Annotated in this window: 52 protein-coding genes and 3 pseudogenes (1 of these 55 running past the window's edge); 40 read left to right on the top strand and 15 right to left on the bottom strand. The window is 60.4% G+C overall.

All coding sequences use genetic code 11. The annotated features are described in order from the left end of the window. The 5 genes from ACR0IK_RS16840 to ACR0IK_RS16820 all read left to right on the top strand — a co-directional run. On the top strand, window positions 1-169 hold the end of the coding sequence (locus ACR0IK_RS16840) for a LysR family transcriptional regulator (protein WP_480642369.1). 713 nt of this gene lie to the left of the window's left edge; only the last 169 of its 882 coding nucleotides appear in the window; the start codon falls outside the window, past its left edge; the stop codon is at window positions 167-169. A gap of 85 nt (window positions 170-254) precedes the next feature. After that, complete coding sequence (locus ACR0IK_RS16835) at window positions 255-1,958, top strand: NAD(P)H-dependent oxidoreductase subunit E (RefSeq protein ID WP_480642367.1); 1,704 nt, start codon at window positions 255-257, stop codon at window positions 1,956-1,958. Between the two features lie 13 nt (window positions 1,959-1,971). Next, on the top strand, window positions 1,972-4,755 hold the full coding sequence (gene fdhF, locus ACR0IK_RS16830) for a formate dehydrogenase subunit alpha (protein ID WP_480642366.1): 2,784 nt from the start codon (window positions 1,972-1,974) through the stop codon (window positions 4,753-4,755). A gap of 112 nt (window positions 4,756-4,867) precedes the next feature. Beyond that, window positions 4,868-5,656, top strand: coding sequence for a cyclase family protein (locus ACR0IK_RS16825; RefSeq protein ID WP_480642365.1), 789 nt, complete (start codon window positions 4,868-4,870; stop codon window positions 5,654-5,656). After that, window positions 5,649-6,173, top strand: a complete 525-nt coding sequence (locus ACR0IK_RS16820) for a thioesterase family protein (RefSeq protein ID WP_480642363.1) — start codon at window positions 5,649-5,651, stop codon at window positions 6,171-6,173. The genes ACR0IK_RS16825 and ACR0IK_RS16820 overlap by 8 nt, the downstream gene beginning before the upstream one ends. Here the strand turns inward: ACR0IK_RS16820 and ACR0IK_RS16815 are convergent. The 4 genes and pseudogenes from ACR0IK_RS16815 to ACR0IK_RS16800 form a co-directional block, all read right to left on the bottom strand. Further along, window positions 6,167-10,213: a translocation/assembly module TamB domain-containing protein gene (locus ACR0IK_RS16815; RefSeq protein ID WP_480642442.1), complete on the bottom strand. Its 4,047-nt coding sequence runs from the start codon at window positions 10,211-10,213 to the stop codon at window positions 6,167-6,169. The genes ACR0IK_RS16820 and ACR0IK_RS16815 overlap by 7 nt on opposite strands. Window positions 10,214-10,245: 32 nt before the next feature. Then, window positions 10,246-12,051 carry an autotransporter assembly complex protein TamA gene (locus ACR0IK_RS16810; protein ID WP_480642361.1) on the bottom strand — a complete coding sequence of 602 codons (1,806 nt, stop codon included), beginning with the start codon at window positions 12,049-12,051 and terminating at the stop codon, window positions 10,246-10,248. 145 nt (window positions 12,052-12,196) lie between these two features. Then, window positions 12,197-13,004 (bottom strand): annotated as a pseudogene (locus ACR0IK_RS16805) (urate hydroxylase PuuD); the annotation flags it as partial. Further along, the gene (locus ACR0IK_RS16800; protein ID WP_480642359.1) at window positions 12,952-13,449 is read right to left on the bottom strand and encodes a hydroxyisourate hydrolase; all 498 of its coding nucleotides are present in this window, start codon (window positions 13,447-13,449) and stop codon (window positions 12,952-12,954) included. The gene ACR0IK_RS16800 and the pseudogene ACR0IK_RS16805, both read right to left, overlap by 53 nt. A 246-nt stretch (window positions 13,450-13,695) precedes the next feature. On the opposite strand from ACR0IK_RS16800, the gene ACR0IK_RS16795 reads away from it, so the two are divergent. The 3 genes and pseudogenes from ACR0IK_RS16795 (at window position 13,696) to ACR0IK_RS16785 (ending at window position 14,947) form a co-directional block, all read left to right on the top strand. Beyond that, window positions 13,696-13,836, top strand: coding sequence for a hypothetical protein (locus ACR0IK_RS16795; protein ID WP_480642358.1), 141 nt, complete (start codon window positions 13,696-13,698; stop codon window positions 13,834-13,836). A gap of 150 nt (window positions 13,837-13,986) precedes the next feature. Then, window positions 13,987-14,672, top strand: a pseudogene (gene uraD / locus ACR0IK_RS16790) (2-oxo-4-hydroxy-4-carboxy-5-ureidoimidazoline decarboxylase); the annotation flags it as partial. Continuing rightward, a complete protein-coding gene (locus tag ACR0IK_RS16785) occupies window positions 14,651-14,947 on the top strand; it encodes an ureidoglycolate lyase (RefSeq protein ID WP_480642357.1) in 297 nt (98 codons plus the stop codon). The pseudogene uraD and the gene ACR0IK_RS16785, both read left to right, overlap by 22 nt. On the opposite strand, the gene ACR0IK_RS16780 is transcribed toward ACR0IK_RS16785, so the two are convergent. The 3 genes and pseudogenes from ACR0IK_RS16780 to allE form a co-directional block, all read right to left on the bottom strand. After that, window positions 14,860-15,846 carry a type I glyceraldehyde-3-phosphate dehydrogenase gene (locus ACR0IK_RS16780; RefSeq protein WP_480642355.1) on the bottom strand — a complete coding sequence of 329 codons (987 nt, stop codon included), beginning with the start codon at window positions 15,844-15,846 and terminating at the stop codon, window positions 14,860-14,862. The genes ACR0IK_RS16785 and ACR0IK_RS16780 overlap by 88 nt on opposite strands. Window positions 15,847-15,899: 53 nt before the next feature. Then, complete coding sequence (locus ACR0IK_RS16775) at window positions 15,900-16,223, bottom strand: hypothetical protein (RefSeq protein WP_480593669.1); 324 nt, start codon at window positions 16,221-16,223, stop codon at window positions 15,900-15,902. A gap of 125 nt (window positions 16,224-16,348) precedes the next feature. Beyond that, window positions 16,349-16,992: pseudogene (allE, locus tag ACR0IK_RS16770) on the bottom strand ((S)-ureidoglycine aminohydrolase); the annotation flags it as partial. A gap of 104 nt (window positions 16,993-17,096) precedes the next feature. On the opposite strand from allE, the gene ACR0IK_RS16765 reads away from it, so the two are divergent. Further along, window positions 17,097-17,453 carry a hypothetical protein gene (locus ACR0IK_RS16765; RefSeq protein ID WP_480593668.1) on the top strand — a complete coding sequence of 119 codons (357 nt, stop codon included), beginning with the start codon at window positions 17,097-17,099 and terminating at the stop codon, window positions 17,451-17,453. Window positions 17,454-17,460: 7 nt separating this feature from the next. On the opposite strand, the gene ACR0IK_RS16760 is transcribed toward ACR0IK_RS16765, so the two are convergent. Further along, window positions 17,461-18,396 carry a 2-hydroxyacid dehydrogenase gene (locus ACR0IK_RS16760; protein ID WP_480593667.1) on the bottom strand — a complete coding sequence of 312 codons (936 nt, stop codon included), beginning with the start codon at window positions 18,394-18,396 and terminating at the stop codon, window positions 17,461-17,463. A gap of 138 nt (window positions 18,397-18,534) precedes the next feature. Between ACR0IK_RS16760 and ACR0IK_RS16755 the strand changes: the two genes are divergently transcribed. From ACR0IK_RS16755 to ACR0IK_RS16745, 3 genes are read left to right on the top strand one after another with little or no spacing between them, the layout of a single operon-like run. Further along, entirely contained in the window at window positions 18,535-19,341 is an 807-nt protein-coding gene (locus tag ACR0IK_RS16755; RefSeq protein ID WP_480593666.1) for a thioesterase family protein, read from the top strand. Window positions 19,342-19,369: 28 nt separating this feature from the next. Next, the gene (locus ACR0IK_RS16750; protein ID WP_480642353.1) at window positions 19,370-20,062 is read left to right on the top strand and encodes a DUF1007 family protein; all 693 of its coding nucleotides are present in this window, start codon (window positions 19,370-19,372) and stop codon (window positions 20,060-20,062) included. Continuing rightward, window positions 20,047-20,982, top strand: coding sequence for a nickel/cobalt transporter (locus ACR0IK_RS16745; protein WP_480642352.1), 936 nt, complete (start codon window positions 20,047-20,049; stop codon window positions 20,980-20,982). The genes ACR0IK_RS16750 and ACR0IK_RS16745 overlap by 16 nt, the downstream gene beginning before the upstream one ends. Here the strand turns inward: ACR0IK_RS16745 and truA are convergent. Next, complete coding sequence (gene truA / locus ACR0IK_RS16740; RefSeq protein WP_480642350.1) at window positions 20,979-21,746, bottom strand: tRNA pseudouridine(38-40) synthase TruA; 768 nt, start codon at window positions 21,744-21,746, stop codon at window positions 20,979-20,981. The two genes, ACR0IK_RS16745 and truA, sit on opposite strands and share 4 nt — an antisense overlap. A gap of 106 nt (window positions 21,747-21,852) precedes the next feature. Between truA and ACR0IK_RS16735 the strand changes: the two genes are divergently transcribed. From ACR0IK_RS16735 to ACR0IK_RS16690, 10 genes are all read left to right on the top strand, one after another. Beyond that, entirely contained in the window at window positions 21,853-23,265 is a 1,413-nt protein-coding gene (locus ACR0IK_RS16735; protein ID WP_480642441.1) for a YcjX family GTP-binding protein, read from the top strand. Beyond that, window positions 23,262-23,717, top strand: a complete 456-nt coding sequence (locus tag ACR0IK_RS16730) for an N-acetyltransferase family protein (RefSeq protein ID WP_480642349.1) — start codon at window positions 23,262-23,264, stop codon at window positions 23,715-23,717. The genes ACR0IK_RS16735 and ACR0IK_RS16730 overlap by 4 nt, the downstream gene beginning before the upstream one ends. Beyond that, window positions 23,710-24,699 (top strand): YcjF family protein, encoded by a 990-nt coding sequence (locus ACR0IK_RS16725; RefSeq protein WP_480642347.1) that lies wholly within the window; start codon window positions 23,710-23,712, stop codon window positions 24,697-24,699. Before ACR0IK_RS16730 ends, ACR0IK_RS16725 begins: the two co-directional genes overlap by 8 nt. Window positions 24,700-24,753: 54 nt before the next feature. Beyond that, window positions 24,754-25,464 (top strand): VIT1/CCC1 transporter family protein, encoded by a 711-nt coding sequence (locus ACR0IK_RS16720; RefSeq protein ID WP_480642345.1) that lies wholly within the window; start codon window positions 24,754-24,756, stop codon window positions 25,462-25,464. Between the two features lie 93 nt (window positions 25,465-25,557). Beyond that, entirely contained in the window at window positions 25,558-26,865 is a 1,308-nt protein-coding gene (locus ACR0IK_RS16715; RefSeq protein WP_480642343.1) for an SDR family oxidoreductase, read from the top strand. After that, window positions 26,865-27,344 (top strand): DUF2269 family protein, encoded by a 480-nt coding sequence (locus ACR0IK_RS16710; RefSeq protein ID WP_480593652.1) that lies wholly within the window; start codon window positions 26,865-26,867, stop codon window positions 27,342-27,344. Before ACR0IK_RS16715 ends, ACR0IK_RS16710 begins: the two co-directional genes overlap by 1 nt. A 92-nt stretch (window positions 27,345-27,436) precedes the next feature. Continuing rightward, window positions 27,437-30,130, top strand: coding sequence for a DUF2339 domain-containing protein (locus tag ACR0IK_RS16705; RefSeq protein WP_480642342.1), 2,694 nt, complete (start codon window positions 27,437-27,439; stop codon window positions 30,128-30,130). 164 nt (window positions 30,131-30,294) lie between these two features. Next, window positions 30,295-33,207 (top strand): isoleucine--tRNA ligase, encoded by a 2,913-nt coding sequence (gene ileS, locus ACR0IK_RS16700; RefSeq protein WP_480642340.1) that lies wholly within the window; start codon window positions 30,295-30,297, stop codon window positions 33,205-33,207. Window positions 33,208-33,278: 71 nt separating this feature from the next. Then, window positions 33,279-33,734 carry a methylated-DNA--[protein]-cysteine S-methyltransferase gene (locus ACR0IK_RS16695; RefSeq protein ID WP_480642338.1) on the top strand — a complete coding sequence of 152 codons (456 nt, stop codon included), beginning with the start codon at window positions 33,279-33,281 and terminating at the stop codon, window positions 33,732-33,734. 76 nt (window positions 33,735-33,810) lie between these two features. Further along, window positions 33,811-34,278, top strand: a complete 468-nt coding sequence (locus tag ACR0IK_RS16690) for a hypothetical protein (protein ID WP_480642336.1) — start codon at window positions 33,811-33,813, stop codon at window positions 34,276-34,278. Here ACR0IK_RS16690 and ACR0IK_RS16685 read toward each other — a convergent pair. The 4 genes from ACR0IK_RS16685 to fsa form a co-directional block, all read right to left on the bottom strand. Then, the gene (locus ACR0IK_RS16685) at window positions 34,263-34,976 is read right to left on the bottom strand and encodes a CDP-alcohol phosphatidyltransferase family protein (protein ID WP_480593642.1); all 714 of its coding nucleotides are present in this window, start codon (window positions 34,974-34,976) and stop codon (window positions 34,263-34,265) included. The genes ACR0IK_RS16690 and ACR0IK_RS16685 overlap by 16 nt on opposite strands. 83 nt (window positions 34,977-35,059) lie before the next feature. Next, a complete protein-coding gene (locus tag ACR0IK_RS16680) occupies window positions 35,060-35,980 on the bottom strand; it encodes a tyrosine recombinase XerC (protein WP_480593639.1) in 921 nt (306 codons plus the stop codon). Then, the gene (locus tag ACR0IK_RS16675) at window positions 35,977-36,684 is read right to left on the bottom strand and encodes a DUF484 family protein (protein WP_480593636.1); all 708 of its coding nucleotides are present in this window, start codon (window positions 36,682-36,684) and stop codon (window positions 35,977-35,979) included. The genes ACR0IK_RS16680 and ACR0IK_RS16675 overlap by 4 nt, the downstream gene beginning before the upstream one ends. 197 nt (window positions 36,685-36,881) lie before the next feature. Then, a complete protein-coding gene (gene fsa, locus ACR0IK_RS16670) occupies window positions 36,882-37,535 on the bottom strand; it encodes a fructose-6-phosphate aldolase (RefSeq protein WP_480642334.1) in 654 nt (217 codons plus the stop codon). Between the two features lie 88 nt (window positions 37,536-37,623). On the opposite strand from fsa, the gene ACR0IK_RS16665 reads away from it, so the two are divergent. From ACR0IK_RS16665 to ACR0IK_RS16650, 4 genes are all read left to right on the top strand, one after another. Next, a complete protein-coding gene (locus ACR0IK_RS16665; RefSeq protein WP_480642333.1) occupies window positions 37,624-39,819 on the top strand; it encodes a primosomal protein N' in 2,196 nt (731 codons plus the stop codon). Window positions 39,820-39,898: 79 nt separating this feature from the next. Continuing rightward, window positions 39,899-41,131, top strand: a complete 1,233-nt coding sequence (locus ACR0IK_RS16660; protein ID WP_480642332.1) for an MFS transporter — start codon at window positions 39,899-39,901, stop codon at window positions 41,129-41,131. Window positions 41,132-41,197: 66 nt separating this feature from the next. Then, window positions 41,198-42,076, top strand: coding sequence for a 50S ribosomal protein L11 methyltransferase (locus tag ACR0IK_RS16655; protein ID WP_480642331.1), 879 nt, complete (start codon window positions 41,198-41,200; stop codon window positions 42,074-42,076). A gap of 97 nt (window positions 42,077-42,173) precedes the next feature. After that, window positions 42,174-42,518, top strand: a complete 345-nt coding sequence (locus ACR0IK_RS16650) for a hypothetical protein (protein WP_480593626.1) — start codon at window positions 42,174-42,176, stop codon at window positions 42,516-42,518. Between the two features lie 98 nt (window positions 42,519-42,616). Here the strand turns inward: ACR0IK_RS16650 and ACR0IK_RS16645 are convergent, their stop codons facing one another. Continuing rightward, window positions 42,617-42,829 (bottom strand): DUF1127 domain-containing protein, encoded by a 213-nt coding sequence (locus tag ACR0IK_RS16645; protein ID WP_480593624.1) that lies wholly within the window; start codon window positions 42,827-42,829, stop codon window positions 42,617-42,619. A 335-nt stretch (window positions 42,830-43,164) separates the two neighbouring features. Here ACR0IK_RS16645 and ruvC point away from each other — a divergent pair, with 335 nt between their 5' ends. The 4 genes from ruvC to ACR0IK_RS16625 all read left to right on the top strand — a co-directional run bounded on the left by ruvC (window position 43,165) and on the right by ACR0IK_RS16625 (window position 46,047). Beyond that, window positions 43,165-43,662 carry a crossover junction endodeoxyribonuclease RuvC gene (gene ruvC / locus ACR0IK_RS16640; protein WP_480593622.1) on the top strand — a complete coding sequence of 166 codons (498 nt, stop codon included), beginning with the start codon at window positions 43,165-43,167 and terminating at the stop codon, window positions 43,660-43,662. Further along, complete coding sequence (gene ruvA / locus ACR0IK_RS16635) at window positions 43,659-44,336, top strand: Holliday junction branch migration protein RuvA (RefSeq protein ID WP_480642329.1); 678 nt, start codon at window positions 43,659-43,661, stop codon at window positions 44,334-44,336. The genes ruvC and ruvA overlap by 4 nt, the downstream gene beginning before the upstream one ends. A gap of 4 nt (window positions 44,337-44,340) precedes the next feature. Then, the gene (ruvB, locus tag ACR0IK_RS16630) at window positions 44,341-45,360 is read left to right on the top strand and encodes a Holliday junction branch migration DNA helicase RuvB (protein ID WP_480642328.1); all 1,020 of its coding nucleotides are present in this window, start codon (window positions 44,341-44,343) and stop codon (window positions 45,358-45,360) included. Between the two features lie 63 nt (window positions 45,361-45,423). Then, entirely contained in the window at window positions 45,424-46,047 is a 624-nt protein-coding gene (locus ACR0IK_RS16625) for a hypothetical protein (RefSeq protein ID WP_480642327.1), read from the top strand. 3 nt (window positions 46,048-46,050) lie between these two features. On the opposite strand, the gene ACR0IK_RS16620 is transcribed toward ACR0IK_RS16625, so the two are convergent. Continuing rightward, on the bottom strand, window positions 46,051-47,757 hold the full coding sequence (locus ACR0IK_RS16620; protein WP_480642326.1) for a SulP family inorganic anion transporter: 1,707 nt from the start codon (window positions 47,755-47,757) through the stop codon (window positions 46,051-46,053). Window positions 47,758-47,955: 198 nt separating this feature from the next. Here ACR0IK_RS16620 and ybgC point away from each other — a divergent pair, with 198 nt between their 5' ends. The 10 genes from ybgC to ACR0IK_RS16570 all read left to right on the top strand — a co-directional run bounded on the left by ybgC (window position 47,956) and on the right by ACR0IK_RS16570 (window position 57,419). Further along, on the top strand, window positions 47,956-48,363 hold the full coding sequence (gene ybgC / locus ACR0IK_RS16615; RefSeq protein WP_480593612.1) for a tol-pal system-associated acyl-CoA thioesterase: 408 nt from the start codon (window positions 47,956-47,958) through the stop codon (window positions 48,361-48,363). Between the two features lie 112 nt (window positions 48,364-48,475). Then, a complete protein-coding gene (gene tolQ / locus ACR0IK_RS16610; RefSeq protein ID WP_480642325.1) occupies window positions 48,476-49,171 on the top strand; it encodes a protein TolQ in 696 nt (231 codons plus the stop codon). A 1-nt stretch (window position 49,172) separates the two neighbouring features. Then, a complete protein-coding gene (gene tolR, locus ACR0IK_RS16605; protein WP_480642323.1) occupies window positions 49,173-49,649 on the top strand; it encodes a protein TolR in 477 nt (158 codons plus the stop codon). Between the two features lie 9 nt (window positions 49,650-49,658). Next, entirely contained in the window at window positions 49,659-50,756 is a 1,098-nt protein-coding gene (locus ACR0IK_RS16600; RefSeq protein ID WP_480642322.1) for an energy transducer TonB family protein, read from the top strand. Continuing rightward, a complete protein-coding gene (gene tolB, locus ACR0IK_RS16595) occupies window positions 50,753-52,072 on the top strand; it encodes a Tol-Pal system beta propeller repeat protein TolB (RefSeq protein WP_480642321.1) in 1,320 nt (439 codons plus the stop codon). The genes ACR0IK_RS16600 and tolB overlap by 4 nt, the downstream gene beginning before the upstream one ends. 88 nt (window positions 52,073-52,160) lie before the next feature. Next, entirely contained in the window at window positions 52,161-52,670 is a 510-nt protein-coding gene (gene pal, locus ACR0IK_RS16590; protein WP_480593603.1) for a peptidoglycan-associated lipoprotein Pal, read from the top strand. Between the two features lie 4 nt (window positions 52,671-52,674). Next, complete coding sequence (ybgF, locus tag ACR0IK_RS16585) at window positions 52,675-53,499, top strand: tol-pal system protein YbgF (protein ID WP_480642320.1); 825 nt, start codon at window positions 52,675-52,677, stop codon at window positions 53,497-53,499. Then, complete coding sequence (gene tilS, locus ACR0IK_RS16580; RefSeq protein WP_480642318.1) at window positions 53,496-54,749, top strand: tRNA lysidine(34) synthetase TilS; 1,254 nt, start codon at window positions 53,496-53,498, stop codon at window positions 54,747-54,749. The genes ybgF and tilS overlap by 4 nt, the downstream gene beginning before the upstream one ends. A 76-nt stretch (window positions 54,750-54,825) precedes the next feature. Then, window positions 54,826-56,742 carry an ATP-dependent zinc metalloprotease FtsH gene (gene ftsH / locus ACR0IK_RS16575; RefSeq protein WP_480593594.1) on the top strand — a complete coding sequence of 639 codons (1,917 nt, stop codon included), beginning with the start codon at window positions 54,826-54,828 and terminating at the stop codon, window positions 56,740-56,742. Window positions 56,743-56,843: 101 nt separating this feature from the next. Then, window positions 56,844-57,419, top strand: a complete 576-nt coding sequence (locus ACR0IK_RS16570; RefSeq protein ID WP_480642317.1) for an MOSC domain-containing protein — start codon at window positions 56,844-56,846, stop codon at window positions 57,417-57,419. Window positions 57,420-57,671: the final 252 nt, after the last annotated feature.

Here is a 57,671-nt window from a genome sequence, read left to right as displayed (position 1 = left end):
AGTCATCCCGCGCGTGTTGGTCAGCGCGCTGGGCGATTTGAAGGGAACGAAGGTATTGCCACTGGTCAATCCCGTGGTCAGCAAACCAATTTGTCTGGCAACTTTGTCTCGCGATCCGGAGCTGCCCACGGTTGAGGCTTTGCGGGCGGTGGTGACGTCTTTGCGGTGATAAGGTGTCGTTATCGTGCGATTGCAATAAGCGATTTGACGATATGTTATTCTGATGAGACACGGAGCCTCAATCGGAGGGCATCATGGCACCATTAGACACCAAGCCATCAGGCGCACCCAAGGGCGTCTGGAAGTCAGGTAAAGGCAAAGGGCGTCACACGCCCAAAGGCCGTCAGTTTACGGATGAGGCGCAGGCAGAAATTCATCGCCTGCTGGGTGACCGCCCGCGCCGTCGCGACCTGCTGATCGAATTCCTGCATTTGATTCAAGACGAACACGGCCATATCAGCGCCGACCATATTGCCGCGCTTGCGGTTGAGATGCGGATCGGACAGGCCGAGATTTACGAAACCGCGACCTTCTACGCCCATTTTGATGTGGTAAAAGAAGGTGAGACGCCTCCTCCGGCGTTGACCATCCGGGTTTGTGATTCCCTGTCCTGTGAAATGGCCGGTGCTCAGCAGCTGCAAAAAGCGCTGGAAGACGGTCTGGACCCGGCTGAGGTTCGTGTTGTCCGCGCGCCGTGCATGGGCCGCTGCGACACCGCTCCGGTGCTTGAGATCGGTCACAACCATATCGATCATGCGACCCCTGAAAAGGTGAAGGCCGCAATTGCTGCCAGTGACACGCACGCCCATCTGCCCGGCTACGAAGCCTTTGCCGCTTATGAGACAAACGGTGGCTACGCCAAGCTGAAAGAGCTGCGCGAAAGCGGCGATTGGGAGAAGGTGCAGGAAGACGTCCTGTCCTCAGGCCTGCGTGGTTTGGGTGGCGCTGGCTTCCCATCCGGCAAGAAATGGGGCTTTGTTCGCATGAACGAGGGCCCGCGCTATTTGGCCGTGAACGGGGACGAGGGCGAACCCGGCACGTTCAAGGACCGTTTTTACCTGGAGCGCACGCCGCATGTCTTCCTCGAAGGGATGCTGATCGCTGCCTGGGCGGTCGAGGCGGAAACCTGCTTTATCTACATGCGCGACGAATACCCGGCCGTTCTGGAAATCCTGCGCCGTGAGATCGCCGCGCTGGAACAGGCCGGGATTGTTGAGCCGGGTTACATCAATCTGCGCCGGGGTGCTGGCGCGTATATCTGCGGTGAAGAATCCGCGATGATCGAGTCGATCGAAGGCAAAAAGGGCCTGCCGCGTCACCGTCCTCCGTTCGTGGCGCAGGTTGGGGTCTTTAACCGCCCGACGCTCGTGCACAATGTCGAGACGCTCTATTGGGTCACCAAAGTCTGCCGCGAGGGGCCCGAGTGCCTCAACAGCACTGAAAAAAATGGCCGTAAGGGCCTGCGAAGCTATTCGGTCTCGGGCCGGGTGGCAAAGCCGGGCGTTTACATGCTGCCCGCCGGATCGACCATTCTGGACGTGATCGAAGCCGCTGGTGGGATGGTCGAAGGTCAGACCTTCAAAGCCTATCAGCCGGGCGGGCCGTCCTCAGGCTTGCTGCCTGCGTCGATGGATGACATCCCGCTGGATTTCGACACTCTGCAACCGCACGGTACTTTCATCGGTTCTGCTGCCGTTGTGGTTCTGTCCGATCAGGACACTGCCCGCGATGCCGCGCTGAACATGCTGCGGTTCTTCGAAGATGAAAGCTGTGGCCAGTGCACGCCTTGCCGGGCAGGCTGCGAAAAGGCGGTCAAACTGATGCAGGCCGACAAGTGGGACACCGATCTGTTGGAGGATTTGTGTCAAGTCATGGGCGACGCATCGATTTGCGGTCTGGGGCAGGCCGCTCCGAACCCGATCCGTCTGGTCATGAAACATTTCGCTGACGAAATCTGAGGGAGACAGAGCCATGCTTGATGCAAGCCCAAACAAGACCGTCACCTTCAACCTGAACGGCGAAGATGTCACCGTGCCCGAAGGCTGGACCATCTGGGAAGCGGCCAAGGGGCAGGGGTTCACCATTCCACACCTGTGCCACAAGCCGCAGCCGGGTTATCGCCCCGACGGCAATTGCCGCGCTTGTATGGTTGAGGTGGAAGGTGAACGCACTCTGGTCGCCTCGTGCATCCGTCCCGCGGCGGACGGTATGGTGGTCAAGACTGACTCGGAGCGCGCCGAGAAATCGCGCGCCATGGTCATGGAGCTGCTGGTCGCTGACCAGCCCGAGGAGGCGCACGACAAGTCCAGCCATTTCTGGGATATGGCCAAGCTGAACGATGTCAGCGACAGCCGTTTCCCGGCGAAAGAGGCCGAGAAAATCCCCCTGCTGGATGACAGCCACGTTGCGATGCGCGTCAATCTGGACGCCTGCATCAACTGCAACCTTTGCGTCCGGGCGTGCCGTGAAGTGCAGGTGAACGACGTGATCGGCATGGCCGGTCGTGGTCATACCGCGCAGGTGGTGTTCGATCAGAACGATCCGATGGGCAATTCAACCTGTGTGGCCTGTGGTGAATGCGTTCAGGCCTGCCCGACGGGAGCCTTGATGCCCGCCACCGTGCTGGACGACCAACAGAAGGGCGACAGCAAGGACTACGATAGCGAAACCGAAAGCGTCTGCCCGTTCTGTGGCGTGGGCTGTAAGGTCTCGCTGAAGGTCAAGGACGGCAAGGTGAAATATGTCGAGGGCATCAACGGCCCGGCAAACGAAGGCCGTCTGTGCGTCAAAGGCCGCTTCGGGTTCGACTACATCCACCACCCGCACCGTCTGACCAAGCCGCTGATCCGGCGTGAGGATGCGCCCGAGAAAGGTTTGAACGTCGATCCGGGTAACCTGTCGACCCATTTCCGCGAAGCGACATGGGAAGAAGCAATGGATCTGGCGGCCACCAAGCTGAAGGCCCTGCGCGACCAAGACCCGCGCAGCGTAGCAGGCTTCGGTTCGGCCAAATGCACCAACGAAGAAGCCTACCTGTTCCAGAAGTTCATCCGTCAGGGTTTCAAGCACAACAACGTCGACCACTGCACCCGTCTGTGCCACGCGTCGTCCGTGGCGGCACTGATCGAGAACGTCGGTTCCGGCGCTGTGACCGCGACCTTCAATGAGGTCGAGAACTCGGATGTGGTTATCATTATCGGTGCCAACCCGATCGAGAACCACCCTGTCGCGGCGACTTACTTCAAGCAGTTCGCCAAGCGCGGCGGCAAGCTGATCGTGATGGACCCGCGCGGCGTCGGCATGCGCAAGTTCGCCGATGAAATGCTGCAGTTCCGTCCGGGGGCTGATGTCTCGATGCTCAATGCGATCATGAACGTGATCGTCGAAGAAGAGCTGTATGACAGCCAGTACATCCACCGTTGGACCGAGAACTGGGAGGCCGAGAAAGAGCACCTGCGCCAGTTCACGCCCGAGGCGATGGCGCCGATCTGCGGCATCGAACCGGATCAGCTGCGCCGCGTGGCACGCACCTTTGCGCAGGCCAAGGCTGGTTTGATCTTCTGGGGTATGGGCGTCAGCCAGCACATCCACGGCACCGACAACTCGCGCTGTCTGATCAGCCTTGCGCTGATGACCGGCAACGTTGGTAAACCCGGCGCGGGCCTGCACCCGCTGCGTGGTCAGAACAACGTGCAGGGCGCATCCGATGCGGGCCTGATCCCGATGTTCCTGCCCGACTACCAGACCGTGACTGACGATGGCATTCGCGCCAAGTTCAACAATGTCTGGAATTCGGACGACTTCTCGAACGAGAAAGGTCTGACCGTCACCGAGATCATCGACCAGGCCTATGCTGGCAACATCAAGGGCATGTACATCATGGGTGAAAACCCGGCCATGTCCGACCCCGATGTGAACCACGCCCGAGAGGCGCTGGCCAAGCTGGACCTGATGATCGTGCAGGACATCTTCCTGACCGAGACGGCGAACTATGCCGACATCATACTGCCAGCCTCGGCGCTCTATGAGAAGAACGGCACGGTGTCGAACACCAACCGTCAGGTACAGCGTGTGCGTCCGGCCGTGACCCCTCCGGGTGCGGCGCGCGAAGACTGGAAAATCACGGTCGAACTGGCGCAGCGGATCGGTCTGAACTGGGATTACACCGATGTGTCTCAGGTCTTTGACGAGATGAAGTTGACGATGAACTCGCTCAACAACATCACTTGGGAGCGTCTGGAGACCGAGACTATCACCTATCCGTCGCTGTCCGAGACAGACCCGGGGCAGGCGATCGTGTTCGGTGACGGCTTCCCGCGTGCGGAAGGCCGGGCCCGGTTTACCCCGGCCAGCGTCATCCCGCCGGATGAAGCACCGGATGACGAATACCCGATGATCGCCACCACCGGCCGTCAATTGGAACACTGGCATACCGGTTCGATGACCCGTCGGTCGAACGTTCTGGACGCGGTGGAGCCCGAGGCGAACTGTTCGCTGAACCCGCGTACGCTTAAGCTGATGGGGATCGAACCGGGTGAGATGATCCGTCTGACCACCCGTCGCGGCTCGATTGAGATCATGGCGCGGGCCGACCGGGCGATTGCCGAGGATATGGTGTTCATCCCCTTCGCCTATGTCGAGGCGGCGGCGAATATCCTGACCAACTCGGCCATAGACCCCTATGGGAAGATCCCCGAGTTCAAGTTCTCGGCGATCCGGGTCGAAAAGATCGAAGACGCCGTCGCGGCGGAATAAGACCGACACTCACAAATCCAGGAAAGGCGGCCCCAAGGGTCGCCTTTTTTCTTTCCTTGACAGAGTGTTGCTTGCAGCCAAACCTGTCATCACCTTGGTGATGGAGGAGCATATGGCCCGCCGTTTTGTCGATCTGTCGGTTCCGCTGGAAACCGGGATCGTGTCCGACCCGCCGATCATGTTGCCCGGGATCGAGTATCTGACGCATGACCAAACCGCTGAGCAGGTGATGGAGTTCTTTCCCGGCCTTCAGAAAGACGACCTTCCAGGCGGCGAGGGTTGGGCCATCGAACGGCTGCAGATCGCCACCCATAACGGCACCCATCTGGACGCGCCCTATCACCATCATTCGACCATGAATAATGGCGAACGGGCGATTACCATCGACGAGGTGCCGCTGGAATGGTGCATGAATCCCGGCGTGAAACTGGATTTCCGGCATTTCGACGATGGCTATGTCGCGACTGCTGCCGATGTAGAAGCCGAGTTGAAACGGATCGGCCATGACCTGCAGCCGCTGGACATCGTGATCGTCAATACTTCGGCGGGCACGCAGTACGGACAGCCGGACTATCTGATGAAAGGCTGCGGTATGGGACGCGAGGCGACCTTGTACCTGACTGAACGCGGTGTGCGCGTGACCGGCACAGACGCCTGGAGCTGGGACGCACCCTTTCCCCTGACTGCACAGGAATACGGTGAAACCAAGGATGCCTCGATCATCTGGGAGGGGCATCGCGCCTCGATAGAGATCGGCTATTGCCATATCGAAAAGCTGACCAACCTCGAAGGTCTGCCACCCACCGGGTTCGAAATCTCGTGCTTTCCGTTCAAGATAAAAGGCGCCTCGGCAGGCTTTGTGCGGGCTGTCGCGATCTTTGAGGAGGTTGGTGATGAATAAACCTCTCAGCGGACATGATGGGCCTTATGATGCGCCGGTCGAAATCTGCGGGTTCTCGGTGTTGCCAGAATGGGTCGATTACAATGGTCACATGAACGTGGGTTTCTATGGCGTGGCCTTCGACATGGCGCTGGAAAAGCTGATGGTCGATCACCTCGGGCTGGGTGAGGTGCAGGTCAAGGCGCTGGGGCAGGGGCCGTACGTCCTACAATCCCACATGAATTTCCTGCGCGAGGTTCAGCCAGACGAGCCGTTCTATTACCGCTTTCGTATGCTGGATTCAGACCAGAAACGTGGCCACTACTTTGCGCAAATGCTGTCGGGAAAAGACGACGTCATCTGCGCCACGCAGGAAGCGCTGTTCATGAATGTCAGTCACACCAGTGGGCGGTCAGAACCTTACCCGGATTGGGCAGCGGCCCGGCTGGCCCGCATGGTCCGCGATCACGCCGGGCTGGAGGCCGCGCCGCAGGTCGGGCAGGCGATTGGCATCCGGCGGAAACAACGCCTTCAGTAATCCCGTTCGAAGAACAGGCCCAGACCGGTTTCGCCACGCCCGTCAACAGTGCCGCGCACAGTGAAACTGTCGGTGACGTCGAGGTTCAGGTTCACCTCGGTGTCGCCCTGGGTGTTGACGGTGAAATCGGTGTAGAGGTTGTCGCTCAGATAGGCTCCGGCCCCCAGACGACCGGCGCCGCCCTCGGTTGCCCCGATATCCACCGTGTCCACACCAGTCGAGTCTCGTAGCCCCTTGGTCGCGTCACCCCCCGCACCGCTGAGCTGCGCCAGGGACGCCGCCATCTGGGCAATGATAAAGGGTGACAGTTCCGAGAAACGATTGCCGAACAACAGCATGGCCAGTGCTTCTTCTGCCGGGCGTTCGGGGTCGGAATAGACGTCAACCTCGGGCGCATCCAGCGGGCCGGCGATTTCGATCGTGGCGGTGCCCTCAGAGGTGCTGGTTGACGAGGCGAACTCGATATACGGTGTCAGGTCCCCCTGCAGGGTCACGATGCCTTTGGTCAGGGCCAGTCTGCGGCCCAGAATGTCAAAATTTCCCCGGATCAGTTCGATCTGGCCGGAGGGTACAACCGACGCTGTCGTGCCACCAATGAACAGGTTTCCACCCAGTTCGGCATTAACGCCGCGACCGCGCACGAAAACTGCCTTGGGCGCCCGAAGGGTGACGCCCAGCGCAATACGGGAATCGCTTTTGGTCGCACCTTCCTCAACGACCAGCCGTGCCCGTTCGCGCGTGATATAGCCAGCCCGGCTTTCGTTGATGTGTTCGATCTCGGGGATCGGTGCAGCGCCCACAGCCCCTGCCGCGGCGGCGAGGTTGATGTTGGTCTCTTCAAACGTGATTTGCCCGGAAATGGTGCTGTTACCCGCCAGGGCCCCGGTCATGGCAATCTCGCCGTTCAGTGTGGTTTCATAGAGAAGCATGTCGGTCAGTACGAGCTGGTTGAGTTTGGTGACGATGTTGGCATTAAACGGCGGCGTCAGGTCCAGCGGACCCGAGATGGTAAAGTTGCCCCCGGCCCGCATTCCGCCGTTCAACGAAATCGTAGCCCGGCTTTGCGCCAATTCGACTGAACCGCTAATCCCGGTGACCGTCTGCCCGATATCGGGAATTGCGAGCGACGTCCCCGAGGTGGTGATGGAACCGCTGAGTGCGTTCAGTGAGGGCTTGCCTTTCAGGCGCAGATTGTGCCGTGCCGTTCCGTCGATTTTGTTGGGTGAGATGAACAGGTTAGCGACGCCAAGATTAATGCCACCCTGCGCTTGCAGGTCAGCCTCCCCAGAGGTCTCATCAAAGGTGCCTTTGACTGTGCTGCTGATCTCGGCGGGGCCATTGGCCGAGCCATCGATGGTCCAGACACCGTTCTTGCGTTTGGCATTGCCGGTTGCCGCGACAGTGCCGGGGAATTCGGGCGCGAAACGTTCGATCTTGTTCAGCTTGGCGTCGAAATCCAAATCTGCAGTACCATCCGTGTCCACCGTTCCGGTCAGTGCTGCGTAAGAACTGTCCGGTCCGCTCAGCCGCGTGGTGCCCTCAATACCCGATCTGGTTGGGGCGACATTTCCGTCCAGGGTCAGCGGTCCGGACATCGTGGTGAGGATACGGGAAAGATCATCAAGCTGAGCACTGAAATCCAGCCCGCCGGCGTCACGGTCCAGCTTGCCTGATGCGCTGGCGGACAAGGCTGTGCCCTGCAGGCGGAAAGTGCGGATATCCACCCCTTCCTCACCCTTTACTGCATCGACGGTCAGAGTCGTGCGGCCCTGAACCAGCTTGTCGACTATCTCGATACCGGTCTGAATATCGTCTGCATTCACGTCGCCCTGAATGTCGAAAACCTTGTTGGCGAGGGCCGCGCTGCCCTGAAGATTTGCCGAGATTGATCCGGCCAGGTCGCGATTGGCCAGCCCCGAGAACAGCGACAGATCTGGCGCATTCACCTGCGCCTTGCCATCCACCGCCAGATTGCCGGTGGGGTCATCAACGGTTGCTGCAACCTGCGCCGTCAGGGCGTTGCCGTCGACCGTGGCCTGCCGGATTTCGATCTGATCTGCCGTGCGCGCGCCATCCCAAGTGATCGTGGTTTTGCCGGACAGCAGAGGATCAATATCGGACATCCCGGTCTTGATATCCTGTCCGGTCACGCTGGCGGTGCCGTCGAATTCCAGCGTCTGCACCGTGCCAATGCCGTCCAGTTTCGCCTGCAGGGCACCGCCCAGTTCGCGTTTGGCCAGCCCGGAGAAGACCGACAGATCCGACGCATTCACGCTGGCTTGTCCGTCGATGGTCAGATTGCCGTCGGGCGTAGTGACCTCACCGCTGGCCTGCGCTTGCGCGGCTTCGCTGTTCAGGTCGAACTCGCGGATGGTGATGCCGTCGCTGCCACGGCTGCCATCCAGTGTGATCGTGGTCTCGCCTTTGATGACGGGGTCGATATCGTCGCGCCCGGTGACCAGATCGCGTCCCTCGACCACCACTTTGCCGTCAAAGCTCCGTTCCAACGGAGAGCCCTTGCCCGTAACCCTGACCGAAGCAGTTCCACCCAGATCAAGCTGCGCGAGATCCGAAAACCGCGAAAGGTCAGATGCGTCGAGCGCGGCTGACCCATCTACCGTCAACCCGCTGGTAAGCCCGTCGATCAACGCGTCCAGCGCCAACGTGTAATCGGTTCCCACCAACTCGAAACCCGACAGATTCAGAGACTGATCGCTGCCGTAGTCGAATTGGCCGTCCAGCGTGATGCGCTCGCCCAAAGCGGTATTCAACGCTTGATCGTTCAGGTCGATTCCGTCAACGATAGCCTGCAGATCACCGATGACGGTGAACGCATCGCCCTGTTCCAACGTGCCTTGCGCGGTGATCCGGGCTTTTTCAAGTTTCGCCTGCGGCGATTGAAACGCGTCTGCCGTCAGGCTCAGATCCCACAGGTTACCGTTCTTCTGATCGAACAGGGCAGAAATCTGTGCCGCCTCGATCGAGGTATCCCCGCCCGCAACCGGCAGCACTACGGTATTCCCATCCGGTGGAGTGATCCTGCCCTGCAAGGCTGCAAGCTGCAGACTGCCGCCTTCAGCCAACTGCAGCTCACCTTTCAGGTTTAGCGCCTGGGTGGTCAGTTCCAGATCAGAGACATCCAGCGCGCCTTGGGGTTTGGTCTGGCCGTCCACGAAAAGCCGCGTTCTGGGGCCGAAGAACGGGTCCAGATCTTCGGCCATGAAGGGGGTCAGGTCGCCACCCAGATCGGCGGTAAAGGCTATGCCGTCCGCTGCGCCGGTTTCCGCCGCGCGCAGCTCAACCTGTCCTGTCACCCTTGGCTGCTTGTCGCTGCTCAGGGCAATATCGGCAGTGAAATCGGTCAGGGGGCCCGCGCCCTTGGCCGTAAAGCCGATCGGCGGGCTGTCGGGGATATTCAGCGCGGTCGAAATCAGGCCGCCCTCAGCTTCGTTCACATCCAGATCCAAATTGATTTCACGCGAGGCGTTCTGGAACCCGGCGGTCAGCTTGATTCTGTCGCCGGCGCGGTCCAGTCGGGTGATGTCCAGTTTGGTGTCCAGGGTGCCATCGGCCAGCGACAGGTTGCCGGTCACGGACAATGCGGCAGAAACCCCGATCAAGGGTTTGCCCAGCAACAACTCATCCACCCGAATCTCGCCGATTTCGACAGAGACGGGCAATTCGGGCAGTTGAAAGGGCTTGGTCTCAACCGAGGGGGGCGGGGCCTCTTTGGTCGTCGTGCCGGGCGCACGGGCGATGTCAATTTCCTGCGCTGTCAGGGCATTGACGGAAAACCGCCCCCGGATCAGGGCCAGCCGGTTCCAGTCCAATTCGGCATCCTTGATGGTCAGCCAAACGCCTTCATCGTCCGATACAGTGATCTCCTGGATCGTGGCGCGAGCGCTAAGGGCACCTTGCAGCCCCTTGACGGTGACGTTCTGATCGTCGCCCGATAGCGTGTCCTGCAGGAACCGTTCCAGCATACTGCCTCCGCCCTCATCCTCCTGCGCGATCACAGGAGGGGCAGTCACGATCAGCATCGTGGTCACAACAGGATATGCGTAGCGCCGTATCAAAATGCCTGTCCGATCCCGATATAGAATTGTAGACCGTCGCCGGTATCGCCCTGTACCGGCAGGGCAAGGTCCAGACGCAGCGGGCCAAACCCGCCCAGATCATAACGGACCCCTAGACCTGCACCCGAGTGGTATTCGGCTCCGCTGCCAATAAAGGATGACGTGTCCACGGTACCAAAATCATAAAACCCAACAAGGGATATTGTGTCTGTGATCTTTCCGCGAACCTCACCGGACAGCCCAAGGAAGGACTTGCCCCCCGCCACGCCGCCGTTGACCGGGATGCCAAGGCTTTCAAAGGGTTGCCCGCGTACGGTTCCCGCACCGCCCGAGAAGAACAGGAAATCCGGCGTCACACCGCTTGCTGAGGGGCCGATCACCGATCCCAGCTGAGCACGGCCCGCGAGAACAAGACGCCCTCCGGTGTTCAGGCTGGTATAGGCGCGCCCGTCAAAGAACAGCCGAATGCCATTCTGTGTGCCGGACAGCCCTGCAAAGGGCATGGCCTGTGCATCCAGATAAAACCCGCGCGTGGCGCTGACCTTGCTGTCGCGCTCATCCCATTCCGAGCGGAACGGGATGATGAAGTACCGAAATTTGCGGCCGCTGCCATAGGCGTCATCCGCATCCGACCACTGGAATCCGGCCGAGGCTTCGGCATAGAGCCGGTCGGAAAATGTGCGCCGCGCACCATAGGCCAACGAAGCGACCGAGACATTATAGTTCTCGGTGTTGCGCCGCTCCAGCAGGGCGCTCCAGAAGGTGTTGTCATCCGGACCCAGCCGGTCAGGCTGATCCAGACGCAGGCCGATCCGGCCGTCCAGGTCCTCGGACCCGCCGATGTTGCGCAGCGCGGCTTCGAACCGCAGCCGTTCGGCGCGGCGGAACACGTTGCGGTGGGTCCAGGTTGCGGTCACGTCCAGCCCGGCGTTCGAGGCAAGCTCGACCCCGAAGGTCAGGCGGCGTTTGGGCATGTCTTCGAACGTGGCGTCGAAATCCAGCGTGCCGTCGGGGTTGGGGGTTTCGTGCTCCTCGATCGACACGACGCTGAACGTGCCGGTGCGGCGCAACCGTGTGCCGACCCGCTGGATTTTCGCCGGCGAATAGACTTCGCCTGACGGGAACCCGGCGATCTTTTCAATCGACCGGTGCCGAACATCTGTGTTACCCTTGATGATCATCTTGCCAAAGGTCAGACGCGGACCCGGTGCAAGGTCGATCTCGGCGTCCAGCCGTTTCTGCGCATGGCGGGCGATGACCTTTTGGCCTTCGACTTCGGCCTTGGCGTGGCCGGTATCGCGCCACCCCTGCACCCCGGCCGAGGCCGCCTGCTGAATGGCGCCGGTCGTGGCCAGTTTGCCGGGGGCGAATTCTTCGGGCAGGACGGTATCCGGCGCGACGGGTTCAACGATGGCGGTGCCGAACGTGAAGGTTGGGCCAGTATTTACCGTGATAACAGCGCGGTTGATTGCGTTCGGCACGGTAAGCGAGCTCATGTCCGCTGCTTCCTGCCCGTCCAGTTTGATGCTGACGACTGGACTGAAATAGCCTTCGTCGTACAAAATCTGAACGATGGTGCGGTAATCCGACAAAGCGGCGGACAGGATTTCCAGCGGCGTATCCAGGCCTCTGTTTTCAGCGGTTGCAACCGAGGACGTTTCTTCAATGCGTTCAATCAACGCCTTCGGGGCTCCGGGTGCCGAGAGCGTCGTTTCAAGCGCGACCAGTGACGAGGGAAAAGCGGCGGCAGCCATGCCAAGAAAACAGTAATTCACAAAGGCCCGTGGCCTGCTTACCCGCATCGAATGGCTCCAACTGCCCCAAGTCGAAATCAATTTCACCGTTTTATGAAACGCAACGGCTCATTGCATTCATGTTAGAGCATCAGTTTCTATGCAGGGAAAGAGATTATCGTAAACAAAGCTGAATTTAGGGGGCCTGTTGTGGTCAAGACCCGGCATTTTGGAGCCAGAGGATGATTGCGGCGCGATCTTCGGGCTCCACGTCGACCACATCGGCGGTCGGCACAGCGTGGGTGACACCTACCTGTAGTTAATTTGTCTGGCATTTCGGAAAATGGTGCCTGCGGTTTCCAGCAAGACACCTTTTGGTGCCCACTAAATGCCCTTCGACACCGGTTTGATGGCAATGAACAAAACAGTGGTGACGGCCCAGATCCAGGTCGGGTTCCCTGCGCAGGCAGGGCGCGAGTTGAAGTAATGCCGGATGGTGACGCCCATCAGGAAACCAGCGTGGCGATGATCCAGCTGTTTTCGGTCGCAAACGCCAGCGGGTGGTGGTTCGACAGCATTTGGAACACGACCGGCAGCATCAGGTAGTTGTCGTGGGGCGAGCGCAGATTGGCGATCACGATCGTTGCGGTGAACGCCCCCAGATGCAGCATCATAGTGCGGCCGGTGAAGAACTGGTTATGGCTCCAGCCCATCGCCACCTGCAGCTCCATCAGTAGGGTAGGTCGCTTACTCAGCCCTGATCTGCAGGGAAAGTCGTAGATCAGCCAGTCCGCGGTCAGAATAGCTTCTGGGATCACGACGCCTTGCCACAATTCCAGATCGGTTTTTTCAACATCGATCAGATACAGCTTACCTTCGACACAATAAACCAACATCAAAAGCACGGCGCCGCTCAGCCCGGTCGCGCAGCTTTCCCGTTTGAACCATGTCAGGTGGTTCGGCATCCTCTCAGGCGCGACCAGGAATTTCTGGATGCGATAGAATGCACCGCAGAGCACCTGCCGCGCCACGCCTGAAAGGCTTGGCGCTTGGTCCAACGGGAGGCGCTCCGTCAGGGGCAGCCGATGGGTGGGAGCTCTGTGGGTAGCATTCAACTGCCACGATGGATCGAGTAGCCCGAGGGTAACGGCAACAATGGCACGTGGTAGGGCGCATCCGCGTCAAACATGCCGAAACAGGTCGGCACCTGATCCGAAAGCAGTGGGTCCTCGGTGGCCTGACCTGCGGTGCGCAGATAGTCTCGGCAAAGAAAACAAGCTTAAATGAGCCTGTATTGAAGTCTTTTTGCGGTAGAGCCGGGTTGTTGATCCAGGCGTCGGAATTGGTTTCGGTCTCGGCCAGTTTGCAGCGGGTTTCCTTGGTGACGTCGTTCAGGGCGATCTTCAGCCCTTTCGCCGGGCAATCGCGCGCCGTTTCCAGAACGTGGGTTGCCCGATAGCAAGCCACGGGGTCTTCTTTGATTTGCCTTTAGCTATTTCGCAGTCTGGCGCAAAGCTTGAAACAGTGGAAATGCCGAAAGAACCGGAAACAGCGCTCGGATTAGTCCGACAATCAAAATCGCATTTCCGGGCTATGTCCGAAGAAACGTACAGGAACGGAAGATACCACGTAGCCGCCTCGATACGCTCGTGACTTGACCGGGCATGGAACCAACCCGCCCAACGCCCAGCGGAGCGGGGAGAGAAGTCGGCCGTGCAAACCGTGCTGAACTACGAAGTGGGCGGCAAACACATTGTCCTGCACCGCGACACGGCGTCCGATGCTCTTCTGTCCGAAGTCGTGGGAGCCGTGACATGGCCCGAGCGGCGGAAATGGAGTAAGGAACCGATTTAAGAATACGGGTCGCGCGCAGGGTTTTGACGTCTGCTACGGTTTATTTAGGGTTTGCGGATCGCGGTTTACGGCGTGGTGACGGCTTTGGTGAGGTCGCCGGATCAAGTGGCGGTGAATAATGCGAGAGGCTGGGATATGGCCAGCCACGGCCTGAAATGGGTCCAGCGCATGGATGTGCCTGAGGCCGAAGAGCACGCGCAGAAAACCGAGGCCTTCCGACTGCATGTCGCAGTTATGGGTGAACGCCCGCGTGGTTGGTGTACTGGGTGTTGTTCTAACAATAAAATTCGGCTGGTGGCTGAAGAAGGCGGTTTTGACTATGTGGCCGACACGACTGCCGGTGATCTGCCCTACTGGACGCAGACCGACGGGCGGGATCAATTGATTGTGCCGTAAACGCTGGATTGCGGAAAAAGCCTTTGATTTGGAATCTTGACTGGTTCGTGACAATGCGGGTGGCATGCACAATGCACTGTCGCGCGTGTTCCGCTCGGCCTCTGAAGATGAGCGTCTGGGTGTGTTGACCGGGCAACCTGATTTGGCGGACAAGCTGGCTCAGGCCATGCGGTGGACGCAGGAAAGTTCGTCCGAACAGGCCTCGGCGGGTTGGATGCTTTGACGGATCAGGAGCGCGTCACTATCACGATCTGAAACAGCGCTACACCGAGAAGTTTGGCTTTCCATTCATCATCGTGGTGCACGATCACGACACGGCGTCTATCTTTCAGGCGTTTCAATAGAGGATCGAGCAGGACCGCGATGCGGAAACCGCCGAAGCTTGCCGTCAGGTTGAACGGATCGCGGAATTTCGTTTGTGGGACGTATTGCTCTTGTGAGCTGCCGGATCGTTGTTGCGCCGCTGATCGCCGAGGTTTTCTCGCCCTTTGGCGATGTGATCGAGATTGCGGGCGAACCGGGCAAGATCATTAATCAGGGTCAGTGTGGTCGTTATCAGGATCGCCCTGGGCTGGAATTTCCCGATGGCCGGGCTAGGCAGGTCCGCCGGCTGCGGTATCGCAAGGGTCAGGGTTGCGCCATCAGGCGGGCAACGTCGAGCATGCGTGCAGAAAAGCCCCATTCATTGTCATACCAACCGAATACGCGCACCTGATGGTCACCGATCATTCGCGTTTCGGGGCCGGCGATGACCAGTGATTCCGGTCTGGTCCGCAGGTCTGACGAAACTAGCGGGTGGTCTGTCCAGCCCAGAACGGAAGAGTGTGTGACGCCTTTGCGCAGCTCCGCGTCGAACTCGGTGACCGACATGCCGCGGTCCAAGGTCGCGACCAGATCGACTGCGGACACGCTGGCGGTTGGAACACGCACCGCCGCGCCTGAGATACGGCCTGCGAGGTGGGGCATGACCTCATCGATCAGATGCGTGGCGCTGGTGGTGGTGGGGACCATGGATAACGCCCCCGCCCGTGACCGGGCGAGATCGCCACGTGGCGCATCCACCATGGGCTGGCTGTTGGTGTAGCAGTGGATCGTTGTCATATGGGCCGAGGCGATGCCTCCGATCCCGTCCAGAATCTTGATCAGCGGGGCCAACCCGTTGGTGGTGCAGGACGCGTTCGATACGATCCGGGCGTTGCCCAGGTGATCCTCGTTGGCACCCAGAACGATAGTTACCTCGGTGGCCGGTGAAGGGCCGGAGATCAGCACTTTGCCTGCCCCCGCGGTCAACCCCTGACCGGCCACGTCCGAGGTACGTGCAACACCGGTGCAATCCATAAGGACGTCGACCCCGGTCAGATCCACACGTGACAAATCCGGGCTGTGGGTGACCGGTATGGAATGGCCGTCGACCACCAAGGCCTCGTCACCGGCCTCGACCGATCCAGGATAAGGGCCGAAGGTGCTGTCGTATTTGAACAGATAGGCACAAGTTTCGAGCGGCGCGATATCGTTGATCAGCACCAGTTCAACATCATTGTCCTGCGGCAAAGCCAGCAGCTGCCGCAGGATCGTGCGGCCGATGCGGCCGAATCCGTTGATCGCAAGTTTCATGCGTAAGCTATGGCAGCGGGTTGCGCTGACCTCAATGCCGTTTCGACCTCAGGTCAGTTGCAGCTGACCTGAGAGAAGAACTGCCCCGAAATGTTCTGATACATGCTGGCCCGGAGCGGCTTGCAGCCGGTCGCCGCCTGAATGGCCGCCATGGCTTGGATGGTGCGCAGGCGCGGCGGCGGACCAAACGGGTTCAGGTTGTTGTTGTCACGGGTTGCGCGATACACGACCGGAGCATCCGAGACTTGCGTAACGGCCCATGTGCGGCTCATGACGAATACCGATTTGGTTTCCTCTTTGGCGGCAACGGGGGTTGCCTCCAGGGCCATCAGGCCAATTACAGCTGCCAGTGCCAGCATCGATCCGCGCAGTACCATTGAACAATCTCCAGTGCTAAAAACCGGTGTTATTTCACCAGATTCAAGCGCTTCTGTGAACCCCCGCACCGGAAAAAGCCAATTTGACGTCAGCGTTTAGGCAACGACAGCGGTATATGGCGTTTCTAATCCTTGTAGAGCAGATAGCGGAATCGCCCCGGCCCGCCCGCATATCACGCCTGCGGGCAGAAGGCGTGCAGCCACATGTAGTCGTCGGCTTCGACTTCGATCCAATCCTGATTGAGCCGGCGGACCGCTTTGCCTTCAAGCACATAAAAACCATGTTCCATCACGTGTGTATTGGCAAAAGGGAACACGCCACCGGATTCGAAATTGACGGTATCCACATGCATGTCGTGGCGCAGGTCCCGTGAGTCGGCGAAGCGGGCGGTGGACCAGCGGCCCTCGGTGCCAGGTACCTCAACATGGGTCACGTCGCGTTCATTGGTGATGATCGGATCGGGGCGGGCAGGCAGTGGACGGTTTCATAGGTTATGCGGACCAAGTGGAAACGGGCGGTTGCTTTGGTGCTGTTGTGCAGGTGCCATACAGAGTCGGCCGGAATACATGCGTATCCGCATATGTCCAGCTGTTGCACCTCGCCGCGCAGTGTCAGCGTCATTTCACCTTCCACCACGAACAGTAAGCCTTGTGCCTGCGGGTCGGCTTCGGGGCGGTCGCTATCGCCGCCGGGCTGCATTTCCATGATCTATTTCGAGAAGGTCTCGGAAAACCCGCTGTGGGGGCGGAACGGTAACCAGGGTCGCGAAAGTTTGTTCGGAGTACTTTGAAGGTCGCCTAACGGGGGCTTGGCCCCGGTTCGCTGGCGGTATAATCTTGAATGCAAATCTTTTTCAGCAAGGCGAGGCGATCATGAAAGCCTGGATTTCTTCTACACTGGCGGCGGTTATTGTTCTTGGAGCGGCGGCGGTCGTCCATGCTAAGCCGATTTCACGAATTATTGCCGAAATGGGGCTGACGCCTGCAGACTTCGAAGTCGTGAACTTGACTGCAGATGCGATGCTTGCGGACGGGACACCCCAGGTCGGTGAAGAAAGCACCTGGGTGAATGACGCGTCTGGGTCCAAGGGCACAATCCGTGTCCGCGATGTGCGGGACAACTGCGTTCATCTGCAGCACTTTATTCAGCCCGAAGGATCTGATCAGACCCGAGAGGTCCGGACCCGTCGCTGCCGCGATGCGGGTGGCAACTGGATCCTGACACCCTGATTAAGGTTTAGTAGCCGCGCGCCCTGTCAACCTCGTGCAGCAGGGGTTTTCCCGCGGCCAGCCGCTGAAAGTTCTCGCCTACATCTGACAGTGCCTCGCCCAGGTGCCAGCCTGACACATGCGGTGTGATGGTGACGCCCCGATGCGCCCAGAGAGGGCTGTCCGAGGGCAGCGGTTCATTTGAGGTCACATCCAGAACCGCATGGCCGGGGGTGCCGTTGTCCAGCGCTGCGATCAGCGCAGTTTCGTCGATCAGATCACCCCGACCGGCATTCAGTAACTGGCTGCCCGGTTTCATCGCGGCCAGCATCCCGGCATCGAACAGCCTGACGGTCTGAGGGGTCGAGGGCAGGATCGCGCAGACATGATCGCACTGGCCCAGCAAATCGGGCAGCGCATCATCGCCATGCAGGCACGTCACGCCGTCGATCTGTTTGGGGGAACGGCTCCAGCCCATGACTTGAAACCCGACCGCCCGCAGCATCTTGGCGCTGCGCGCGCCGATATGGCCCAGGCCCAGAACACCCACCACAGTATCGGGGGAATAAAGCGGCGCCCTGGGCAGCCATTCCGCGCGGCGCTGGGCAGCCTCGTGAAAGCCCATGTGGCGTTGATGGCGCAAAATGTAAGCCACGAACCATTCGGCGATGCCCTGCGCGGGGGCGTCCGGTTTCAGCCGAGCGACGCGCACATGCTGGGGAAGGTTGGGATTGCTGACGATGGTCTCGACCCCGGCGCCCAGCTTTTGCACCAGTTTAAGGTTCGGCAGGCGTTTGGGGTGGTCGTCGCTCAACCCGACGACGGCGATCATGGTGATGTCGGCAGGATCTCCAAGGCTGTCCGGCGTCCGCACATCCGCGTCGGGATGCAGCCGCTTGATATCGCGAGCAATATCGCTGTCGCTGATCCAGTCAGACAACCCGGTTTCGATCAACAACGCCATGCCGCACCTCCCACTGCTTCAATTTGCGTTATGTCCCGCCGCGGAACTGGACATTTTCCCCGCAGCTAAGTCATTCTCCGGCCCAAGGTAAAGCCCGGTCTTTTCGTCGGGTGAACAGAAAAACACTTGAGGTAGCCCATGAGCGGGACATCAGAGCTAAGCCGACAGGCATATTTTCATCTGCGCGATGACGGTGCATTTGTGGGCTGTGATCCGGCGCGCGGACCGTGGTCTGCCGATCACTGCCACGCAGGGCCGGTCAGCGGCCTGATCGTGCGGGCGGCAGAAACCGAGGTTGGCCCCGAGAAGATGCTGACCCGTCTGACCGTCGACCTGCTGCGGCCGCAACCTTTGGCGGGGCTGCGTGTGGCGGCGGAAACCACCCGCCATACCAAGACGCTGGCGACCACGCGGGTCACAGTGCATGATCTGGATGACAGGCTCTGCGCCACCGCGACGACCATGCATCTGGCGCGACGCGATCTGGGACCGGTTCCGAATGTGACGATAGCTCCACCCCGGTTGGAAGACGCGGTGACCGGTCCGTTCCCGATCGGCGAGGTCCGCCATGATCTGCCCGGCTTCGCCAATCACTCTGATGTGTTGTATCCGAAGGACGGCAATCAGGGAGCCGGGCCCAAGACCGTCTGGATGCGTGTACCAGCCCTGTTGGAGGGAGAGGCTCCATCGCCGATACAGGCGCTGTGCCCGCTGGCCGATTGCGGCAATGGTATCTCGTGGAACGCGCCGACAACCGAGATGGGGTTTATGAATACTGATCTGACAGTTCAGATCCATCGAGAACCCGTTTCGGATTGGTTGGCTTCGGAGTCGTTGTGCCACTGGCAACCTTCGGGGATCGGGATGTCTCAATCGGTGCTCTATGACACCGAAGGGCCAGTGGGAACGGCCTTGCAAACGCTGGTCCTGTTTCCGCCGGCCTGATCTTTTGGCCGATTTATGCACGTCATCTGTGAAACGCGTTGCCGGGCGTGGATCGAACCCCTATCTTTCGCCCATGCGCTGTATCGTGACCCTTTTGACCTGTTGCCTGCCGATTTCGGCCATGGCGCACCCGCATGTCTACATCGACACCGGGCTTGAGTTCATCGTGGACGACTCCGGCCAGTTGACGCATGTGCGCGTGACCTGGGCCTATGACGAGCTATACTCGCTTTACCAACTTGAACAGTTGAAACTGGATCACGACTTCGATGGCGTCTTGACCGCAGGCGAAGAACAGGTCCTGTCGGGTTTCGACGCGCATTGGATTGAAGGGTACAACGGTGATCTGGTTGTTTTCGCCGATGGCGCTCCGGTGGCTTTGTCCGGGCCGTTGGAGCCTACAGCCACAACTGAGGACGGGCGTATTGTAACAAGCCATTTGCGTGCGGTTGAGGGCGGCGCGGTGTCTGCATCTTCGCTGACGGCGAAAGCATATGATGAGACATTCTACATCGCATACGACGTGACGCGCCCCGTTACAGTGACAGGGCCCGCATCCTGCCAGATTGATCGGATTGATCCCGATATTGATGGGCAATTGGCGCAGATGCAGGCATTCCTGCTGACGCTTGACGCCGATTATGATCTTGAGGAAAACGATATCCCGATGGTCGGGGAGAGCTTTGCGTCCGAGATTTTCATTTCATGTCCAAATACCTGATTTTTACGGTTGCCATCACTATTGCTTTGCTGCTGTGGTTCTGGGGAAGTGGCGGATTTGACAGCCTTGCCGCCTGGGCTGCAGGTGAGCAGCGCGAATTTCAGAATCAGATCGCGCGGGCTTTGCGCGCGGTTCGAACCGAGCAGCCCGAAGCGGTCGCAACACTGCTAACAGTCTGTTTCGCCTATGGCTTCTTTCACGCCATCGGCCCCGGCCACGGTAAGGTGCTGATCGGAGGCTACGGGCTGGGCCGTCGCGTCGCCTTCTGGCGCCTGTCCGCGATCAGCGTGCTGTCAAGTCTGGGGCAGGCGGTGACGGCTGTTGTGCTGGTTTATGCGGGTGTCCTGATTTTTCAGATGTCGCGCGAAAGTCTTGTGGGCACAACCGAGCAAGTCATGGCTCCGATCAGTTATGCCGCTATTGCCGCGATCGGCCTTTGGTTGGTGACCCGTTCCATTCGCAGCTTTGCACGGCGCCATCGGACCGAAACAGCGCGTCAGCACCATGATCACCACCATCATGAACACGATCACCATGATCACAATGATGGCGTCTGTTCCGATTGCGGCCACCGACACGGCCCGACGGCCGAGGAAGTTGCTCAGGTTGGCAGCCTTCGCGAAGCCACGCTGCTGATCGCAGGCATTGCCGCGCGGCCCTGCACGGGCGCATTGTTCGTGTTGATCCTGACATGGCAAATGGGCATCGCAATGATCGGCATCGCAGGCGCGTTTGCGATGGCTTTGGGCACGGCAACGGTGACAACTCTGGTTGGTTGGACCTCGTTTGGCCTGCGCGGAGGGTTGTTGGCTTCAGTCTCGGCCACACGGTTTGCTTCGGTGTTGGCCCCGACCATCGAACTGGTGGCGGGACTGACTATCGTGGTGATCGCCAGCGGTCTTTTGATGCGCGCGATCTAGTCGAATACCGGTTCCGGATACTCAACCCGCGCCAGATAAAGGCCCTGCGGTGGGCACACAGGCCCACATGCGGCACGGTCGGTGGCCTCTAGCGCAGCGCGTACATCTTCGGGCGTCCACGCACCTGCGCCGACCCGTTCCAGAGTTCCCACGAAGCTGCGCACCTGATTGTGCAGGAATGACCGTGCGCGGACGTGGAAATGCACCTCGGGGCCGGAAAATCCCTGAACCTTTTCGACCCGCAACTCATCCAGCGTTTTGACCGGGCTGGCGGCCTGACAGATGGAGGAGCGGAAAGTGGTGAAATCATGCCGACCGATCAACGTATCCGCCCCAGCCTGCATGGAGTCGACGTCCAACCGATGATTGATCTGCCAGACCTGTCCGGCGTCATGGGTTGCAGGGGCACGGCGCATCAGGATGCGGAACAGGTATTGCCGCTCCAGCGCTGAAAACCGGGCGTGCCAGTCATCGTCCACCCGCGCGGCCTTCACGATGGCCACAGGCTGTGGTTTGAGGTGATAGTTCAGCGCCTCGGACAGGCGGAACGGGTCCCACTCCTTGACCAGATCGCAATGGGCCACCTGACCCAGCGCATGAACGCCCGCATCGGTGCGGCCGGCGGCGGCAATGGTATGCTCTCCGGGTTGAATGCGCGACAATGCCTGTTCGATTGCGCCCTGAACGGACGGCAATTCCTTTTGCCGCTGCCACCCGGCAAACGGTTCCCCCTGGTATTCGACTTTCAGCGCGTATCTGGGCATGGGCCGCTGGTAACCTGCCGCGAGAAAAGGGGCAAGGGTGGGAAAGCTCTGGCAAGTGCGGCGACCTCTACCTATCTTGAGCGAAACGAAAAAGCGGGGCGACAGTTTGGTCATCTCATCCCTGGCAGACAGTCTTGTGCGCGGTGTGGAATCCGTGGGTGACCGTGTGTCTGAAACTCTGTTTGAACCCGTCATCCGTCTGGGCGTCACCGGGTTGGCCCGGTCGGGTAAGACGGTGTTCATCACCTCTTTGGTTGCGAACCTTCTGGACCGGGGGCGTATGCCCGGTCTGGTGGCGCAGCAGGAAGGTCGCATCAATTCCGTCTACCTGCAGCCGCAGCCGGACGATACTGTGCCACGGTTCGACTACGAAAACCATCTGGCCGCCCTGACCGGCCTACAACCGCACTGGCCCGACAGCACCCGCGCCGTGTCCGAGCTGCGCCTGTCCTTCAAGGCTCGTCCTTCCGGGCTGCTTTCCGGCCTGCAGGGGCCGCGAACCATCCATCTGGATATCGTGGACTATCCCGGAGAATGGCTGCTGGATTTGGCTCTGCTGGACAAGTCTTATGAGGTCTGGTCCGCGGAAACGCTGGACCGTATCGCCGGTCGCACTGAGGCCGCCGCGTTTCTTCATTTGGTCAACACGAGCGACCCGGCTGAAACGCATGAAGAACCCAAAGCGCAGGCCCTAGCCAAGGAATTCGCATCTTATCTCGGCGCTGCGCGCGATGCCGGGTTCTATGATTGCACACCCGGGAGATTCCTGTTGCCGGGCGATTTGGCAGGGTCTCCGGTGCTAACCTTCGCGCCACTGAACGTGGAGGGACACGCGCCCCGGCGCAGCTTGCACCGCGAAATGGCGCGGCGGTACGAGGCCTATAAGTCTCAGGTCGTAAAGCCGTTCTTTCGGGATCATTTCGCTCGGATCGACCGGCAGGTGGTTCTGGTCGACACACTGGGTGCGATCCATAAAGGACCACAAGCGGTCGAGGATATGCGCCGAGCAATGGCCGAGATCCTTGCGGCCTTCCGCCCGGGGCGCAACGCATGGCTCAGCCAGTTGCTGTTGGGCAAACGGGTCGAGCGCATCTTGTTTGCCGCCACCAAGGCCGATCACCTTCACCACACGCAACATCCCCGCCTGACCCACATCATGGAAGCTCTGACCCGCGATGCCCGCGACCGTGCCAATTTTGCCGGGGCGGAAACGGCGGCGCTGTCACTGGCGGCGCTGCGGGCGACGACCGAAGAAATCCGCAATCACAAAGGGGCTGACTTGCCATGCGTACGCGGCACCTTGCTGGACGGCAAACAGGCGGCCTTTTATCCCGGCGAATTGCCCGACGACCCGGCGCATCTGCTGGGCCCGGCCCGCAACGGGGCCGAAAGCTGGCTGGGTGAGGATTTCGAATTCATGGCTTTTGCGCCCGCGCATCTGACCCTGCGCCCCGGCGACGGCCCTCCGCATATTCGGTTGGACCGCGCCGCGCAGTTCCTGATCGGAGACCGCCTGTGACAGTGACCCTCCGCCCCGCCCGCAGCACGGATGCCGGTAGCATCGGAGAGATACTGCACGGGTTTTCGCGGGAAAACGGCTGGATGCCCAAGCTGCACTCCCGCGCCGAAACGATCGCTTTTTGCGGCTGGATGATTGACCAGGACTGGGTCACTGTGGCCGAGGCCGAGAGGGGAATCCTTGGATTTCTGGCGCTGAATGGGGATGACATCCACTCGCTGTACCTGACACCGGCAGCGCGTGGGCAAGGAATTGGGCGGCGTTTGCTGCAACACGCCAAATCCGTCCGGGCACAGCTGTCCCTGTATGCGTTTCAGGCCAATCTTGGTGCGCAGCGGTTCTATGAACACAACGGATTTGTCGAGATTTCCCGCAGTGATGGGGCGGACAATGATGAAAACCTGCCGGACATCAAATATATCTGGCGCAGGGAAGGGGCGGTAGATGCCTAGAGGTCCGGTACTGATCGATCTGGATGCGGAAGAGCCCGCGGCTGATGTGGCGCAGGCCCCGCCAGTGCCCGATATTGCCCCACCGCAAGGGCAGGCGATGCAGGCGGCGGCGCGGCTGGCGGCGCGGAAACCCTCAGCCCTGTCGCGGTGGTTCTGGGGGCTGGCGCTGGCGGTGATCGGCGCCGTGGTCTCGGTTGCCGCCTGGGACTTCGTCAATTCACTGCTGCTACGCGCGCCGATTTTGGGCTGGGTCGTGACGGGGTTGATCGGGGCGCTTGTTCTGGTTGCTTTGATCATCGCGGTGCGGGAACTGGCGGCTATTGGGCGGCTGTCCCGTGTGGATGGAATGCGCCACGCTGCCGAGGTCGCACTGGCCGAGGGTGATCTGGCGCAGGCCCGCGCGGTGACCAACCGCCTGATCGCGTTCTACAAAGGGCGCGACGAAACCCAATGGGGCCGCGATCGTCTTGCCGAACGGATGGGCGAGCAATTCGACGCGTCAACCCTGCTGACCCTGGCCGAAGACGAGTTGCTGGCCCCTCTGGATGCTGCCGCCAGCCGCGAGGTCGAGGCCGCCGCCCGGCAGGTTGCTACTGTGACCGCACTGGTGCCCTTGGCGTTGGCCGATGTTGTGACGGCGCTTGCGGCTTCGTTGCGGATGATCCGCCGGGTGGCCGAGATCTATGGCGGCCGCGCAGGGTTTCTGGGCAGTTGGCGTCTGACGCGGACTGTCTTTGTGCATCTGGTGGCGACCGGGGCCGTGGCCGTGGGTGACGATCTGCTGGAGCCTATTTTGGGCGGATCGGTCCTCAGCAAACTGTCACGCCGATTTGGCGAGGGGCTGGTGAACGGCGCACTCAGCGCGCGGGTTGGCGTGGCCGCGATGGAGGTCTGCCGACCGCTGCCATTTTCCGACCGGCACAAACCTTCAACGCGCGGGATGATCAAGCGTGCGCTCAGCGGGTTGTTTTCCAAAACTTGACCTGTCGCAAAGCCCTTTGGCCCGCTGGCATGCATAACAAAGCCGGAGCCAGCCATGACCGATCACGGACACAGCCAGCAAGAAATCGCCGCGCGGATCAATGCGCCACCCGGTCGGGGCGTGCTGCGCGATGTGGTCTATGGCGGCATTGACGGGTCGGTGACCACCTTTGCCATCGTGGCCGGGGTTGCTGGCGCTGGGCTGTCACCGTTCATCATCGTTGCCTTGGGTCTGGCCAACGTGCTGGCGGATGGGTTTTCCATGGCCGCCGGGAATTACTCGGGTACAAAGGCCGAGTTGGACAACATCCGCCGTATCCGCGCCATCGAAGAGCGCCATATCGACCTCTACCCCGACGGTGAGCGCCGCGAGGTGCGCGAGATTCTGGCGCAGAAGGGCCTGTCGGGCCGCGTTCTGGACGAGGCGACAGATGCGATCACAGCCAACCACGAAAACTGGATCAACCTGATGGTCGAGGGCGAATACGGCCTGGGCAGCGTTGATCCCCATCCGTTCAAGGCGGCAATGGCGACCTTCATCGCGTTCCTCGTTGCCGGCATGGTGCCGCTGCTGCCGTTCCTTCTTGGGTTTGATCAAGCCTTTACGATCTCGGCCTGCATGACCATGGGCGTTTTCTTTTCCATCGGAGCGTTCAAGAGCCGCTGGTCATTGGCGCCCTGGTGGCGATCCGGGTTCGAAACCTTTGTGATCGGTGGGGCTGCGGCGTTGATCGCGTATCTTGTCGGGTCTCTGTTTCACCCGTGACGGCCAAGATTGTCGCAGGGCAGCGTAAACGGCTGGTCAAACTTCGGCCAACGGTTAGGCTGCGGCAAACAGGTTCAAGTGATTGAGTGCCAATTGCAGCTTGCGAATAAAAACGTTCTGGTTTTAGGGGCTTACGGATTTATCGGCGCCGCGGTCTCGTGGTCGCTGCGGGCTGAGGGCGTGCGTGTGTCGGCCTTTGTACGCAGCAAGAAATCGGGGGCTCAGGTTCTTGGGGACGTTCCGCAGATACTGGGTGACTTGCGGGCCTGTTTGCGGCCCGAGGATTGGGACAAGCACTTGCAGGGCATTGATTGCGTCGTGAACTGCGCCGGCGCACTGCAGGATGGTCCGGCAGATGATCTTGAAGCCGTTCACCACACCGCCATTTCAGCTTTGGGCCAGGCCTGCGCGCAAAGGAATATCGCCGTGGTCCAGATATCGGCCATCGGGGCCGAACCCGATGCCGACACTGACTTCATGCGCACCAAGGCCGCCGGGGATGCGGCGCTGCGGGCAAGCGGCGCTGCGTTGTGGATACTCAAACCGGGGCTGGTGATCGGGCAATCGGATTTTGGCGGCACCGCGCTGTTGCGGATGCTGACGGCGGTGCCTGTGGTGCAGCCAATCGCGTATCCCGACACGCTCGTTCAATGTGTCGGGATGCCGGACCTGTGCTGCGCCGTTGTGCAGGCCGTGGCGCAGGACTTGCCGGAGGGGACCTATGATCTGGTCGAGGACACTCCGGCCTCGTTGTCCCAAGTGCTGGCAGAGACCCGCAAATGGATGGGGTTCCCGGCTGCGCGGGCCACGGTGGTAGTGCCAGAGGTGATGACCGGCCTGATCTCGACCTGTGCCGACGGGTTGGGTCATTTGGGGTGGCGCTCGCCCTTGCGCGGCAACGCGATGACAGTGATGGCCGAGGGTGTGGTTGGTAACCCAGAGCCCTACCGTGCGGTCACGGGGCGGACACTGGACAGCTTACCACAGGTCTATGCAGGCTTGACCTGCTCGCGTGAGCACCGTCTGACTGCGCGGATGTCGCTGCTGATGCCTCTGGTCGTTGCAGTGCTGAGCCTCTTCTGGCTGTTATCCGGCCTAACTGGCTTGATCAGTCTGCCTAAGGCAGCGGCCATTCTGACCGAAGCCGGGTGGGGCATGGCTTTGGCCGTTGCCAGCGTCCTGTTCTGGTCCTTCGTCGATATCGCACTGGGCCTTGCCATCCTGTGGCGCCCTTTGGCGGCGCGTGCCTGTGTGGCGCAGGTTGCCGTTGCCCTCGTTTACCTACTGGCCGCAAGTTTCGCGGTGCCGGGCCTTTGGCTCGACCCGCTCGGCCCATTGATCAAGATCCTGCCGGCGATGACGCTCTCGCTTGTTGCCTGGCCCCTGTTGCAGAGCCGCTGATGGACCCGGACCTGATCCTGCGTTGGCTGCACATCATCGGAGCCTGCGTCCTGCTGGGCACCGGTGCGGGGATCGCTTTTTTTATGCTGATCGCGCACCGCTCGGGTGATGCCCGGTTCATCGCGCAGACCGCCGGAGTGGTGGTTCTGGCCGATCTGCTGTTCACGACAACGGCCGTTATTGCCCAGCCCATAACCGGGGGGCTGCTGGCATGGCGGTTGGGCTGGTCCCTGACCGAAGGGTGGGTTCTGGCCTCGCTGATGCTTTACGCGGTGGCCGGGGTGTTCTGGCTGCCGGTCGTTTGGATACAAGTGCGAATGCGCGGGCTGGCGCAGGCGGCGGCTGACAGCGCCGTGCCCTTGCCGCAGGTCTATCACCGTCTGTTCCGTATCTGGTTCGCCTGCGGGTTTCCGGCATTTGCGGCGGTGTTGACCATCCTTTGGCTGATGATCGCGCGCCCGACGATCGGGTGGATTTAGCCCGCAGGCCTATGAGTAAATTGCCGGGATTTCTGACTGTTGCCTGCTGCGAGCCTCGGGTAGCTTGGCGTTGAAACCACCCGGAGAGCCCATTGGAATCCCTGCTTGTTCTTGTCGGATTGATCGTGTTGGCCATACCAGTGGCCATTATTGTTCTGCTTGTCGGTCACACGCGCCTGCGCCGCCGGGTCGAACAGCTTGAACTGCAACTCCGCGCGCTGGGCGGAGATGTGCCCGGGGCGCGCGCTGTGCCAGCCCGGCCCGAGCCGCGCAAACCGACCGAGAAACCGGACAAGCCGCCGAAGCCCGCGCCGTGGTCCAAGGCGCAAGCACCTCGGCCCGCTGCCGAGCAGTCCCCGCCTGCCGCCGTTGTGTTTCGCGAGGATCGGTTTGCTGCCCTCTCGACCTGGTTGCGGGAGAATTGGTTTTACGCGTTGTCGGCCCTGTCGCTGGCGCTGGCGGGGATATTTCTGGTTCAATACGGCGTTGATAACGGGTTGCTGCCGCCGTCCGCCCGCGTGATTGCCGCGTTGATATTCGGTGCGGCGCTGATCGTTGCCGGCGAAGTGATCCGCCGCAGGTATGGCGATGACGAATCCTCGGCCACCGCCTATTTGCCCTCGGTCTTCTCCGGCGCCGGTCTGGTCACCCTGTTCGGAGGCATTCTGGCCGCAAGGCAGCTCTATGACCTGATCGGCCCCGAAGCCGCGCTGGCTGCGATGGTTGTTGTCGCACTGTTGGGGTTGGTTTTGGGGTGGTTTCACGGCCCCTTACTGGCCGCCGTTGGTTTGATCGGAGCCTTTTCGGCCCCCTTCGTCGTTGGCGGCGCGTCCAAGGACCCCAGCTGGCTGTATGCCTATTTCTTTGTGATCGCCGTTTTGGGTCTGGGAATCGACACGGTCCGGCGCTGGGCGTGGATCTCGGTTCTGACCTTGTTCGGTGCGTATTCGGCCTGCCTGTTGCTGGTGTTGTCCTCACCCTTGACGGAACCTGTCTACCTGATCTGCGTCACGGCGCTGGCGGTGATTGCGATTGCTATCCCCGTTCGGCGTGTTCGGCCCGATCATGGCGGCGTGATGATCAGCCAGATCATCCGTCGCAAAAAGGGAGGCGCGTGGCCCGAATTTCCAACCCGGTTGGGTTTTGGTGCAGTTGCCGTAAGTTCCGTCATTCTGTCGGTGCACTGGGCCGACAGCCCCGCTGAGTTCTGGTTGGGAGTTGCGCTGCTGGCGGGGTTGACACTTGGCCTGATGCTGTGGGGCAGGCAGGCCGAGGCCTTGCAGGACGCAATCGCGGTGCCTGCGCTTGGCCTCATCTGGTTCGTTCTGGTGCATGGCTGGGATGACGGCATCGTGCTGCGCCAGTTCGCCGAAACCTATGCCGAAACCGCCGAGGCAGATTACCCGTGGGTGGTCACAATCCTGATCATGCTGGGCGCGGTGATTTCAGTCACCGCAGCGTGGCGCTCGATGCAGGCGCCCACATTCCCGGCGGTCTGGGCCGGTGCGGCTGCTGTCTTTGCACCCGCTCTGGCCATCGCGCTTGAGGTCGGCTGGCATCCCGCAGACACCATCGGAGCCTACCCGTGGGCGCTGCATGGCATCGCATTGGGCGTGCTGATGGTTGTCTTTGCCGAGCGCTTTGCGCGCATTGATGGCGACCAACGGATGCGCGCGTCTCTGGCGACGCTTTCGGCGCTGTCCTGTTTGACCTTTGCCTGCGTCATCGTCCTCAGTTCAGCGGCGCTGACCATTGCTCTGGTCGCGATGATTGTTGTGGCCGCCGCGCTGGATCGCAAGTTCACCCTGCCTCCGTTGAGCTGGTTCATTTGGGCCGGAGTGTTCACGGTCACGGTGCGACTGGTGCTGAACCCGGGTCTTGTCTGGGCCAGTTCAGTGCCGGTGGCCGAGATGGCGCTGGTTTACAGCGCAGCCACCGTCGGGTTCCTGATCGGATGGCTGTTGATCCGTCCTCTGACCCGCCCCGTGGCATCGCTGCTCCTTGAGAGCGCTGCCTGGGCGACTGGGGGTATCCTGCTGTCGCTTTTGCTGGAACGCTGGCTGCAGAGCTTTGGTGAAGGCGGTGCCAACAACAGTCATTGGGGGCTGGGTCTGCTCGCGCTCATTTGGCTGCTGCTGGCCTTCGCACAGGTGCAGCGGTTCGAACTGGGCGGCAAGCTGAACTATGCCCGCTATCTTTTGGCCGCGTTCTTTGCCGGGCATGGCCTATTCCGGCTGGCACAGGCGCTGGCTGAGGCGAACCCGCTTCTCAGCACAATCGCGCCGCCGGTTCTGGGCCCGCCTGTCCTGAACACATTGGCGGTGGCTTACCTGTTGCCTGCGCTGGCCATCGGGTTCTCGGTTTGGCGCATCCATGCCACACCGCTGTGGCTGAAGCGCGCCAGTTGGGGGCTTAGCAGCGTGTTGGCGGCGGTCTGGCTGGGCTTGATGATCCGTCACGTCTGGCAGGGTGCCGCCGGGATGTATGAGGACAACGGTGTGACCCAGCCCGAACTTTACACCTATACCATGGCCCTGCTGGTGATCGGGGCAGCACTGTTCTACCAGTCGCTGGCGCGCCGATCCGACCTGATGCGCAAGGCAGGTCTGGGGGTGATCGGGCTGGCCGTGGCCAAGGTGTTCCTCATCGACATTGCCGGGCTGGGCGGCCTGATCCGGGTGTTCTCGCTGCTGGCTCTGGGCCTTGCGCTGGCGGGTCTGGCGTGGCTCAACCGCTGGGCCAAGCTGCGCCATTCGCCGCAAGGGGCGGAACCTCTGGACCATTAGGCGCGGGCGTCCTATAAGCGCGGCCATGTATGACCGGACGGCCATCATTATTCGAATTATATCCCCGGCGCTCTGACCCTCTGAGACGCCGGGCAAAGGTGTTTGAGACTTCGCACCGACCGCTTCGATCCTAGTACGACCAGATCATCCAAAGGACGCCCCCAATGTGCGCCGACACGATCCAGACACCTGATTACAAAGACACGCTGAACCTGCCCAAAACCGAGTTCCCCATGCGCGCCGGCCTGCCCAAGCGCGAGCCCGCATGGCTGGAGCGGTGGGAGACCATCGGCGTCTATGACCGCCTGCGTGAAAAAGTGGGCCGCCAGCCCTTTACGCTGCATGACGGCCCCCCGTACGCGAACGGTCACCTGCATATCGGCCACGCGCTGAACAAGACCATCAAGGACATGATCGTGCGGTCCCATCAGATGATGGGCTTTGATGCGCGTTATGTTCCGGGCTGGGACTGCCACGGTTTGCCGATCGAGTGGAAGATCGAGGAGCAGTACCGCAAGAAGGGCAAGAACAAGGACGAGGTGAACGTCGTCGATTTCCGTCAGGAATGCCGCAAGTTCGCCGAAGGCTGGATCGACATCCAGCGTGAAGAGTTCAAGCGTCTGGGCATCACAGGCAACTGGGCCGATCCCTACATCACGATGGACTATCACGCCGAGGCCGTGATCGCCGACGAGTTCATGAAGTTCCTGATGAACGGCACGCTTTATCAGGGCTCAAAGCCCGTGATGTGGTCGCCCATCGAAAAAACCGCTCTGGCCGAGGCCGAGGTCGAGTATCACGACAAGGAAAGCTTCACCATCTGGGTGAAGTTCAAGGTCGTGAATGCAGGCGATCTGGATGACGCGTTTGTGGTGATCTGGACGACCACCCCTTGGACGATGCCTTCGAACAAGGCTGTCGTTTTTGGCAAGGACATCTCTTACGGCCTGTACGAAGTCACTGGAGCGCCTGACGAATGCTGGGCTAAAGTCGGAGACAAATTCCTGCTGGCCGATAATCTGGCCGCCGACGTTCTGGGCCGAGCGCGCCTGAACGATGACCAGTGGACCCGCGTCCGTGACGTGACCACGGATGAGCTGGCGGGCGTGCAACTGACCCACCCGCTGGCCGGGGCCGAGGGCGGCAATGGCGAATGGGACGACATCCGCGACTTTCGCGCGGCTGAGTTCGTGACCGATACCGAAGGCACTGGCTTCGTCCACTGCGCGCCGTCGCACGGTATGGAGGAATTCGAGCTTTACCGCGATCTGGGCATGCTGGAACAGGTCATCACCTATAACGTGATGGACGATGGCTCGTTCCGCGCCGATCTGCCGTTCTTTGGCGGCAAGTACATCCTGTCCCGCAAGGGCGGTGAGGGTGACGCGAACAAGGCCGTCATCGACAAGCTGGTCGAGGTTGGTGGCCTGCTGGCGCGTGGCAAGATCAAGCACAGCTATCCGCATTCGTGGCGCTCGAAAGCGCCGATCATCTATCGCAACACGCCGCAGTGGTTCGCATCGGTTGACCGTAAACTGGACGATGGCATGGGTGAGATGGGCGACACCATCCGCGAACGCGCCCTGCGGTCCATAGACGAGTTGGTGAAATGGACTCCGCAGACCGGTCGCAACCGCCTGTATTCCATGATCGAGGCGCGCCCGGACTGGGTCCTGTCCCGCCAGCGCGCCTGGGGTGTGCCGCTGACCTGCTTCACCAAGAAGGGCGCTTTGCCGACCGACGCGGATTACCTTCTGCGCAACGAAGAGGTCAACGTCCGCGTCAAGGCGGCGTTTGAGAAAGACGGCGCGGATATCTGGTACACTGAAGGCTTTAAAGGGAAGGTCCTCGACGGCATCGCCAACCCCGACGACTACGATCAGGTGTTCGACGTGTTGGATGTATGGTTTGATTCCGGTTCAACCCATGCCTTCGTTCTGCGCGACCGTGAGGACGGGACCGAGGATGGCATCGCCGACGTCTATATGGAGGGCACCGACCAGCACCGCGGTTGGTTCCATTCGTCCATGCTGCAGGCCTGCGGCACCAAGGGTCGTGCGCCGTACCGCAACGTGGTGACACACGGATTCACGCTGGATGCCAAAGGCAACAAGATGTCCAAATCGCTGGGCAACACCATCGTGCCGGAAGAGGTCGTCAAACAGTACGGCGCGGATATTCTGCGCCTGTGGGTGGCTCAGACCGACTATACCGCCGACCAGCGGATCGGGCCGGAAATCCTGAAAGGCACCGCTGACAGCTACCGCCGCCTGCGTAACACCATGCGGTTCATGCTGGGCTCGCTGGCCGACTTCACCGAAGCCGACCGCGTCGCGCCCGAGGAAATGCCGCGTCTGGAACGTTGGGTGCTCAGCCGTCTGGCCGATCTGGATGAGCAGGTCCGCAAGGGTTATGCGTCCTTCGACTTCCAGGGCGTGTTCAGTGCCGTGTTCACTTTTGCCACGGTCGATTTGTCGTCCTTCTACTTCGACGTCCGCAAGGATGCACTGTATTGCGACGGTGACAGCCTGCGCCGCCGCGCGGCCCGCACCGTGCTGGATATCCTGTTCCACCGCCTGACCACTTGGTTGGCACCGGTTCTGGTCTTCACCATGGAAGAGGTCTGGCTGGAGCGCTTTCCGGGCGATGACAGCTCGGTCCATTTGGTGGACTTCCCGGAAACGCCCGCCGACTGGCGCAACGAGGTGCTGGAAACCTATATGGCAAAAGTGCGCCGCGTGCGTCGTGCCGTGACCGCTGCGTTGGAGGTCCAGCGTCAGGACAAGGTAATAGGTTCCAGCCTTGAGGCCGCGCCGATCGTGCATGTCGAGGATCAGGAAACCCGCGATCTGCTTGCCACCTTTGACGTGGATGACATGTGCATCACCTCGGGCTTGACCGTTACCGGCGACCCAGCCCCCGCCGAAGCCTTCCGCGTACCGGAAATCGAGGGCGTCGCGGTGGTGTTCGAAAAGGCCGAAGGCGAGAAATGCCAGCGCTGCTGGAAGATCCTGCCCGATGTTGGTCGCCACACTCACGCAGGTGTCTGTGGACGCTGCAACGAAGCACTGAGCTAAGATCAGACCCCCTGGCCATCGGCCGGGGGTTTTTCGTTGCAGCGGGGGCGGCGATCTGAAACGCTGCCATCATGCCGATGATTGCCGTTGAAACCCAGTTTGGCTGCCTTGGGGTCGAAGAAACCGACGGAGCCGTCACGCGTCTTGTGTGGGATGGTCGGAACGAGGGATCCCAAACGCCCTTGTTGCAGGAAGCTGCCGCGCAGTTGACGGCTTATGATCAGGGTCAACTGGAGCGGTTTGATTTGCCCTACCGCGTGGCTGGGTCAAAATTTCAACAGCAGGTTTGTGACCTCATGTTCGCTATCCCCTTGGGCGAGACACGCACTTACGGCGACATCGCCAAAGAGTTGGGGCAGCCCCCTCAGCCCGTGGGGCAAGCCTGCGGAGCCAACCCGATCCCGATCATCATCCCCTGTCACCGGGTGCTGGCGGCCAACGGACTGGGCGGCTTTTCTGGTGACGGAGGGGTTGAGACCAAGGTTGCCCTGCTGCGCCATGAACGGGCGGCGGGCCTGCTGATCTGACGAGCGGAATTCTATTGCAATCCGGCTGGTTGAGGCTCAATTTGTATCAGATAGAGAATTCAAAGGATCGCATTGCATGACTGCCTCAACTGACCCGGCCGGCCGTAAGAAGGCCATCATAGACCGACTGATGTCGCTGGAAGAGCAAGAATTGGCGACGGCTCAGGCCCATTACGACGCTTTCCTGAAGGATTCTCAGTTGGATGACCGGGAAGGGCATGACAAGGACGATATCGCCGCCTCACGTGAGAATGCGGATCTGGCGGCGGCTTTTGATGCCCCGGTGCATGCCCATCACGCCAAGATCGACGTGATCGAAAACACCGATTTCAGCATCACTGATACGGTGCAGCCTGGGGCCGTGGTCAAGTTCAACAACCGTCGCTTTGTGGTTTGCGTTTCAACTACTCGGTTTGATGTGGATGGCAAGACCTATATGGGCATCTCAACCCAAAGCCCGATCTATCTGGCCATGATCGGCCTGCAAGAGGGTGACGTCTTTACCCATAACGGCACCGAGTTTGAGGTTCAGGAGGTCCTGTAATCCGCGCTTTTGCGCTGCGGTATGATCTGCTGCGCAATCCCCGCCGACACCAGATAGAGGCTGGTGATCACCAGACCCCAATGCGCCCAGCTTTCGGGGTGGAAATCGACCCAGGCGGCCCAGCCGGCAAAGAAGGTCCAGGCAAAGGCCATAGGCAGCGATACAGCGCGCCAGCGTTCCGTGCGGACGGGGTGGATGAATTTCAGCGGCAGGAACATCGCCACGGACAGCAGTGATACCAGCAGCAGGATGACCCAGAAATTGGGTTCGAGCGCGAAGATCACGATCACGAACATGTTCCAGCATCCGGGAAATCCGGAAAAGGAGTTGTCCTTTGTTTTCATGCGCGTATCGGCGAAATACATGGCGCTAGCAAAGGTGATGACGATGATCGCGAACCAACCGGTCCATCCATCCATCAGCCCGGATTTGAACAGCGCATAAGCCGGTATGAACACATAGGTAAGGTAGTCGATAATCAGATCCAGCAATACGCCATCAAACTCGGGCGCGTTTTTCTTGACGTGATAATGCCGGGCCAGAGGGCCATCGATACCGTCCACGATGAACGAGACCACCAGCCACAGGTACATCAGGCTCCATTTCTCTTCGACAGCGGCCAGCATGGCCAGCATCGCGAAAACAGCTCCGGTAGCGGTGAATAGATGGACAAAAAGCGCTTTGAATCTGAGGGTCATGCGGGTGTCATGACCGATGCGTTCACCAGATGCAAACCAAAAGCCGAACTAAGATGAATGGCTGACGTCACGATGCGAGAACATCACGCCTTGGGGTGGGCGCGATTATAGACCTCCATCAACCGGGCCGTATCGACGGCTGTATAGGTCTGGGTGGTTGAGAGCGATGCATGGCCCAGCAATTCCTGAATCGCGCGCAGATCGCCCCCGGCGGACAGAAGGTGGGTGGCAAAGCTGTGCCGCAAAGCGTGCGGTGTGGCCGTAGCAGGCAGGCCAAGCTGCATCCGCGCCTTGGCCATGACGCCCTGAATGGCACGTGGGTTCAACGCCCCGCCCCGCACACCACGGAACAGGGCCTTGTCCTTGTCCTGCGGATGAGGGCATAGCTGCAGGTACCGATCCACTGCTGTGCGGGCGGCGGGTAGGACGGGTACGATCCGCTCTTTGTCGCCTTTGCCGACGACCCGCAGAGACTCGGGCAGGGGCACGTCGGCGCCGGTCAGGGACAGGGCCTCGGAGATACGCAACCCGCAGCCGTAAAGCAGGGTTACCACGGCCACATCGCGGGCCGCGACCCAATCGTTGGTCGATTGCAGTTCGACCGTTTCGATCATGGCACGGGCGGCATCTTCGGCCAGAGGGCGGGGCAGTTTCTTGGTGAATTTTGGCGCGCGGGTCGACAGCACGGCCGTCGGTTCGAACCCCTCGCGCTCGGACAGCCAGCGGTAGAAACTTTTGACGGCCGAGAGTTTGCGCGCCAGTGACCGCGCGCCGACGCCGGAGGCCCGTTGATCCGCCATCCATGCCCGCATGTCGGACACGGTGATCCGGGCCAATGCGGCCAGTCCCTGACGTTCGCTGTGGTGCAGCGTCATGAAGGACAGGAAATCGGTGACATCACCTCGGTAGGCGGTCTGTGTATTCTCGGACCGCCCGGCCAGTGCCCCCAGACTGTCGAGCCAATGCTGTAGCGCATCGCGGCAGGCTGGGGAGATCAGGCTCACGACAGCCAGTGGCGCATCGAGCGTTCGAACACGCCAGCGAAGAAGGACAGCAAGTCGGTGCCCAGTTGCGGAGTGAAGTGGTTAGCGTCTTTGGCGCCCATGACGATCATGCCGGGCAGGCGGCCCTCACCCAAATTCAGCCTCAGACAGGCTTCGGAACGAAGCCGACCTGCCATGGTGCCGAACACCCGGGGTTCAGCATGTGCAATCGGGCGCAGGACAACTTGCCGTGCCGGTCCGCCGCGGTCCTGACTGAGATAGGCATCAACGGCACCCGGTTCGACCACGGTCAGCACACCGCCCAGCTTTTCGATGGCGGGGTCTTCCTGCCGGACCGTGGTTTCCAGAACCAGAGTGATGTGGTCCACCCGCAGGATATCGGCAATTTCACTGCCAAGTGTGGCCAGGAAATCCTCGAAATCGACGGGTTCCAGCAGGTGGAGGATGGCGCGATGCACCTGATTGGTGCCAGCGAGGTTCTCATACGCCGCCGCAATGACCGAGCGGTGCGTGTCTTCGAGCCGGTCAAGCCGCGCCTCGAGCCGTTGCATGGCGATGCCGCGCAGGTCGATAACATTGTCACCGCGCGCCTGTTCATTGGCGGCCACGAGCGCCTGCATCAGATCCTTGTCGTCCAGCACGGCGTCTGGTTCTGCCAGAATCGCGGCGCGGAGATTGTCCTTAAGTTTGGTGTTACTGCTCATGTCCCGTCCGGTCTTTTTTTGTTGAGCGGCTTATAACACGGAATGCGGCATTTGCCTTGGGAAAATTGCAGGCAAAAGTGGATTTCGTATGGGCGTGTGTCGGAAACGCTCCCGCCTGCAAGGCCCTGATCAAAGGATCAGGTTTTGCAGTTGGGCCGGGCGCGGCACCTGACGGCGCCGCGCGGTCGCGCATGGGATCAGAGGATTTTCTGACCGGTTTTGGCCCAGTCTGCCAGGAAGGTTTCCAAGCCCTTTTCGGTCAGCGGGTGATCGGCCAGTTTCTTGATCACGGCGGGCGGGGCGGTGATCACGTCCGCACCGATACGGGCGCTGTCGGTCACGTGGTTCACTGTGCGGATCGACGCGGCCAGGATTTCGGTTTCGAACCCGTAGTTCTCATAGACCTGACGGATATCGGCGATCAGGTCCATGCCGTCGAGGTTGATGTCGTCCAGGCGGCCGATGAAGGGAGAGATGAAGGTCGCACCTGCCTTGGCTGCCAGAATCGCCTGGTTGGTCGAGAAGCAAAGCGTCACGTTGACCATCTGGCCTTCGTCCGTCAGCGTCTTGCAGGCTTTCAGACCGGCCCAGGTCAGCGGAACCTTGACGGCGATATTCGGAGCGATCTTGGCCAGCTTGCGGCCTTCGGCGATCATGTCGTCAGCCTCGGTCGCGACGACTTCGGCCGAGACGGGTCCATCGACCAGATCACAGATTTCTTTGGTTACTTCCAGAATGTCGCGACCCGATTTCAGGATCAGCGACGGGTTGGTGGTCACACCGTCCACCATGCCCAGATCGTTCAGTTCGGCGATTGCCTCGATCTCGGCTGTGTCTACGAAGAATTTCATGAGGGCAGTCCTTTGATGGGTTGGCCTTGGTCGCGGATGGCTTTACCTCAAAGAGACCCATGCTGGAACCCCCTGCAAAGGATATACAGTGAGCGCTAACGGATTTTTCGACCAAGGAGAGCTGGTTGCGGTGCTGACAACGCAGCCTCTGGACCGGACGTTGGACTATAAAGCACCCGAGGGCGGGTGTTTTCTGGGTGCTTTTGTCGAAGTGCCTTTGGGGCCGCGAAAGGTGCTGGGCGTGGTTTGGGGGCCCGGGCAAGGTGGCTTCGACATCAGCAAGGCTCGGTCGGTGATCCGGGTGCTTGAAGTCGCACCGATGCGCGAAGAGATGCGGGTGTTTCTGGGTCGTGTGGCCGATTACACGCTGACGCCGATGCCCGCGATGCTGCGGCTGGCGACGCGCGCGCCGGGATTGGGTGATCCGCCCTCGATGCGCAAGATTTACCGCCTTGGTAATAGCGAGCCGGATCGGATGACCGATGCGCGGACCCGTGTGCTGGAAGTGCTGCGCGACTATGGCGGGCTGGCTTTCACGCTGAAGGAATTGTCCGAACAGGCGGGGGTGACGTCCTCCGTTGTGAAAGGGCTGGTGAAACAGGGTGCGGTGCGGGAAGAGGACAGCCCCCGCGATCTACCCTATCCACATCTGGACCCGGACCTGCCGGGCAAAGAACTGACCGAGGATCAGGCGGCTGCGGTTACCAGGTTGCGGGCCGGACAGCGCACCGGAAATTATGGAACCACGCTGCTGAAAGGCGTGACCGGCTCAGGCAAGACTGAGGTTTATCTGGAAGCGGTCGCCGAAGCGCTGCGGACGGGGCGGCAGGCTCTGGTGCTGCTGCCCGAGATTGCCCTGACAGCCGAATTTCTGACCCGGGTTGAGGCGCGGTTCGGCGCGCGTCCGGCGGAATGGCATTCAGGCGCGACCATGACGGAACGTCGCCGGGTCTGGCGAATGGTGGGGCAGGGGGATGCGCAGCTGGTGGTGGGCGCGCGGTCGGCGCTGTTCCTGCCGTTCCGCAATCTGGGGCTGGTGGTGGTCGATGAAGAACACGACACCTCGTACAAACAGGAAGACGGCGTGCACTACAGCGCCCGCGACATGGCGGTTCTGCGCTCAGCCATTTGCGGGTCGCGGGTGATTTTGGCCAGTGCCACGCCGTCACTGGAAAGCTGGGCCAATGCCGAGGCCGGAAAATATGAACGGCTCGACCTGACATCGCGGTTTGGCGTGGCGGTGCTGCCCGAGATGAAGCCTATCGACATGCGGGCCGAGCAGATGCAGCCGGGGACGTGGATTTCCCCGTCTCTGCGGCAGGCGGTGCGGCAGCGGATCGAACGGGGCGAGCAGTCGCTCTTGTTCATCAATCGTCGGGGCTATGCACCTGTGACGCTGTGCCGGGCCTGTGGAGAACAGATCGCCTGCGACCACTGCGATGCGCGGATGGTGGAGCACAGATTCCTGAAACGACTGATGTGCCACCAATGCGGTGAGACCAAGCCGATGCCCGAGGCCTGCCCATCCTGCGGGGTTGAGGGTAAACTGGCCCCGGTCGGACCGGGCATAGAACGGCTGGCAGAAGAGGCCGAGGCCACCTTCCCCGAAGGCAAGATCGCCATGCTCAGTTCCGATCTTTTCGGCTCGGCGCGGGCGTTGAAGGCCAAGATAGAAGAGATTGCCGAGGGCGACGCAGATATCGTCATTGGTACGCAACTAGTGGCCAAGGGGCATAACTTCCCAAAGCTGACCCTTGTCGGCGTAATTGATGCCGACCTCTCACTGCACGGCGCCGACCTGCGGGCTGCCGAACGGACGTTTCAATTGATGCGGCAGGTCGCAGGTCGCGCTGGCCGAGCGGACAAGCCGGGGCAGGCGCTGTTGCAGACCTTTCAACCGGAGCACCCGGTGATCCGGGCCATCCTGTCGGGCGATGAAGAGGGATTTTGGAAGGCCGAGGCCGCCGGGCGGCAGGCCGCCGGAGTCCCGCCCTATGGGCGTATGGCGGGGATCGTGTTGTCGGGGCCCGAGGTCGGGCCGGTCTTCGATATCGGCAACGCTATGGCCCGCAACGATGTACCTCTGCGAGATATCGGCGCGCAGGTCTTTGGCCCGGCCCCTGCGCCGATTGCGCGTATCCGGGGGCGTCACCGTGTGCGACTGTTGGTAAAGGCCCCCAAGGGCGCGCCCATTCAGGACGCCATCGCCCGCTGGATCGCCCCCCTGCGCCTGAAGGGTGACATCCGCCTGACCGTCGATATCGACCCGCAGAGCTTTTACTGACTCTGCGCCTGCGCAGAGCCAATGTGCGCCACGTCCTTGGCCCTCGCCAAACCGCGAAAATAGGCGTAGAGGGAGTCCCATGCTGAAACCCATGCCGCTTTCCGAGGCGCAGAGCCTGCCGTTCTGGCGCCGTCCCATCACGCTCTTGTTCGTGATGGCGCTGACCATGCCCATCGCCTTCAACGCGTGGAGCGCGCTACTCAACAACTTCGTCATCGAGGTTGCCAACTTCGACGGCGCGGATATCGGCCTGCTGCATACGGTGCGCGAGATTCCGGGCTTCTTGGCCGTTGGCGTGATCGCGGTGATCATTTTCGTCCGCGAGCAGGTGCTGGCGATGATTTCGCTGATGATGCTGGGCGTGGCGACGGCGGTGACCGCGTGGTTCCCCAGTCTGGGCGGGTTGCTTTTCGTGACTTTGTTCAGCTCGATCGGCTTTCACTACTACGAAACGGTAAACCAGTCTCTGCAGCTGCAATGGCTACCCAAGGACCGCGCGCCGCAGGTGCTGGGTTGGCTGGTGGCCATGGGATCGGCGGCCACGGCGGTTGTCTATGGCTTGATCGTGCTGACCTGGGATCGGTTTGATCTGTCCTATAACTTTGTGTTCATGGCCGCAGGTGGGGTGACGGCATTGCTGGCGCTGATCTGTCTGGTGGCCTATCCGCAATTCAACGCGCCCACGCCGCAGACCAAAAAGCTGATCCTGCGCAAACGGTACTGGCTGTACTACGCACTGCAATTCATGGCAGGCGCGCGGCGACAGATCTTCGTTGTCTTTGCGGGCTTCATGATGGTCGAGAAGTTCGGTTTTGAAGTGCACGAACTGACCAGCCTTTATCTGATCAACCTTGTGATCAACATGGCGGCGGCCCCAATGTTGGGCAAAGCGGTGTCGATTTTTGGTGAGCGCCGTACGCTGATTTTCGAATACACGGGCCTGGCCATTGTCTTCGCAGCTTATGGCGGCATCTACTGGTTCGGCTGGGGTGTTCTGCTGGCGGCGATCCTTTATGTGATCGACCATGTACTCTTTGCTCTGGCGCTGGCGTTGAAGACCTATTTTCAGAAAATCGCCGACCCGGCCGATATCGCGCCAACCGCAGCAGTGGCTTTCACGATCAACCACATCGCGGCTGTCTTCCTCCCTGCGCTGCTGGGTTTGCTCTGGGTAGTGTCACCCGGTGCGGTCTTTGGTCTGGCCGCCGCAATGGCGCTGGTGTCGCTGGGCCTTTCGCTGCTTATCCCGCGCCACCCTGAACCGGGTAACGAGACCATCTTGTCGAAATACGCTCCGGCACCTGCGGAGTAGTTGCAAATGCTTGACCTTGCCTACGTGTGGCCCTAGGCGCTGTCTCAACTGAGACAGGAGGCCCCCATGCCCACATTCACCGCGCTAACCACTCTGACCGGCAAGAAAGCCGCCGAAGGTCTGGGCGAAGCGATGGAGCGTCTGGACCCGGAACCCACCGGCGTCGGCGTGTTCGAGGTCGAGGATGGCTCGGGCCTGTGGGAAGTGGGTGGCTATTTCACCGAAGCGCCGGACGAAACTGCACTGGCCGTTCTGGCGGTCGCGTTCGAGGCCAAGCCCTTTGTTGTCTCGGAACTGCCCGAAACCGACTGGGTCGCCCATGTGCGCCGCGAACTGGCCCCGGTCGAGGCTGGCCGGTTCTTTGTTTACGGCAGCCATGACGCAGACAAACTGCCCGAGGGGCGCATGCCGCTGCTGATCGAGGCCGCGATGGCCTTTGGCACTGGCCATCACGGTACCACGCTGGGTTGCCTCAAGGCGCTGGATTATCTGCTGGATGACGGGTTTGCGGCTACCAATGTGGCCGATATCGGCTGCGGCACTGCTGTTTTAGCGATGGCGGCTGCGCGGGTCTGGAACGGCAACATCATCGCCAGCGACATCGATCAGGTTGCGGTGGATGTGGCCGAGGCAAACCTGAAGGCCAACGGCATGTCCGGGCAGGTGAATTGCGTTGAAGCCGCCGGTTTCGACCACCCTGACCTGCAGTCTCATGCCCCGTACGATCTGATTTTTGCTAATATTCTCAAAGGCCCGCTGGTGGCTTTGTCTCCTGAAATCGCAGCGAATCTGCGGGGTGAGGGATATGCGATCCTGTCGGGAATCCTCAACGAACAGGCCGATGATGTGATCTCGATTTATTCGCAAAACGGGTTCAATCTGGTCAGAAGCGACGAAATTGGTGAATGGACGACGCTAATTTTGCGCAATAAGGGCCGAAATTAGGCCATTTCCAGAACTTCAATAGATTTTTGCCTCTTTTTTGTCGCAATCTGTAATTACCGTCATGACGTGGTTACGGGGGCGGTTTTTGGAGGCTGCCATGACGGGAAAACAACTAGAATTCGATCAGCGTGTTCATCGCTTGAACAAAAAGCACGCCAAGCTGAGCCGAGGCTATCGCGCGACGATGCGCAAGGATGGCCTTGTGGTCATGAAACCGCAGCGGGTTAAGTCTGCGGTTCCGGTAAAGGCGCTTTTTGGGTGCCTTCTGGGCCTATTTGCGTTCAAGGTCTTTCTGCTGGCAAGCTTGGGCGCTTCGGCCTATCAGTTTCGTGTCGACAGCCTGGCGCAGGGGACATCTGTTGAACAGGCTGGTGCATGGGTGATGCAGATTGATCCGGTTTCCGAGTTTCTTGCGGCCCAGATCAGCGGATTCCTTCACTAAACCGATCAGCATTGACGAGAAACGCCACGCATCGTGAAATGCGCGGCGTTCTTTTTGTGCCCCAGAGGAGAATGGGGCGAGTGAGTGGTGGTTGTCTCTTAGCGACGACCTTCTGCGACGAAGTCAATATCACCGCGGCACAAACCGATATCTTCCAGTTCACGATCCGTCAGACCGCTCAGCGCGTTGCGTGTTACGCGGGCGTCGTTCCATTCAACAACGGCGTTCACGACCGATGCGAAAGTTACGCCAATACGGCCGACGAGGCCGAACGAGCCAGTGGTGGTGCGAGTGGTGTCCAGTGCAGCCATATCCTGTTTCCTTCTGGTTAGAGATTAAACTTTTGATCATCTGATCTGAGCGGCATCTAGTCTTGTCTATGTGGCCGCACAAGTGCGGAAATTGCATGTGTCCTATGCGTTTTTTGCAAGGGTGTTGATTCCTTAAAAACCGTTAATTTATAGGCCATTAGGCGTTCAGAAAACGTGTCGAATTCAGACTTCCCGCGGTCGCAATCAGGCCGTTTTGTCGCCCCTGAGACAGTCGTGTCGTTTTCAGGCGCAGGGTCAATTCGCTTGGAAAATGTTCACGCTTCGTGCTAATCCGAAAGAAAGATCACAAAAACCCGAGCAGGCTGAGGCGAAATATGCGAATTCTGGGCATTGATCCGGGGCTCAGGACCCTGGGATGGGGCGTCATCGAATCGCATGGCAGCCGGTTGAGCCATGTAGCGAATGGCTTGTGCAAATCCGATGGGGATGATCTGGGGGAAAGGTTGTTGTCGTTGCACAACCAGATTGTCGAAGTCATTGCCGAACATCAGCCCGATCAGGCCGCCATCGAACAGACTTTCGTTAACAAAGACGGGGCGGGAACGCTAAAGCTTGGTCAGGCCCGGGGCGTAGCCCTGCTGACGTTGGCACAGGCCGGGCTGCCGGTGGGGGAATATGCGCCCAACCGGGTCAAGAAAACCGTCGTGGGTGTCGGCCATGCTGAGAAAGAGCAGATCCTGCACATGGTCAAACTGCAATTGCCGGGCTGTCAGCCCAAAGGGGCGGATGCGGCAGATGCTCTGGCGATTGCCATCTGTCACTCGTATTACGGCACAGCGCCCCGGGCGCGGATGAAAGAGGTGCGGGCATGATTGGAAAACTGACAGGACGGCTGGATTATCGGGCATCTGATCACGTGTTGATCGACGTGCGCGGGGTTGGGTACATCGTCTATTGCTCGGACCGTACCTTGGCGGCGCTGCCGGGTGTTGGTGAGGCGGTCTCGATCTACACCGACATGGTTGTGCGCGAAGACCTGATGCAGCTTTATGGGTTCCTGTCGCTGGTCGAGAAGGAATGGCATCGTCTGTTGTGCTCGGTTCAGGGTGTTGGGGCCAAGGTTTCGCTGGCCATTTTGTCGGCGCTGGGGCCAGATGGAGTCAGCCGGGCGATTGCTTTGGGCGACTGGGGCGCGGTGAAGGCGGCCAAAGGGGTCGGTCCGAAGACGGCGCAGCGGATCGTTCTGGACCTCAAGGACAAGGCGCCGGGCGTGATGGCCATGGGAGGAACTGTGACCGAGGCGATGGACGGACCCGCCTTGGAGGTTGTGGAGCCCGCCGAACCCTCACCGGCCTCGAAACAGGCGGCGAAACCGGCCTCGGGATCGGCAGCAGCTTCGGCGGGTGCACTGTCGGCCTTGTCCAATCTGGGCTATGGGCCCTCAGACGCCGCGTCTGCCGTGGCCGAAGCGGCGGCCAGCCTGCCAGGTGCCGGTGAGGCTGACCTGATCCGCGCGGCTCTGAAATTACTTGCACCGAAAGGGTGATTGAATGGTAGATGCCGATCCCACCCTGCGCCCGGACCCTCTGCCCGAGGACAATGACCGCGCCCTGCGTCCGCAAGGGTTGGACGATTTCATTGGTCAGGCTGAGGCGCGTGCCAACCTGCGCGTGTTCATCCAATCCGCCCGTCAGCGGGGTGAGGCGATGGACCATACTCTGTTCCATGGCCCTCCGGGTCTCGGTAAGACGACGCTGGCGCAGATCATGGCGCGCGAACTGGGGGTGAATTTCCGCATGACCTCTGGGCCCGTGCTGGCCAAGGCGGGTGATCTGGCGGCGATTTTGACCAATCTGGAATCGCGGGACGTGTTGTTCATCGACGAAATACACCGTCTGAACCCGGCGGTCGAAGAGGTGCTGTACCCGGCGATGGAGGATTTTGAGCTGGATCTGGTGATCGGTGAAGGCCCCGCCGCGCGCACGGTCCGGATCGAGCTGCAGCCCTTTACGCTGGTCGGTGCCACCACGCGGATGGGCCTGTTGACGACGCCTCTGCGTGATCGGTTCGGTATTCCAACAAGGCTACAATTCTACACGGTCGATGAGCTGCACGAGATCGTAACCCGTAACGCGCGCAAGCTGAGTGCACCTGCCGATGATGATGGTGCACGGGAGATTGCGCGCCGCTCGCGCGGGACGCCGCGGATTGCAGGGCGGCTGCTGCGGAGGGTCGTCGATTTCGCCATTGTCGAAGGCGATGGGCGGATTACCCGCGAACTGGCCGACGGGGCATTGACGCGGCTGGGCGTGGACTTTCTGGGTTTGGACGGAGCGGACCGGCGGTATTTGAAACTGATCGCCGAGAACTATGCGGGTGGACCGGTGGGGATTGAGACCTTGTCGGCAGCTCTGTCGGAAAGCCGGGATTCGCTGGAAGAGGTGATTGAGCCCTATCTGTTGCAGCAGGGTCTGATCCAACGGACACCGCGCGGTCGGATGCTGGCGCAAAAGGCGTGGACGCATCTGGGGATGGCGGCACCGCGGGGACAAAGCGATCTGTTTGGTTGAAGCCGGACGTCAGAGAATTTAAGCCGTCGGCGAGAGTATTATCGAAAAGATGAAGGATTGGGCGTGAACCCCGAAGACATCCAGGCTTTGTTCACCCGCGAAAGTGGTGAGTTTCTGTTCGCGCGTTGGGGGCGGCCCATTGTGCCGATCGTTTTTGGCGTTGAGGATGAAACTCTGGCCACCGTCAAGGGCGCGTTCGAGGCCGTGGTGGCGCTGGCCGGGCACAAGATGGCCGAGACCGACCCGGAACTGGGTGCCAATTGCATGGTTTTCTTCTTCCGCGACTGGCAGGAGTTGCTGGAGGTCCCCGATCTGGACCGGCTGATCCCCGATCTGGCGCCTCTGGTCGAGCGGTTGGTTGCAGCGGATGCCAACCAATATCGCATCTTTCGTTTCGAGGAAGACGGCGCAATCCGCGCAGCTTTTGTTTTCCTTAGAATGGACAAGGAATTGTCGAAAGTACCGGCCGAAACTTTGGCGCTGAGTCAGGTTGTGCAGACGGTTTTGCTGTGGTCGGATGCCGCGTTTCGGTCTCAATCGCCGCTGGCGGTGGCCGGGGACACAACCGTCCTGCGGCCCGACATCGCTGAACTGATCAGGGCGGCTTATGATCCTGTCCTGCCTGGGGCGGCGCAGGACGCATCCCATGCTTTGCGGTTGTTCGCACGGATGAAACCGCTGCAATAGGCCTCAGGTGGGTGCTTTGTTCGTCGAATGAAACGCCTCGATCAGGGCATTCCCTGTCTCGAAATAGGCGTCCGTCCCGACCAGATCGGTGATCCCGTAACGGTCGAGTTCTTTGCGAACATTGGGCTCGACCAGCAGAAAGACCAGTTTGATGTTTCTGGACTTCAACTGATCGTGGACGCCGCGCAGCGTATAGCCTGCGGTAAAGTCGATATCGTCCACGGCAGAGGCGTCTAAGCAGAACCAGCGCAGCGGCGGGTTGGATTGACCCACGATCGCTGCCACCTCGTCCGACAGGCGCTGAGTGTTGGCGTAGTACAGGCTGTGGGAAAAGCGATAGATCACAAGACCGGGTTCGAGCTGGTTTGGTACGGTGATGGGTTTGGACCGCCAGCCGCCATCGTCGCTTTTGACGATCACTGCATTCTTGGGGCGGTAGCCATGGCGCGTGTGGTCGATTAGTGACAGGACCATCGCAAAGATAATCCCTTGCTCGACACCAACGAAAACCACAACGGCAGCAGTCGTAAGCGCGATCCAGAACTCGGATCGGGCCTGCCGGTATATGGCGGCAAGGCCTTTGAGGTCGATCAGCTTGACGCCGATCAGGAATACCACAGCTGACAGGGCTGCATTGGGCAGGAACGCGAGCGGGCCGGTCAGAAACAGGATCACCACAAGGACGATCGCGACCGTCGTGAGTTGAGCGATCTGGCTGCGGCCTCCGGCGCTGGCCACCATCTCGGTCTTGGTGGGGCTGCCATTGACCACAAAGGTCCCGGTGAAGGCTGCGCCTAGATTGGCCAACCCCAGCCCGACAAGATCGGTGTTCTCGCTGAAATTGTCATCGTAGCGTGCAGCGTAGGCGCGCGAGGTCGCCGCGCTTTGTGCCAGGATCACCACAAAGATCGACAGCGCGGTGGGTGTCAGTTGCTTGAACAGGGCCCAACTCCAATCCACATCCGGGATCGACAGGGCGGGGAGGCCGCCGGGCACCGTTCCCAGTACGCCAATGCCGGATGCACTGAATTGAAAGGCCCAACTGAACAGAATGACACCCAATATTGCGAATAGCGGCCCCGGAACTTTGGGCGACAACCGCTTGCATCCAAGGACAACCGCCAGCACCGCCACGGACACGGCAGCCGTTGGCCAATGCGTCTGGCCGTAATGCAGCGCGATGTCCCTGAGCTTGGCAATCGTGCCGTGGCCGGCACCTTCGACCCCCAGCATTCCGGGAATTTCGCCGGTGGCCACCTGTATGCCCACGCCTGTCAAAAACCCGATGAGTACCGTGCGTGACAGGAAATCCGCCAGAAACCCAAGGCCGACAAGGCGCGCTGCGATCAACAGCAACGCCGCCATCAACGCCAATAGCGAAGCCAGCGCGAGATATTCCGAAGATCCGGAAACCGCCATGCCCGCCAGCGCCGACGCCGTGATCGCCGCAGTGGCTGAATCCGCCCCTACTACAAGGTGGCGAGACGACCCGAACACGGCGAACAGAGCCATCGGGATCAGGATCGTATACAACCCCGTTACAACAGGGGTTCCCGCGATCTTGGTGTAACCCATGACTTCGGGGATCGCGAGGCAGGCGAAGGTCAGTCCGGCCAGAACTTCGGTCGGCAGGGCAGAGCGGTTGAGCGGCAGGATGCCCTGTAGGATGGGAAGCGGAGATCTGCCCTCTTTTCCGTGGGGTTCTGCCATTCAATCACCTGTTACATTCACATCCCAATTTTGGCAGGTTAGTCGGCATGGGGCAGGATTTCGATACCGAGGACCGTGTAAGCTGAAATTTGTAGTCTCGCGGGGATTGCACGGCCGCTGATGCACGTGCATCTGTTGATGGTACGGCTCGCCACGAGCCAGACGATTAGAGCTGATAGATAGACCGGATATGTAACCATGGCCGTAAGCACCGCAGCGCAAGACACGCATATCTACCGGGTCCGGGTTTATTACGAAGACACCGACATGGGCGGAGTGGTTTATCACGCAAACTACCTGAAATACATCGAACGTGCCCGGTCGGATTATGTGCGCCGTTTGGGAAACGACCAGAATGCCATGCGTGACGGCGGCGTTGTCTGGGTCATTCGGCGGATCGAGGCGGACTATCTGGCAACTGCTAAGTTTGAGGATGAACTGACCATCGAAACCCGCTTCCTGTCCCGTTCGGGTGTGCGGCTGACTATGGGGCAACTGGTAAAGCGTGGCGATACCGAGGTTTTTCGTGCCACGGTTACCGCAGTCTGCATGAATGCGCAGGGCAAGCCGGTACGGCTTCCGGCAGAGATTCGCGCATTGTTGTAACAAATTGCGGCGTGGGGGTGGTTATGTTGGCTTTTCGTATCCAACTGCGATAGCGTTTGGCAAAACAAGGCCAAATCGAACGGCCATAAGGCAAAAAACAAAGAGCAGATTCATGGAAGCTGAAACGCTGGCGCTGGCGCAGGAGATCGATTTCTCCATGTGGGGGCTTTATGCCCGCGCGACATTTATCGTCAAACTGGTGATGCTGATGCTGGTTGGCGCATCGATCTGGTCCTGGGCAATTATCATTCAGAAACTGATCAACTATCGCGCGGCCCGTCGTGAGGCGCAGGGATTTGATGAGAATTTTTGGTCCGGAAACCCTCTGGACGAGTTGTTCGAACAGATTGGCACCCAGCCCGATGGCAGTTCGGAAAAAATCTTTGCCGCCGGCATGATCGAATGGCGGCGGTCTCATCGCAACGACGGCGGGCTGATTGCAGGGGCCACGGCGCGGATCGACCGTTCGATGGACGTGGCAATCGCCAAAGAAGCCGAGACGCTGCAAAAAGGTCTGTCTATCCTGGCCACCGTCGGTTCCACTGCGCCGTTTATCGGCCTGTTCGGCACCGTCTGGGGCATCATGAACGCCTTTATCGAGATTGCCGAACAGCAGAATACCAACCTTGCCGTTGTGGCCCCTGGTATTGCCGAGGCCCTTTTGGCCACCGGTTTGGGCCTTCTGGCGGCGATCCCAGCGGTAATTTTCTACAATAAGCTAAGCGCGGATAGCGACCGGATCGTGAACGGCTATGAGGCCTTTGCCGACGAGTTCGCCACAATCCTGTCGCGCCAGTTGGACAGCTGACATGGGCGCGGCGGTTCAGCAAAACGGCGGCGGGAACGGACGCAGACGCGGGCGGCGTCGCGGCCGCGCGCAACCGATGGCCGAGATCAACGTAACACCATTTGTCGACGTCATGCTGGTGTTGTTGATCATCTTCATGGTGGCGGCCCCGCTGCTGACCGTCGGAGTGCCGGTCGACTTGCCGAAAACGGCAGCCAGCGCCTTGCCCGGTGACAATGAAGAACCCCTGACCGTGACGCTGACTGCGGATGGCCGGGTGCAGATTCAAACCACGGATGTTGTGCGTGGGGAATTGATTGGCAAGCTGCGCGCCATCGCGTCCGAGCGCAGCAGTGACCGCGTGTTCCTGCGGGCCGACGGGGCGATCCCTTATGCCCAGGTGATGCAGGTCATGGGCGCGCTGAATGCAGGTGGGTTTTCCAATGTGGGCCTGGTGACAGACACCGGCGGGCCGACGCTGGAAGAAGGTGGAGAGTGAGGCCGCGCGGTGGATACCGGCACCAAGATCTCGGCAGTTGCCCACGTCGTTTTGATTGGATGGGCTTTTTTCGGCGGTACCTTCCGGTCCGAACCCTTGCCTATGGCGGTGCAGGAGGTATCCGTGGTCACGGGTGAGCAATTTGCAGCGATGACCGCGCAGCGTGACGCCCCCGAGGTGCCGACCCCCACCGCATTGCAACAGCCCGACCCACCCGAGGAAGAAGTGACCCCGACGGCTCCGGTGGAGGAGGAACTGACCCCTCCCGAGGTTGCGACGCCCTCGGAACCTGAGCCCGACCCGGTGCCCGATCCGGTAGAGACCCCGCCCGAACCCGAAGTGGTCGATGAGCCCCCGACACTGGAGCAGCCCGAACCTGTAACCGAAGTGTTGCCGGTACCTCCGGGCCCCGAGGCGCAGCCGCGCCCGGCCGACAAGGTGGCCCCGGAACCCATCGCGCCGCCGCCGCCCGAGGCGCAGCCGGATGAGGTGGAGACGCCTGCCGTGTCGCTGGATGAAGGGGCCGAAACTCAAGAGGAGCAACAGGATCAGACCGCCCCGGAAGAGGCGACCGATGAAATCGTGACCGAGGCCGAAGAGACCAAGGACAACGCCCCGCACACTTCTCCCCGGCCGCGGGTGAGGCCAAACCGGCCTGCACCTCCGACGCAGCCCGAAGTGGCTGAAGAACAGGACCCGACGCCACCTGAGCCAGCGCAAAGCGACTCTGCCATCAACGACGCACTGGCAGAGGCATTGGGGCAGGGCAGCGAACCGTCCGGCCCGCCATTAACCAGCGGTGAAAAAGACGCCATGCGCCTGGCTGTTTCTAAGTGCTGGAATGTGGGGTCTTTGTCCACAGATGCGTTGCAAACTGTTGTGGTTGTTGGCTTTTCGTTAACTCCGGACGGCAAGATCGTCGGGGGTAGCCTGCGCATGATCGACAGCTCTGGCGGGTCTGCCGGGGCGGCGAAACAAGCCTATGAAGCCGCCAGACGAGCCATTTTGCGCTGCGGCGCCAAAGGATACACCCTGCCTGCTGACAAATATGACCAATGGCGGGATATTGAGATTACATTCAATCCCGAGAGGATGCGGATCAAATGATGAGAATTCTGACCAGCCTGTTGCTTGGCCTGACGATTTTGGCGGCACCGGTAAACGCCCAGAACGGACCGCTGCGTCTGGAACTGGATCAGGGGATCATCGAACCCTTGCCCTTCGCCGTGCCAAATTTTGTGCCCGACGGGCCAGCGGCGACGCAATATGCCAACGATATCTCTCGGGTCGTTGCGGCCGATCTGACCGGCACAGGGTTGTTCCGCGAAATCTCGCCCGAAGCCTTCATCAGCCGGGTCAGCAGCTTTGAAGCCCCGGTCCAGTTCGCCGACTGGAAAGCCATCAATGCCGAGGCGCTGGTGACGGGTGCGGTGAACGTCTCGGGCAACCGCCTGACGGTGCGGTTCCGGGTGTGGGATGTGTACTCGGGTCAGGAACTGGGCAATGGTCTGCAATTTGCGGGCACCACCGATGGCTGGAGACGCATGGCGCATAAGGTGGCTGATCAGGTCTATAGCCGGATCACCGGCGAGGGCGGTTATTTCGACAGCCGCGTTGCGTTTGTGTCAGAGAGCGGCCCCAAGGATCAGCGCCTGAAGCGCCTGGCGATCATGGATTACGACGGCGCGAATGTGCAGTACCTGACCGACAGCGCGGCAATCGTTCTGGCCCCGCGCTTTTCTCCCACGGGCGATCGGTTGCTTTATACCAGTTATGAAAGCGGCCAGCCGCGTATCTACGTGCTGGATGTGGATCGCGTTCGCCGGACCGAGTTGAAAACGCAGGAAGGCACGATGAGCTTTTCACCCCGGTTCTCTCCGGATGGTCGCTCAATCGTGTATTCGCTGATCCAGGGCGGCAACACCGATCTGTGGAAAATGGACATCGCCTCGGGTCAGAGCGTGCGCCTGACCAACACGCCAGCAATTGAAACCGCCCCCAGCTATTCACCGGATGGCTCTCAGATCGTGTTCGAAAGCGACCGGTCCGGAACACCGCAGCTGTATATCATGCCTGCTAATGGCGGTGAGGCGACCCGCATCAGTTTCGGGCAAGGCCGTTATGGCACACCGGTCTGGTCACCGCGGGGTGATCTGATCGCCTTTACCAAGCAGAACAAGGGCCGGTTCCATATCGGCGTCATGCGCACCGATGGCAGTGAGGAACGTCTGCTGACCTCGTCTTTCCTTGACGAAGGCCCGACTTGGTCACCCAACGGCCGTGTCATCATGTTCACGCGCGAAACGCAGGGAGCCAGCGGTCGGGCGTCGCTATATTCGGTGGATATATCGGGCCGGAACTTGCGCCCGGTGCGCACCCCCGATGGCGGCAGCGATCCTTCCTGGGGGCCATTGCAGAATTGATCGGGGCAGGGGCTTGGAAAAGTTCACAAAAAACCTGCACTGTGCTACAGAGACGGCAATAAACCGATAAAACAACGAGGCACTTGAAATGAACGTATTGGGCAAAATCCTGGCCTTGGGCACGCTGAGCGTGATGGCCGCTTGTACCAACAATGATCCGTCGGCATTGGGCGGTGGTTTCGGCAATGGCGCAAATGGCGCAATCGCACCGGGTTCGCCCAGCGATCCGCGTTCGCCGGCCTATTTCCAGCAAACCATCGGTGATCGGGTATTGTTCGCGGTGGATCAATCGACGTTGACACCGCAGGCACAACAAACCCTGCAGGGACAGGCGGATTGGCTGATGGCGAACCCGGACTATGTGGCCACAATCGAAGGCCATGCAGATGAGCAGGGCACACGCGAATACAACCTCGCCTTGGGCGCACGCCGGGCCAATGCGGCCCGTGAGTTTCTGATCTCGCGCGGGGTGGCGGGTAACCGTCTGACCACCGTCAGCTATGGCAAGGAACGCCCGATCGAGATTTGCAGCACCGAGGATTGTTATTCCAAGAACCGCCGTGCGGTGACGGTGCTGACCGGTTCAACCTTGGGGTAAGACGATGAGAGTTGCAGGATGGGTTCTGGCTGCGGTTGTTGCAACCGCCGGAATGGCACAAGCACAGGATCAGCAGACCTTGGCGGATATCCGTCAGGAACTGACGGTGCTGCATGTGGAAATTCAGCGCCTGAAGCGTGAGTTTTCAACGACTGGCTCTCCGGCCCCGAACCTGTCCGGCAGTTCCGTTTTGGAACGCGTGGATGCCATCGAGGCAGAACTGCAGCGCCTGACACGCCAGACCGAACAACTGAACCAGCGCGTGCAGAATATTGTAACTGATGGCACCAATCGGATTGGTGACATGGAATTTCGCCTTTGCGAGTTGGAGCCAAACTGTGAAATTTCGGGTGAGCCTACCAGTACATTGGGCGGTGAAACTGAAATCATCGCAGCAGCACCGGCTACGCCAACGACCCCCCCCGTGATCGAACAGGGAGAATTGGCGGTAGGTGAACAGGAAGATTTTGATGCTGCCGCGCAAGCCTTGGCGGAGGGCAACTTTCAAACCGCAGCCGATCAGTTCGCACAGTTCGACACTTCTTATCCCGGCAGCCCGCTTGCACCCGAAGCCAATCTGAAACGTGGGCAGGCATTGGAAGGTCTGGGCGACACGCGTGAGGCCGCGCGGGCGTTTCTGGCCAGCTTCACCGGTGATTCCGAGGGCGCATTCGCGCCCGAGGCCCTGTTCGAACTGGGGGCCGCACTGGGGCGTCTGGGTCAAACTGATCAGGCCTGCATCACCCTGTCCGAGGTTGGCGTGCGCTTTCCGGCCTCGGCCACCGTATCCGCCGCCACGCAGGAAATGGCGTCGCTGGGCTGTTCTTGACCGATCAGGCCGATACTCTTCGATCCGAACTTCGCGCGCGGCTGCCTGACCGGTTGCCGCCGCGTTTAGGTGTCGCCGTCTCCGGCGGTGGAGATTCGGTCGCTCTGCTGCACCTGCTGCGTGATATTGCGCAAACCGAACCAATCCGGTTGTTTTCCGCAACGGTGAATCACGGTTTGCGACCCGAAGCTGCCGCTGAGGCCGATAAAGTTGCCAGACTGGCCGCGCGCTTGGGCATCCCCCACGAAACGTTGCTGTGGCAGGGCTGGGATGGCGCAGGAAATCTGCAAGATCAGGCCCGGCAGGCGCGATACCGGTTGTTGTCCGACTGGGCGCGACGCAATGACATCCCGGCGATTGCACTTGGCCACACTGCGGATGATCAGGCCGAGACGGTGCTGATGCGGTTGGGCCGGGCAGCAGGGGTCAGCGGTTTGTCGGGTATGCCTGACGCGCGGGATCAAAACGGCGTCACGCTACTGCGTCCGATGCTGGGAATCACACGGCAAAACTTGCGAGACTACTTGTCGGGGAAAGGTGAGAGCTGGTTCGATGACCCTTCGAATCACGACCAAAGATTCGACCGGATCAAGGCTCGCGAGGCGCTGACGGAGCTTGGGCTGCTTGGGATTTCCGCGCGATCTTTGGCGCGGGTCGCTGAAAACCTTGCACAAGCGCGTGAGGCGCTGGCGCGCTATACGCAGGAATCTGCGTGTAGGATTGCAACAGCCGATGGCGGGGATGTCTGTGTCGACCGCAACGGTTTCGAACTGCTTCCAATGGAAATCCAAAGGCGGCTGGTCGTCGGTATCATCGCTTGGATTGCCGGGCAGGGCTATCCGCCGCGCGGAGCAGCTGTCGATCAGGCCGCCACCGCTGTTCGGGAAGGGCAAACACTGACCCTCGCGGGCTGTCTTCTGGTCCCGCATCAGGATAAAACGTGGTTTTGCAGGGAGCTAAACGCTGTGGCGACAGCAACCGCCGCACCGCAAGAGGTCTGGGATAACCGCTGGATCTTATCCGGACCCCGAACGCCGGGCACCGAGATCCGCGCACTGGGAGAGATAGGTTTGCCGCAGGTGCCCGAGTGGCGCGCCTTGGGCAAACCCCGTCGGGCGCTGTTGTCTTCACCCGCCGTCTGGAGCGGGGAAAACCTGCTGGCGGCGCCTTTGGTCGACTATTCAAACGGTTGGACCGCTGAATTCGCCGCGTATAGGCCCGAGTTTTATTCTTCGCTTTTATCGCATTGAACATGCTTGAATCATCTCTATTTTATAGGACAACCCGGCAGGTCCCCATCTGCCGAAACCTTTTGGGAGATTTTCCTTGGGCAACGCTCGTAACATCGCCTTCTGGGTCGTTCTGTTTCTGCTGATCCTTGCACTGTTCAATTTCTTCAGCGGTCAAGGCGGAACGCTTCAGAGCAATGAAAAAACCTATTCCGATTTCGTCACTGCGGTTGAAGGCGGCGAAGTCAAGAATGTGACGCTGGATGGTGAGCAGATTCGCTATACCACCCAAAGCGGCGCAAACTATGTCACCATCAAGCCCGGCGATGCCGAGGTCACGCAACTGCTGATCAAGGAGAACATTCCTGTTCAGGCGGTGAAACAGCAGCAATCCGGATTTCAGTCCTTCCTGATCACATTGCTGCCCTTCCTGCTGCTGATCGGGGTTTGGATCTACTTCATGAACCGAATGCAGGGTGGCGGCAAAGGCGGCGCCATGGGCTTTGGCAAGTCCAAGGCCAAGATGCTGACCGAAAAGCATGGCCGCGTGACCTTTGACGACGTCGCAGGCATCGATGAAGCCAAGGAAGAGCTGGAAGAAATCGTGGAATTCCTGCGAAACCCGCAGAAATTCTCGCGCCTCGGCGGTAAAATCCCGAAGGGTGCGCTTCTGGTTGGCCCTCCGGGTACTGGCAAGACGCTGCTGGCCCGCGCGATTGCTGGCGAGGCGGGCGTGCCGTTCTTCACTATCTCGGGTTCGGACTTCGTTGAGATGTTCGTGGGTGTCGGTGCATCCCGTGTGCGCGACATGTTCGAACAGGCAAAGAAAAACGCACCCTGCATCGTTTTCATCGACGAGATCGACGCCGTGGGTCGCCATCGTGGCGCCGGTTACGGTGGCGGTAACGATGAACGCGAGCAGACGCTCAACCAGTTGCTGGTCGAGATGGACGGCTTCGAGGCCAATGAAGGTGTGATCATCCTGGCCGCGACCAACCGAAAAGACGTTCTGGACCCCGCATTGCTGCGTCCCGGCCGGTTTGATCGCAACGTGACCGTCGGCAATCCCGACATCAAAGGCCGTGAGAAAATTCTGGGCGTTCATGCGCGCAAAACACCTCTGGGCCCTGATGTCGATCTGCGTATCATCGCGCGGGGTACACCGGGTTTCTCGGGTGCTGATCTGGCCAACCTCGTGAACGAGGCCGCGCTGATGGCCGCGCGTGTAGGCCGTCGCTTTGTCACCATGGAGGACTTTGAAAACGCCAAAGACAAGGTGATGATGGGGGCCGAACGCCGCTCGATGGTGCTGACTCAGGATCAGAAGGAAAAGACCGCATATCACGAGTCGGGCCACGCCGTTGTTGGCATGACGCTACCGTTGTGCGATCCGGTCTATAAGGCGACGATCATTCCCCGAGGCGGCGCGCTTGGCATGGTTGTTAGCCTGCCCGAGATGGATCAGTTGAACTATCACCGCGACGAGTGCGAGCAGAAGCTTGCTATGACGATGGCGGGTAAGGCTGCTGAGGTCATCAAATACGGTGAAGATCACGTTTCGAACGGCCCAGCCGGAGACATCATGCAGGCCAGCCAGTTGGCGCGCGCCATGGTGATGCGCTGGGGCATGTCTGACAAGGTTGGCAACATCGATTATGCCGAGGCGCATGAGGGATATTCGGGCAACACAGCCGGGTTCTCGGTTTCCGCTCATACCAAAGAGCTGATTGAGGAAGAGGTGAAGCGCCTGATCCAGCAGGGTTACGAGCGGGCCCACCAGATTCTGACCGAAAAGAACGAGGAATGGGAGCGTCTGGCCCAAGGTCTGCTGGAATATGAGACCCTGACCGGGGATGAGATCAAGCGGGTCATGAACGGTGAATCACCTGGCGAAGGTGACGACGAAGGCGACAAGCCCGACGAGGGCAGTGCGCCGAGCGTGACGGCGATCCCGAAGACCAAGGTCAAGAAATCTCCGCCCGATGGCGGGATGGAGCCGGAACCCTCGGCATAAACAAACCAGACCCGGGCCTTGTCCCGGGTCTTTTTTCTTCCCAAGCAGGGTCGACTGCCGTCTACTGCCGGGCGAAAGAACCGTCTGGGAAAGGGGCGAAAATGCCAGTGACGCGCGAGACTGAATATAGAGGCGAGGTGATCTGGTTGGGCCATGTCCCCGCAGGCAATTCGATCCGCGCAAAAGCCGTGGATGCACTGGATCTCGGTTTTGCCGGGGATCGCGGCGCACGGCATGAAGGCGAAAACCGGGCCTCATGCGTGCGGGTGAAAAACCTGTACCCGCAGGGCACGGAAATCCGTAATGTCCGGCAACTGTCGGTGCTGTCTGCGGAAGAGATCGAAGCGACGGCGCAAGAGCTGGCGCTGGACCAACTGGACCCGTCCTTTCTGGGGGCCAGTATAGTTTTGCGCGGTATCCCGGACTTTACCCACATTCCACCCTCTTCACGGTTGCAGGTCGCAGGAGGCGTCACCATCACCGTTGATATGGAGAACCGCCCCTGTGTCCTCCCCGGGCGTGAGATCGAGACGGATCTTCCCGGGTATGGGGCTGCATTCAAACCGGCCGCAAAAGGGCGGCGCGGAGTTACCGCGTGGGTCGAACGGCCGGGCGAATTGAAGTTAGGTGACCGGATGACCCTGTTCGTACCGGATCAGAGGGGGTGGGCACCATAAGGGTCACTCGTTTCCGATCAGAGGCCCGCGAAGTGACGCTACGCCGTTTCGCGGCACAAATATGTCGGAATCTATAGCCATCCGTTTGGTACACAACGGTATGGGTTGCGCAGCGCCGACGCATTGCGCCGGTTTTGCACGGCATTCAATCAGGGACCCTGCCCAATGAGCTATAAATCCGACATCGAAATCGCCCGCGAAGCGAACAAGAAGCCGATTCAGGAAATCGGTGCCAAGATCGGCATCGATTCT

The sequence above is a fragment of the Ruegeria sp. BF7 genome (assembly GCF_056538605.1).
Note: the sequence above shows the minus strand (reverse complement) of the source record. Positions and strands in the feature narration are given on the sequence as shown.

Bases quoted from the DNA above. Each gene is read 5' to 3' on its own strand.
- ACR0IK_RS16835 (WP_480642367.1), top strand. From the start codon at position 255: ATGGCACCATTAGACACCAAGCCATCAGGCGCACCCAAGGGCGTCTGG.
- fdhF (WP_480642366.1), top strand. From the start codon at position 1,972: ATGCTTGATGCAAGCCCAAACAAGACCGTCACCTTCAACCTGAACGGC.
- ACR0IK_RS16825 (WP_480642365.1), top strand. From the start codon at position 4,868: ATGGCCCGCCGTTTTGTCGATCTGTCGGTTCCGCTGGAAACCGGGATC.
- ACR0IK_RS16820 (WP_480642363.1), top strand. From the start codon at position 5,649: ATGAATAAACCTCTCAGCGGACATGATGGGCCTTATGATGCGCCGGTC.
- ACR0IK_RS16815 (WP_480642442.1), bottom strand. From the start codon at position 10,213: ATGCTGATCGTGACTGCCCCTCCTGTGATCGCGCAGGAGGATGAGGGC.
- ACR0IK_RS16810 (WP_480642361.1), bottom strand. From the start codon at position 12,051: ATGCGGGTAAGCAGGCCACGGGCCTTTGTGAATTACTGTTTTCTTGGC.
- ACR0IK_RS16780 (WP_480642355.1), bottom strand. From the start codon at position 15,846: ATGAAACTTGCGATCAACGGATTCGGCCGCATCGGCCGCACGATCCTG.
- ACR0IK_RS16775 (WP_480593669.1), bottom strand. From the start codon at position 16,223: ATGGTACTGCGCGGATCGATGCTGGCACTGGCAGCTGTAATTGGCCTG.
- ACR0IK_RS16765 (WP_480593668.1), top strand. From the start codon at position 17,097: ATGAAAGCCTGGATTTCTTCTACACTGGCGGCGGTTATTGTTCTTGGA.
- ACR0IK_RS16760 (WP_480593667.1), bottom strand. From the start codon at position 18,396: ATGGCGTTGTTGATCGAAACCGGGTTGTCTGACTGGATCAGCGACAGC.
- ACR0IK_RS16755 (WP_480593666.1), top strand. From the start codon at position 18,535: ATGAGCGGGACATCAGAGCTAAGCCGACAGGCATATTTTCATCTGCGC.
- ACR0IK_RS16745 (WP_480642352.1), top strand. From the start codon at position 20,047: ATGTCCAAATACCTGATTTTTACGGTTGCCATCACTATTGCTTTGCTG.
- truA (WP_480642350.1), bottom strand. From the start codon at position 21,746: ATGCCCAGATACGCGCTGAAAGTCGAATACCAGGGGGAACCGTTTGCC.
- ACR0IK_RS16725 (WP_480642347.1), top strand. From the start codon at position 23,710: ATGCCTAGAGGTCCGGTACTGATCGATCTGGATGCGGAAGAGCCCGCG.
- ACR0IK_RS16720 (WP_480642345.1), top strand. From the start codon at position 24,754: ATGACCGATCACGGACACAGCCAGCAAGAAATCGCCGCGCGGATCAAT.
- ACR0IK_RS16710 (WP_480593652.1), top strand. From the start codon at position 26,865: ATGGACCCGGACCTGATCCTGCGTTGGCTGCACATCATCGGAGCCTGC.
- ileS (WP_480642340.1), top strand. From the start codon at position 30,295: ATGTGCGCCGACACGATCCAGACACCTGATTACAAAGACACGCTGAAC.
- ACR0IK_RS16695 (WP_480642338.1), top strand. From the start codon at position 33,279: ATGCCGATGATTGCCGTTGAAACCCAGTTTGGCTGCCTTGGGGTCGAA.
- ACR0IK_RS16690 (WP_480642336.1), top strand. From the start codon at position 33,811: ATGACTGCCTCAACTGACCCGGCCGGCCGTAAGAAGGCCATCATAGAC.
- ACR0IK_RS16685 (WP_480593642.1), bottom strand. From the start codon at position 34,976: ATGACCCTCAGATTCAAAGCGCTTTTTGTCCATCTATTCACCGCTACC.
- ACR0IK_RS16675 (WP_480593636.1), bottom strand. From the start codon at position 36,684: ATGAGCAGTAACACCAAACTTAAGGACAATCTCCGCGCCGCGATTCTG.
- fsa (WP_480642334.1), bottom strand. From the start codon at position 37,535: ATGAAATTCTTCGTAGACACAGCCGAGATCGAGGCAATCGCCGAACTG.
- ACR0IK_RS16660 (WP_480642332.1), top strand. From the start codon at position 39,899: ATGCTGAAACCCATGCCGCTTTCCGAGGCGCAGAGCCTGCCGTTCTGG.
- ACR0IK_RS16655 (WP_480642331.1), top strand. From the start codon at position 41,198: ATGCCCACATTCACCGCGCTAACCACTCTGACCGGCAAGAAAGCCGCC.
- ACR0IK_RS16650 (WP_480593626.1), top strand. From the start codon at position 42,174: ATGACGGGAAAACAACTAGAATTCGATCAGCGTGTTCATCGCTTGAAC.
- ACR0IK_RS16645 (WP_480593624.1), bottom strand. From the start codon at position 42,829: ATGGCTGCACTGGACACCACTCGCACCACCACTGGCTCGTTCGGCCTC.
- ruvC (WP_480593622.1), top strand. From the start codon at position 43,165: ATGCGAATTCTGGGCATTGATCCGGGGCTCAGGACCCTGGGATGGGGC.
- ruvA (WP_480642329.1), top strand. From the start codon at position 43,659: ATGATTGGAAAACTGACAGGACGGCTGGATTATCGGGCATCTGATCAC.
- ruvB (WP_480642328.1), top strand. From the start codon at position 44,341: ATGGTAGATGCCGATCCCACCCTGCGCCCGGACCCTCTGCCCGAGGAC.
- ACR0IK_RS16620 (WP_480642326.1), bottom strand. From the start codon at position 47,757: ATGGCAGAACCCCACGGAAAAGAGGGCAGATCTCCGCTTCCCATCCTA.
- ybgC (WP_480593612.1), top strand. From the start codon at position 47,956: ATGGCCGTAAGCACCGCAGCGCAAGACACGCATATCTACCGGGTCCGG.
- tolQ (WP_480642325.1), top strand. From the start codon at position 48,476: ATGGAAGCTGAAACGCTGGCGCTGGCGCAGGAGATCGATTTCTCCATG.
- tolR (WP_480642323.1), top strand. From the start codon at position 49,173: ATGGGCGCGGCGGTTCAGCAAAACGGCGGCGGGAACGGACGCAGACGC.
- tolB (WP_480642321.1), top strand. From the start codon at position 50,753: ATGATGAGAATTCTGACCAGCCTGTTGCTTGGCCTGACGATTTTGGCG.
- pal (WP_480593603.1), top strand. From the start codon at position 52,161: ATGAACGTATTGGGCAAAATCCTGGCCTTGGGCACGCTGAGCGTGATG.
- ybgF (WP_480642320.1), top strand. From the start codon at position 52,675: ATGAGAGTTGCAGGATGGGTTCTGGCTGCGGTTGTTGCAACCGCCGGA.
- ACR0IK_RS16570 (WP_480642317.1), top strand. From the start codon at position 56,844: ATGCCAGTGACGCGCGAGACTGAATATAGAGGCGAGGTGATCTGGTTG.